Genomic DNA, 57,671 nt, shown 5'->3' on the forward strand with positions numbered 1-57,671 from the left:
GCTATACTTCTATACATGACATCTACTTAAAAGTATCGTAAAGTTAAGAACCGCCTTGGTACGGATCCGTATGCCAGGTGGTGTGAGAGGTCGGCTGAAGAAATAATCTTCAGCCTCCTACTCGATTATATTTTAAAGTCTTATAATGTCTGATTTTTTAAATAGTCAGTAGCTTGTCTAGCTTGGTTAAAAAGTAAATCTAAGATGCTTAAATTGTTTAAAAAACCATACTTTTCTTGGAAGACTTGGCTATAACTATCTAAGGTTGTAGTGTCTTTTTTCCCATCTGCTAAATAGCGAAAATCTTGGATGTTATCCTGTACTTGACTATGGTACTCTAAGGTTTTCTCATAATCTAGATTTACCCCTAAGCAATCACATACAATTTGATGTGTATCTAAGTTTAGATCCAACATATATTTGTATGGTTTGTCAAATACTTGACGAATATCATCTTCAAAATATTCAAAGAAAGGAGAAGTACGGTAAGCAGCTTCCAATGTCTTAAAGTGCTGTTTCTGCCATCCAAAACTATGTTCGATTTGAGTGTCTTTAAACAATCTGCTTTCCTTAAGGTGTCTTACAGGTATATTTAGCATTTGTAGGCCATTGGCACTATAGATATACATTCTATTACGATTGGTCTGCTTTTGAAAATTATCATGATTTTCAAAGTAGATTTTATCGGCTTGCATCATGGCTACGTAACTGCTAATTGGAGCAAAATAGCACGGTTGAATAAGGATGTTATTCATGGTATTGTTAATCTCTATTTTTTGGTGTTGTTTTTTTCTTTTCTTTTCTTATAGGTAGTATATCCGAAATATCCTGCTAATAGTAGTAGAAAGTAAGGGAAATAGGAAATTTGTTCTCCATTGCCATTAACGGTAGTGAATAAGCGGTTCCAACGTATTTTATCTAATGGTTTAGACCATGGAACATTATGATCTAGGCTCATCCAAATAAACACTGGCTTCCCTACAATATGATCCTCTGGCACAAAGCCCCATATTCTGCTATCTTCAGAATTATCTCTATTGTCTCCCATCATAAAATAGTAGTCTTGTAAAAAGGTATAGCTATTTGCTGGTTGACCATTGATATAGATTTGACCATCTTTTACCTGTAATGTATTATTTTCATATACTTCTATTACGCGTTTGTAAGTTGGTAAATTTTCTAAGTTAAGAGCAATAGTTTCCCCTTTTGCAGGAATGTGTAAAGGGCCCATATTATTTGCAGTCCAAGTAGTAGAGTTATGTGGGAAAACATAACCAGGGTAAACTTGTTCTGGCAATCTTTGGATATTTTGTACTGCGCTAAATGTCTTTAAGTAATCTACATCTTCTTGGGTCAATGCTCTAAATCCAATTTTTGTTTTATCTGTACTGATATAACCATAAGGATCTGTTATATTAAGCTTTTTAGCCACTGCATTTAGGTCAAAGTTATCTCCATTGGTGGTAATAAGGTAGCTAAACTGTATTTTGGCTCTATCGTTTAATTCTAATTTCTCTCCATTGATATAAACATAACCATCCTGTACGCTAATATCTTCTCCAGGTAATCCAACTGCTCTTTTTACGTAATTGGTTTTCTTGTCAATAGGTTTGATAACTCCTGGTCTTGGATCATAGGTTTGTAATTTATATACTGTATCGGTTGGCCAGTTAAAAACTACAATATCATTTTTCTGTATCTTTTGAATTCCAGGGATTCTAAAGTAAGGTAAAGAAGGACTTTTTAAATAGGAAGGCTTTTGAGTAAATGGCATAGTATCGTGTACCATTGGCAAAGCTACCGTTGTCATTGGGGTTCTAGGACCGTAATGAAATTTACTTACAAATAAGAAATCTCCGACTAATAATGTTTTTTCTAAAGAGGAAGAAGGAATAGTGTAAGGCTGCATTACGTAGGTATGTATAATAGTTGCAACAATAACTGCGAAAAGAATAGAACTAACTGTTTCTCCAGTAGATGTTCTAGGTTTTAAGTCTCTGTTTACTACATATTTTACATCCTGTGTGTAATTGATATAATAGATATACAATCCAAGTGTAGCTACTACTAAAACAGTATCTAAAGTAGTATTCTTCCCAAAACTCCTAATTGTTTCCACCCATATAACTGGGAACATAATTAAATTAACAACAGGAATAAATAGTAGAATAACCCACCACCATGGACGGTTTATTATACGCATTAAGATAACAGCATTATATACTGGAATTAATGCCTGCCAAGGCTTAAAACCAGCTTTTTGATATAATTTCCAAACTCCTAAAAAGTGTATAACTTGCACCAATAGGAAAAATAAAAACCATTGTGTTATAGTCATGATAATAAGGTTTTTAAGAGTTATTTTTGTATGTTAAGCACATCGCTCATTGTGAAAACACCTTTTTTCTGGAAAATCCATTCTGCAGCAACTACAGCCCCTAGAGCAAAACCTTCTCTATTGTGAGCGGTATGTTTGATTTGAATTTGATCAATTTCAGAGTTGTAATCCACTATGTGGGTACCTGGAACATTACCCTCTCTAATACTTGTAATAGAGATCTCTTTATCTAAAGGCTCTTGCATTGTCCAATTGTTATATTTGGTATTTGCTATAATTCCCTCTGCTATAGTGATGGCTGTTCCACTTGGTGCATCTAGTTTTTTAGTATGGTGAATTTCTTGTAGATCAACGTTATATTGGTCTAAATGGTTCATCATTTTAGCCAAGTATTGGTTTAATTCAAAAAATATATTTACTCCAATACTAAAGTTAGAAGCATAGATAAATGCCCCGTTTTTTTGCTCTACATATGCAATAATTTCTTGGTAATGATCTAGCCATCCTGTTGTTCCACATATCACAGGAACGTTATAATCAAGAGCTGTTTTAATGTTTTCAACCGCTACTTGTGGTAAGCTAAAATCAATGGCTACATCGGCATCTTCTAATCCTTCAAAGGAATTTTTACTGTGTTTTTTAAGCACAATTTGATGACCTCTTTCCAGGGCAATTCTCTCAATAATTTGGCCCATTCTTCCGTAGCCTAATAAAGCAATTTTCATAATAATAGTGGTTAGTTTTTAGAATTTATAGGATATGTTTACAGCATATTGCATTTGGTGGACCGGATCAAATTTATTGTTTAATTCAAAAACCGGTTTGATGGTAAGGTTTTCATTGACGTTAAACTGGGATAAATGCGCATCCACATTTGCATCCACAATACTTAGAATATAAAAACCTACGGTAATTACAACAGAGAGGTCTCTGTTTCTTCGATAAAATTTTTGAGCATCTAATAATCTTTGGTTATCTAGCTCTCCGAAAATAGGATCATCTTTATCTACTATACCCTGCAAGCGTCGTTTGTACTCGTTGCGGTAAGAGGTATATTGTTTTTGATTATCTGCCCAAAAGTAGGCTGGAATTCCAATACCGGCATAAACTAGTGGAACTTTCCAATAACTTTTGTTGTAAATTTGACCAAGGCCAGGAACAACACTGGTAAGAAAAGCCGCTCTTGCCGGGGCTAAAGCATTTATTTCTTGGCTATCTAATTCTTGTTTTTTTTCTTTTTTACTTTGTCCAAAAGTGTTTAAAGACAATAGAGTACAAAAGAATAAACATATAATAAATCTACTTTTCACTAGTTTCTAAAAGTTTGATGATACGATTTAAATCTTCTTCAGAGCGGAAAGGTATTGAAATTTTTCCTTTTCCATCATTGGAAACCTTGATATCTACTTTAGTACCGAAAAAATTATCAAAAGATTTACAATAATGACTATTAAGGTTAAAAGCATTAGCACTTTGTTTGGTTTTTTCTAAGGAATTTACTGAATTACTTTGGTATGATTTAACCAGGTGTTCTGTTTGTCGAACCGATAGATTTTCCTTGATAATTTTATGGTAGATTTGACTTTGAATGTCGGTGTCTTCTATGTTAATAAGTGCTCTACCATGTCCCATAGATATGAAACCATCTCTCATACCAGTTTGAATAATTGGATCTAAACGAAGTAAACGCAAGTAGTTGGCTATGGTAGATCTTTTTTTACCTACTTTTAAACTTACTTGCTCTTGGGTTAAATCAATCTCATTCATCAGACGTTGGTAGGATAAAGCAATTTCAATAGGATCTAAATCATGACGTTGAATATTTTCTACCAAAGCCATTGTTAATGAGTCATTATCATTAGCAATGCGTATATAGGCAGGTATTTTCTCTAAGCCAATTAAAGTAGATGCTCTAAGACGTCTTTCTCCAGCAATTAATTGGTATTTATTAAAATCGATTTTTCTAACCGTAATAGGCTGAATAAGACCTAATTCTTTAATACTTGTAGCTAATTCCTGTAGAGACTCTTCGTTGAAGTTTGTTCTTGGCTGAAAAGGATTTACCTCAATAGAGGTTATATCCAATTCAATAATATTGGCCACAACTTTATCCGATCCAAAATCATTTACAGATTTTATATCGTTGTCAGGGTCTTTTAATAGTGCCGATAAACCTCTTCCTAAAGCCTGTTTTTTAAATGCTTTTGCCATAATTAATTTATTTGCCGACTTTTATATTAATGATTCTTTCGTATAACTTCATGAGCTAAGTTAATATAATTAGTTGCCCCTTTACTAGTTGCATCATAATTTATAATACTTTCTCCAAAACTTGGCGCTTCACTTAGTTTGACATTTCTTTGAATAATAGTTTGGAAAACCATATCGTGAAAATGTTTTTGGACCTCTTCTACCACTTGGTTCGAGAGTCTTAAACGAGAATCATACATAGTTAATAGCAATCCTTCGATATCTAAATGAGGATTATGTATTTTTTGAACACTTTTTATAGTGTTGAGTAATTTTCCTAATCCTTCTAAAGCAAAGTACTCACACTGAATAGGTATAATAACAGAATCTGCAGCAGTTAATGCATTTAAAGTAAGTAGACCCAAAGATGGAGCGCAATCGATAATAATATAATCGTATTGGTCTTTTATAGATTGTAAAGCTTGTTTAAGCATATATTCTCTATTCTCCCTATCCACTAATTCTATTTCGATGGCTACTAGGTCAATATGAGCTGGTATCAAGCTTACATTTGGTGCTGTACAAGGTACAACAGCTTGCATTGGAGTATAACTATGGTCTAATACTCCATAGGTTCCAATTTCTACTGTATCTACATCAACTCCTAGTCCAGAGGTTGCATTTGCTTGAGGGTCAGCATCTATAAGTAGAACTTTTTTCTCTAACGCTCCCAAAGATGCTGCAAGATTTACAGAGGTAGTTGTTTTTCCAACTCCACCTTTTTGATTTGCAACGGCAATGATTTTCCCCATTTTATTTAAATGAATTATATAAGTGGTAAAAATACGATTTTTTATGACTTGATAAAATCTTATTTATCAACACTTTGGGTAAAGTATTAACAAGTAGAAGGTTAAGAAAAAAAAATGTCATTTTAAGTAAAATGACATTTTAAGATAAGTATTGTATTTTTATTTTTTTCGAATAGCCATTTCTAAGGCATCCCACATAGGCTCAGGGATTTGCTCTAACATATTGAATTCTCCAGCACCTTGAAGCCATTCTCCGCCATCTATAGTAACTACTTCACCATTTATGAAACTTGAGAAATCAGAAACCAAATATGCAGCTAAATTGGCTAATTCTTGGTGATCTCCAACTCTTCTTAGAGGAACTTTTTGGGTTAAGTCAAATTTATCCTTTAAATCTCCTGGTAATAATCTATCCCAAGCACCCTTAGTAGGGAAAGGTCCTGGAGCAATTGCATTGGTTCTAATACCATATTTAGCCCACTCTACAGCAAGACTTCTAGTTAGGGCTAAAACTCCTGCTTTAGCGCAAGCTGATGGTACTACATAACCTGAACCTGTCCAAGCATAAGTGGTGGTGATATTTAAAACTACATTGTTTTTTTGTTTGGTTTCTATCCAGTGTTTTCCAAAGGCAAGAGTACAGTTTTTACTTCCTTTTAAAACAATGTCAATAATTGTGTCAAAGGCATTAGCGCTAAGTCTCTCTGTAGGGGAGATAAAGTTACCCGCGGCATTATTAACAAGCACGTTTACCTTTCCAAATTTCTCTATTGTCTTTTCTAACATATCACTTACTTGGTCGTAGTGACGTACATCACAAGCAATAGGGTAGCATTGACCTTTTGTGGCTTGACTTAACTCTTGTGCTGTTGCTTTTAATTTATCTAGATCTCTGGAGGTAATAACTACTTTTGCTCCTAATTCTAAAAAATAAGTAGCCATAGACTTACCTAGACCACTCCCTCCGCCTGTTACTACAATGACTTTGTCTTGTAAAGCGTCTTGTTGAAGCATTTTTTGGGTGAAACTCATAAAAGATTATTTTTGGTTAGACATCTAATATATGCAAAAAAAAAGATATATGCATGCATATATCTTTTTTGGTATTTATAAAATAATTAGATCAAAATTATGGTCTAAGGGATCCAACTTTTTTATTAACTCTTGAACAAGATTTGGACCGTACTGAATGTAAAAACTACTAAAATTACTATTTCTCTCTTGCAAGGAGCCAGAGGGGAATAGTTCAGTTTGAATGCTAGCAATACGCTGTAGTTTATCCTTTTGGGATTTTTTATCCGCTTTTAAAAGACGCTTTTGCAAATTATCTAAACCTTTTAGTTGCTTTTTTTCTTGTGCTAAAACTGCTCCTTTAAAAGATTTATCCGTTTTATCGCATAGGAGTAATAAATCTTGGAATTGTTTTTCTAAAAGTTGCTTTTGCGACTCGAAGTTAAAATCTACATTAGAGTACTCCTTTGCTTTTAAATTAATAAGGGCCTCTTGCTTTAAAAAGATATCTTTCCACTCTAAGTTTAATCGGTCTAATTTTTCTACTTGCTTTTTAGAGGCAATTAAAGCAGAGTTTCTCAAACATAAAATTGGGAAGGTTACCTTATTTAAATCAAACACTGGTTTTAATTCTAACCAATAAGCAAGCTCTCCACCACCGCCAATATAACATAGGTTAGGTAAAATTACCTCTTGGTATAAAGGACGCATAATAGCATTTGGGCTAAAGTTTTGCGGGTGGGTCTTTAAGTGTTCTAATAGCTGTTCTTTAGTAAAAACAATATCGGTATTATTAACATGGTAAACACCATCTTGAAGGATAATACGCTCTCTTAGATCATCTAAAATATAGAATAAATTGATATCTCTAGGATTAACCTGTATTTGGTAATCTTTTAAAATAGCAAAAGTAGTTTCGACCTGGGATTTAGTTGTTTGCTCTAAAAGTTCTCTTTCTACATAAGGAGCGAAAAGCTGTTTTAGCTCTGCATCATCCCCATCTACAATAACAAGGCCTTGGTCAGTAAACAATTCATTGGCTAGGTATCTAGTTGCCTGTGCTAAATTCTCATGGTTTAAATATGCATCTTGAAATAAGTCCTTTATTTTTTTTGCATTGTCTCCTAGAGGAAGGTGCCCAGAGAAAACCTCTAAAACCTTGTCTAGTCCCTCTGTAGATAATCTTCCCACAGGACCTGTGCTTGACCTTTGCCAATTGATTTTCTTATCCTGGAAAAAGAAGTGGTTGATTTCATCAAAATCATGGTCTTCTGTAGCCATCCAATATACGGGTACAAAATTATATTGGGGATATTTTTTCTTTAAAGTGGTACATAGATTTATAACCGAAATAATTTTATACAAAAAATACAAAGGGCCAGTGAATAAATTCAGCTGATGTCCAGTGGTGATTGTAAAGGTATTCTCGTGTTGTAATAAATTTATATTTTCTTGGGTTTTTAAGCCGCAAGATACTGTGGAGTATTGTTTTTGTAGTGCACTAAAAAGTTGATCTCTATTTTTAGAAGAGTAATTCTCTTGCTTTTCTAGGATCTGAGCATGGAAATTCTCTAAGCTTGCAGCCCTATTATAAAGAGGTTCTAAAGTGCTTTTCTGGTTAAGATAATCTACCATTAACTTAGAAAAGTAGCCTGAGTTTTGAAAAGTAATCGTATCGTTAGGCATAAGTATAGTCTATTTTTGTGCTAAATTAAAGAATTAAATCTGCCTACGGCTAGCTTTAACGTTGGGTTAATATATTTTATTGTCAGTTACAATATACTACCTTTGTAGCAAAATTCGAAATTAAAGTGAATACAACAATTACTCTTATTACTCCGGCCTTTACCCAATTAAATACTCCTTATCCTGCTACGGCTTATATAAAGGGGTTTTTAAATACCTTGGACATACCTAGTTATCAAGCCGATTTAGGTATTGAGGTTATCCTAGCGATTTTCTCAAAAAAGGGATTGACAAGGCTTTTTGACTATGTTCATCAAAATACAGAGGAAGTATCTTTAAATGTACATCGAATTTTAGCCTTTGAACAAGATTACATTGAGTCCATTGATGCGGTTATAGCTTTTTTACAAGGAAAAAACCCAACTCTTGCTCATGGTATCGTTCAAGGGGATTTTCTACCTAGAGCCTCAAGGTTCGATCAGTTAGAGGACCTGCACTGGGCCTTTGGTGATATGGGAATTCAAGATAAGGCCAAACACTTAGCCACTTTATATTTAGAAGATTTATCGGATTTAATTCAAAGTAGTGTGGATACTAATTTTGGATTTAGCCGTTATGCAGAGCGACTTGGTCGTTCAGCACATAGCTTTGATGAGCTTTATGCATCTTTAGGGGAGCCGCTATCTTATGTGGATCAAATAGCTATAGAGATTTTAGAACAGATTATTCAAAAGACCTCTCCTAAAATTATTGGTTTTTCTATTCCATTCCCAGGTAACTTATATAGTGGATTTAGATGTGCTCAATACATAAAGGCAAACTATCCGGATATTGCCATTACCATGGGAGGAGGATTTCCAAATACGGAATTAAGGGATTTAAAAGATGTTCGTGTATTTGAATTTTTTGATTTTATTACCCTAGACGATGGAGAGGCTCCACTTGAGAATCTAATTGCGTATGTAGAAGGTAAAATAGAGTTAAATGAGCTAAAAAGAACCCTAGTTTTTGAGGATAATAAAGTACAGTACATTAACAATCCACTTAAACACGATTATAAACAAAATCAGATTGGTACTCCAGATTATAGTGATTTACCTTTAAAAGAATATATATCTGTTATTGAGATCGTTAATCCAATGCACCGTATGTGGAGCGATGGAAGATGGAATAAATTAACTATGGCGCATGGTTGCTATTGGGGTAAATGTACTTTCTGTGATATTAGTTTAGATTATATACGCCTGTATGAACCGGTAACTGCCAAGTTAATTGTGGATCGTATGCAAGAACTAGTGGAACAAACCAGTGAAACTGGATTTCACTTTGTAGATGAAGCAGCTCCACCTGCCTTAATGCGAGAGGTTGCTTTGGAAATTATTCGAAGAAAATTACACGTAACTTGGTGGACTAATATTCGCTTTGAAAAAAGCTTTACTCAAGATCTTTGCTATTTATTAAAGGCCTCTGGATGTATTGCCGTTTCTGGTGGTTTAGAGGTTGCATCGGATCGCTTATTGAAATTAATCGACAAAGGTGTTACAGTGGAACAAGTAGCAAAGGTAAATCGCAATTTTACTCAAGCAGGTATTTTGGTACACGCTTATTTAATGTACGGTTTCCCAACTCAAAGCTCGCAAGAGACCATTGACTCTTTAGAAATGGTTAGGCAAATGTTTGAAAACGGGGTAATGCAAAGTGGATTCTGGCATCAATTTGCCATGACTGCTCACTCTCCTGTTGGTATGGATCCTAAGGCATATAAAGTAGAATCTTTATTGGCCAAAGAAGGAACCTTTGCCAATAATGATGTACCTCATAGAGAACTTAATGGAAATGAGCATGAGAAATTCTCTTTTGGACTAAGAAAGTCTCTTTATAATTTTATGCACCATATGTGCTTAGATTGGCCTTTACAAGATTGGTTCGATTTCAAAGTTCCTAGAACTTCTATTGCACCAAATTTTATAGAGAACTGTTTAAATGAGCAGACCCTGCCAAACTATAAGCCTAATCAAAAAGTATTTTATTTAGGAAGCTTGCCTTTTATAGAGGCTTTTGAGAAAAAGAAAAAAGGGAAGGTGTTTGAAATGGCTCATATGGTTTTACATACTAAAAAGAAAACCCTTGGTATAGATATGAACTTAAATCATGCCAATTGGTTTTTACATTTTGTACAGCAATTAGATCAAAGTCCAACTAGAACCTTAACCTATGCTCAAATGAAAGCTAGTTTTGAGGAGTTTACACAGGAGGATTTTGAACCGTTTTTATACAGTAAACCTTTTCAAAATATCAAAGAATTAGGATTGTTAATTCTTTAAAAAGTATGCAATAGAAAACCGATGAGGTTTTCTATTGTTGTTTAAAAGAGCCTTGGTTTTTAGTGGGATAATAAATCAGGACATAGGCCCGAAGAATTTAGGCTAAATCAAAGGGTAATTAGACTTTGTTTTTCTACATTTGTTTTTTTACTTCTTATGGAAATAGATATTTTATTGTATTTGTGTCTGATTGCATTTTGCGCAGGATTTGTAGACGCAATTGCCGGAGGTGGTGGATTAATTCAAACCCCTTTAACTTTAGCTATAATGCCCAATATACCTGTTGCAAGTCTTATTGGGACTCTAAAAATCCCCGCTTTCTCTGGAACTGCTATAGCCGTAAGACAATACCTAAAGACAACTTCCATTAATTGGGTTTACTTCGGTGTTTTAGCAAGTATTTCTTTTTGTAGTGCATTTTTGGGATCCTTTGTGTTAACTAAAGTGAACAATGAATTTATTAAACCATTATTACTTATCATATTGGTATTACTGTGGTTTTTTACTTATTTAAGAAAGGATTTTGCCCGTAAAACAATAGTGGCCTTAACCCAAAGAAGACAATACACTTATGGTATTTTAATTTCTATTATAGTTGGATTCTATGACGGTTTTATAGGACCTGCTACTGGAACCTTTTTTATCATGGGATTTGTATTTCTAGTGGGCTTTGATTTTTTCAAGGCTTCGGCTTATGCAAAGATGATTAATCTAGCTACCAACTTTGGTAGTATATGTCTGTTTTTATTAAAAGGCCAAATTATATGGAAAATAGCCTTACCTATGGCTTTATGCAATGGGTTAGGGGGCTATTTTGGAGCCAAATTAGCTATTTTAAAAGGACAGGTGTGGGTAAGATATGCTTTTTTATTTATTATGTTTTTGGCCATTTGTAGGTTTGGTTACGAGGTGGTAGATTTTGATTTTTTAACAAACTAAGACTCATAAGAGAATTTATTTTTTTCCTATATAAAACAAAAGTCACCTTTTAAAAAAGGTGACTTTTTTATGTTCTAAACCCAAAGGATTAGTGTGTTTTAAGGTGTTTTAATAATAGCTCTCTTGCTCACAAAGAGTTTGGTGCTGCTCAAAGTCTACAAATAATTGGCAAGGCGTTATTTGGTTTATTCCTAAGACATTACTATTAGTATCCTCACGGCGAATTTTAGCCTCTAGGTGATAAAGTAAGGAATTATCGCTTTGAGTAAAGATGCGAAGATCCACTTTGTTTTTATTTTTATTCCATAGATAATACTTAGGTTCTTGCTCTTGAGAAAAAGAATCAAAATCGTATATGTCTTCTGTTTTTTTAGAAAGTAGTTTAATCTCTCCTTGTACTAAGGAGCCTTTGTTAAAGGTTACTGTCTTCTTAGGTTTACCGTCTTCAAAAAAGACAACATCTCCCTGTAATAGGTCATCTTGCACTTGGTAAGACAATAATTTGTCTTGTGCTTTATACCATGTTCTAGTGAAATGGTTTTCAGATTGAAAAACATCTTGAGCACTAATTTGTGCATCGGAATAAGAATCAAATTGGTAGGATTTAGTTGTGATCCTTCCATTTTTATAGTTTGTTGTAACAGTGTAATAATACAGTGATTCTTGTAAAAAACCATCATAAGGCTCTCCTTGTTTATATTCTATTTCAGAGATAAGAGTAGGTTCAAACAACACATTATAAGAGGTATATAGACCATCTTTTAATCCATTTTTATAATGGATTTGCTCTTGTAGTTCTCCTTCAAAAAATACTTCTTCTTTGATTAGTTCCCCTTCTTGGTAGTACTCTTGGGAAAGTATAGTAATAAAATCTGACACAGATAATTGTTGTTTTTTACCGTGTACTAGACCTTTTTGGTATGGGATTTTAGTGAAATTATAAGAATCCATCAACCATACTTCCCCATTATAAGGTAAGCGGTTTTTGTATTCTACTATACTTGAGCTTTGGTTGTGATAATCGTAAAACACTCCTTGTTTATTAAAGTCTATTTCCTTTTGTAAGAAGTAAGAATCAGGCGTTTTTTCTATGTCCTCACTCCAGTAATTATTCTCTTTCAAAGCGTAGCTTTTTTGATAGGTCAATTGCCCATTTTCATATTCACTAAAGGAAATAGGAATGTTTTCATTTGAAAATTCGATAATTGTTCCTCGGCCTTTTTCTCCTTCAAACTGTCCCATTAATGTATTGTTTGGGTGATAGTATTTAGCATTGGCTAAACTATCTTGATAGTTGAAGTTGGTGTAATTGCTAATTTCTCTAACAGCTCCATCTGGATAGAAAAAGGTTTTTGTACTTTGTCCCAAAGCACTTATAACTTTAGAGGCAGGACGTAAATTTTGTGTAAAATCTTGGTTTGGATAAAAAGTTTTTACTTCGGTGATATGTCCGTTTTTATAAGTATCTTGTTGGGTTATACCAGTGTTTTCTAAAACGAAAGATTGTCCATTATAGGGCTCCAAATAACTGGTGTTTTGAGGGTTATATTCCAATGTTCCAATACTATTTTGCTGGAAATCATAGTAAGTACTCTTATGATCTTCGTAGTATTCAAACAGGACTTTAGTGTTTGGGTAATAGGTAGTTTGCTTTATAATTCTTGAATCTTTGTAGGTAGTTATTTGATCTGTATCGTATTTAGTACCATCAAGGGGGCTATAATCCTTATAAGTAAGGGTAGAGCGTAGCTTTTTATTTGCATCAAAATACTGTATTGAATCAAGTTGTGTGTCTGCATTGTAGAAAGAAGTTTCTAAAATAGGATTTAACTCTGATGTTGTATCGTAATAACTTACACTGTATAATTGATCATTTTTATACTCCATGGTAGAGGCAATTCTATCTTGTGTACCGTTTTGATAGTCAAAACTATAATCTTTCCCATCTTTATAGTAAGAGTTATTGTTTATAAGATATTCTCCCATTATCTCCCCCTTTTTATCAAAATAGATACTTTTGGTATATTCTGGTGAAGTAGTGGTAGTATATTTTTTAGCACCATTGCTATAAAAACCTTCTATATTAATTTGTTGTGCCTTTTCATAGGTAGTTACAAAGTCTATGTCTAAACTTTGGTTAAAGGTCTGAGCTACTGTTCCACTATAGGGAATACCATCTTGGTAAGTACAAGAGTATAGTAAATCACCTTTTTTATTAAAATAGTTGTTTTGGGTTTGCAGTGAATTTTCGTATAGGAATTCTTGACGATTTAAAGGGTTTTCTAAATCGCTATATTGTATTAGTCTATACTGGCCTTCGTCTATTTCAATATATATGATTACCCCCTGTTCTACGGTACTGATCTTACCATCTGTCATGTAACCATGTTCAAATAAAACAGTAAACTTTTCCTTTGTGATGGGATGATAGGAATCTACTTTATCGTATTGACCATCTTGATCAAAGAAAAAAACATTGGTAAGTAAATTTCCATTGTAAAAAGAATTTACTTCTCCCACCCAAACAAAAGTTCGATTATCCTCTACTATGGCTTTTCCTTGTAAGATCATCTGCTGGCTAGATAGATCATAAAGACTATAGTGGGATGGAGTAGTTTCATGGTCGTTCTCTATCACATAATGAGTAGCATTTATTTTGTCGGTTATTTCTTTAGAAGCATTTAAATAGATGGTGTCCTTACTGATTTGTGCATAGGTAGTGCTGCAAAAAAGGATAAGTGGTAAGATTTTTTTGTACATACTGTTGGGATTTAATACAGCTAAATTAGCACCAATAGACTTGGTTAATTTTTAAATTAACATTTTATTAAGGGTAAATCACTGAAAACCATGAGAGGATCATATATAAAAAGAGCTCCTTTTTTAAAAAAGGAGCTCTTTGAAAAATAAGTAAGTAGTCTCAAAAAGGAAAGACCAAGGTTGTAAAGCCATCTTTCCTTTATTATTTTAGTTACTGCACTTTTTTAGAACCTAGTAAAATAGAAGAGTTCATTAAAAAGATAGCTGCTAGAATTAATAGTATTCCCACCCATTGTAGCCAAATCACTTGTTCTTGAAGTACAAAGTAAGCTACACTTACCGATACGGGTAATTCTAAAGAAGAAATAATACTTCCAAGACCTACTCCTGTATAAGGAAATCCCATGTTTAAAAATATAGGTGGTAGTATAGTTCCAAATAAAGCCAACAAAATTCCCCAAGAATAAAAGATAGACCAATTGAAATCGTGTATCGAAGCAGTATTGTCGGAGAAATAACCATAAAAATCTTGCATAAAGGAAAAGTTATTAGGTCCTATTTGGGTTATAAATGAAAACAATGAAACGATAATCGTAGCTCCACAAAGCATAAATAAACTTCTTTTAGGCGCTGCTAATTCATTGGCAATTAAATTCGAACAAAGCATTGTTGTTGCAAAAGATAAAGCAGCTAATAGTCCAAAAAGGACTCCTCTTACATCTAGTTCAATATGGCTCTGCATTACATTAGTGGCTAAGACTGTTCCAAATAAAACCATAAAAACAGCTATTATTTTGGTTAGACTTGGAAATCGTTTAGTTAGAATACTTTCCATAACAACACCAATCCAAACACTTTGCATTAGTAAAACCACAGCAATAGAAGCATTGATATAACTAACCGATAAGTAGTATAAAACCGAGGTAAACCCCATAGAAGTTCCTCCAAGAATTAAATTTCTAATTTCTTTAGAAGTAGCTTTTTTTTCCGCAGTGGATTTTTTTCTAAAAAAGTTAATCAAAAACACTCCAAGTAATCCCAGTAAAACTTGGGAAAAAGTTACTTCAGGAGTTGTATAACCATGTTCATAGGCTAGTTTTACAAAAGAACCCAACATTCCAAAGCTAGATGCTCCTAGTGCAACTAGAAAAACGCCTTTTATTGTATTTTTTTGATCCATATTTAAGTCTTATAAAGTGCCGCAAAATTATCCTTTGCACCGCTCTTTAAGAAGGACAAATGTCTTTTTGAAAACAATTTAATTTAAATAATACACTCCTTTATGCAAAGTAGGGGGAAAGTACTTTTTTTGAGCTTATCTAAGGTAGATAAAAAATACAGCAAAATAAAAAAAGCCTGCAATATTTTGCAGGCTAGGTATTTTACTTAACAATAGAGACTATTTTAAGTTGTTGAAGTTTCTTTTGATAAAAGCAGTTAATTCTTCTCCTTTTAGTAGACCTTGAGATAATTTAGCAAGATCTAAAGCTTGTTTGATTTGAACTGTTCTAGCAGCTTCATCTGTATTATTGATAATAGCACTCGCTAAGTCCGAGTTTGTATTTACACTGATATTGTAAATTTCAGGGAAGTTACCCATACCAAACATACCACCGCCACCATTTTGGCTCATTTCTTTCATACGACGCATGAACTCTGGTTGAGTGATAATAAACGGCTCCTCTTGGCTATCTAAAGACTCTAATTTTACTGTATATCTTTCTTTAGGAACAATTGCCTCTACAATAGTCTTTAATGAATCTTGCTCATCTTGAGATAATCTTGAGATTTCTTGCTCGTCCTTTTTAATTAAGTTACTAATGTGATCAGAATCTACACGAGTAAAAGTAAGATCTTGGTTCTCGCTTTCCAATTTTTGGATTAAGTGAGAAACAATTGGTGAATCAAGTAATAAAACTTGGTAGCCTTTGTTTTGAGCAGCTGAAATATAGCTGTGTTGTGTTTCTTTGTTAGAAGCATATAAGATAACTAATTTACCATCTTTATCGGTTTGGTTATCTTTAATTTTTTCTTTTAACTCTTCAATTGTGAAGTAAGTATCCTCTACAGTAGGGTACAACATAAAGCCTTTTGCTCTATCGTAGAATTTATCTTCTGAAAGTACTCCATACTCTAAAACAACTTTGATGTCGTTCCATTTTTTCTCGAAATCTTCTCTGTTTTCAGTAAATAATGATTTTAATTTATCAGCTACTTTACGAGTAATATAGCTAGATATTTTTTTCACATTACCATCAGCTTGCAGGTAAGATCTAGAAACGTTTAAAGGAATATCTGGAGAATCAATTACTCCTTTTAACATCGTTAAGAAATCCGGTACAATCCCCTCTACGTTATCTGTCACGAATACTTGGTTTTGGTAAAGTTGGATTTTGTCCTTTTGCATTTGCATATCTGCATTTAACTTAGGGAAGTATAAAATACCAGTTAAGTTAAAAGGATAGTCCACATTTAAGTGAATATGGAATAAAGGATCTTCGAATTGAGTTGGGTATAACTCTTTATAAAACGCTGTATAATCTGCATCTGTTAATTCAGAAGGCTGTTTTGTCCAAGCTGGGTGTGGGTTATTGATGATGTTGTCTTTTATGATTTCAACATCTCCTTCTTTTTCAGTAATAGTACCAAATTTAATCGGCACAGGCATAAACTTGTTGTATTTCACTAATAACTCTTCGATTTTAGCATCCTCTAAGAATTCTAAAGAATCTTCGGCTATATGCAATACAATCTCTGTACCTCTATCTGTTTTATCACACTCTTCTAAAGTATAAGTTGGGCTTCCATCACATGTCCAATGTGCAGCAGGCTCATCTTTGAAAGATTTAGTGAATATTTCTACTTTATCAGCAACCATAAAAGCAGAATAGAAACCTAAACCAAAGTGACCAATAATTCCAGTGTCTTTTGCGCTGTCTTTATATTTTTCTAAGAACTCTTCAGCTCCTGAGAAAGCGACTTGGTTGATGTATTTTTCAACTTCCTCTTTTGTCATTCCAAGACCTTGGTCTTTAATGGTAAGAGTTTTATTTTCTTTATCTATTTTAACTTCGATAATTGGATCACCGTATTGTGTGTCGGTTTCTCCAATACTAGTTAAATGTTTTAATTTCAAAGTCGCATCCGTTGCGTTGGAAATTAATTCTCTTAAGAAAATTTCATGGTCGCTATATAAGAACTTTTTGATTAATGGAAAGATATTTTCCACCGTAACGTTAATTTTTCCAGATGTCATAAGAATGATTTTATTTATTTGACAATTAATTTACTAAATTTACAGTAATGAGGTCAAAAAAGGTGCCGAATCAATTTAAGCTGTCATTTTGGCATGCTTTTAGTGGACAAGGATGCATAATTCGGAAATTATTACATATTTAAAAAATAAGCGGATGAAAAAATTATTTTATTTTGGTGCAATTGCACTATTTGTAGTCTCTTGTAAGCCTACTATGGATACAAAAAGCCAGGTAGGGTTAAAGGGAAGTTGGACTTTAACTAAAGTATCTCATATAGGAGGGGAATTTGTAAAGGTAAATTCTTTCAATATAGCAGATGCAAGTTGTTTTCAAGGAAGTCAGTGGAAGTTTGTTTCAAACAATAATACTGGTTCTTTAGCTTTAAATCAGGGTGGGGACTGTCCTAATTTTGATAGTAACTTTATGTGGAGCATTACTCCAAATGGTCTGTTCGAATTTAAGTTTGTAGACCAAGGGGAAAAAGCAAAAAATGTTACTACAGGTTATTCCTTACAACTAACTAATCAAACAGGTTCTAGTTTTGATTTAGTAGACCAATTTTATTCAGGCGGACAAAGTTATAATGTAACTTATCACTTTGTTAGAAATTAATCCATAATAAATAGTAAAGATGAGAAAATTAGCGACAGTAGTATTGGCTTCGACTTTAATGGTAACAAGTGTTAGTTTTACAGGTTGTGAGTCTGTTAAAAATACAAATAAAACCCAACGTGGTGCTGCAATTGGAGCAGCCGGAGGAGCTATTATCGGAGGGATTCTAGGAAATAACCTTGGTAAAGGTGGGAATGGAGCCTTAGGAGCTATTCTTGGTGGAGTAGTCGGTGGAACTGCTGGTGGAATTATCGGTAATAAAATGGATAAACAAGCTCGTGAAATCGAGCAAACCATTCCAGGGGCTCAAGTGGAGCGTGTTGGTGAGGGAATCAAATTAGTTTTAGGGGAAAACTCTGTAAACTTTGATTTAAATAAGTCCTCTTTAACTCCAAAGGCCAAAGAGAATTTAGATAAGCTAGCTGCTGTATTCAAACAAGAACCTAATACAGATATAAGTATTTATGGTTATACAGATAATACAGGTAGAGAGGAATACAACTTAAGTCTATCTAAGCAGAGGGCTGCTTCTGTGAAACAATATTTAGCTCAACAAGGGGTTGCAGCTAACCGTATGACTACTGATGGTCTTGGAATTGCAGACCCGATTGCTTCTAATGATACAGAGGCTGGGCGTGCAAAAAACAGAAGAGTAGAGTTTGCTATTCGCGCAAACCAACAAATGATTCAAGATGCTCAAAACCAAGCAGGAGCACAATAATTTTAGAAATAAAACAAATTTAAAGCCGCTTTGCTAATTCCTTAATGGGAAAGTAAAGCGGCTTTTTTAATTTAGTTGTCTCTTAGTTAATAACAATAAGTTCATTTTCTTTATTTAAGGTATATCTCTTACCTATTTTCGCATTTGGCAATCCAAGGGCATTAGAAAGATCTTGTGTCATCTCTAGTGTTTTATCCTGTGGTAGATAAAGGGTATAATCTAAGATGATATCCTCCCGATCCACTGTAGGTAGAATATCCTTAAGGGCCGATGTTGCTAAAAATAAGGTATCTCCATTTTGCTTGGTTACTTTCCAGTCTTTTTGCCAAAGTGAGTTTTTGAAAGCATCTCTTTTTTGTTTCACAATTGCTTTGATATAGATTTGGTCTTGCATAGTTGGACTAATAGAAATAGTAAAACTTTGCAATGGGTTTTGTTCTATGGAAGTAGAATCTTCTAAAAAAGAGGGGTTCTTAAAGGCAACTATAACATGGTCTGTGTTTGGTAATTCTTGGGTGTAGAAATTACTTTTTCGTTCTTCATTTGTTGTTATTCTATAACCATAGCCAACTTGCATATTATTAATTCTATAGTTTTTACTGTTTATTGTGAAATTAGTAATATTAGCTGCAAGAGGAAGGGAAAAGTAAAAAATACTACCTATCCACAATAGTAATAATAAAAGTATAGTCCAACCTACATATTTTAAATTGCTATATATAAGTCGAAGACCTAAGATAAATAATCCAATAATTGGTAAAGCAAAGAAAAAGAAGATTCCTAGAGTAAGTTGATGCATAGATTCAGGCATCAAACCAAGCTTTTGAGATAGAATTTGACTAGGAATAAAATCATCTTGTAAAAGAGCTAGAGATAGAACTAAAAGGATAGGAATAAACATTAAAGTACTGATTATAATAAAAACAATACCAAAAAATTTACTTAACCACTTACCTGAGCTTTCTCCAACTCCCCTAGCTCTTTCTTTTATAGGGTCTATATCTAAAGAATTCACTTTTTTTTGGAATTCATCCATGTTTTTCTTCACACTATTTTGTATGGTGTCAATATTGATGGGCTGACCTTCCATTTGCAGAATTTGTGCTGTAGTTCTAGCTGGTGGAATAATAATCCACAAGATGAAATACAAAAGAACACCAGTTCCAAAAAATAAAACTAGCACCACAAATATAACACGCAGCCATACTGGATCAATTTGGAAATAATGTCCAAGTCCACTTAGTACTCCACCAAATACTTTGTTTTGGGTATCTCTATATAGTCTTCTAGGTGCGATATAGGTATAATTCTGGGATTGTTCCTTTGGCTCATCTTCTAAGGAGTAATCTCCAGGATTTCCCATTATTTGAATAACCTTTTCTACTTCTTTTAAAGTAATAACTTGATTATTAGGGGTTAGAAAGTCAAAAAATAATTCAGCCACCCTAATTTCAATATCGTGTATAATCTCATCTCTTTCTTCTAAAGGAAAAGTGGATTTTATTGCTTTTAGATAATTATCTAACTTTATATAAGCGTTTTCTTCTATATGAAATACACTTCCTGCAATATTTATGGTTAGCGTTTTATTCATTGGAATTAGTTTTAGAGGTTATTTTTTCAACTGCCATGGATAATTCATTCCAGGTCTTCGCTAATTCACCTAAGAATAATTCTCCTCTTTGCGTTAATTTATAATACTTACGCGGTGGTCCTGAAATAGATTCTTCCCATCTATACGATAAGTAATCATCGTTTTTTAATCTAGTTAATAGAGGATAAACAGTTCCTTCTACTACCACGAGTTTTACGGCTTTTAATTCATCGAGAATCTCTGAGGTATAGCAATCTTTATCCTGTAAGATACTTAAGATACAGAACTCTAATATGCCCTTTCTCATCTGAGCCTTAGTGTTTTCAATATTCATTTGTACTAGATTTATTGTGTAATACAAATATATAGCTAAAAACAGGTACTTTGTATTGCATAGTACTAAATATTAACATAATTTTAACTAAGATATGTTAGTATGCTATCTTTGATTTTTATTGTATATTTAGTAAAAATACTCGTAATATGAACTTTACTGTCCCAAATGTTAATCGTTTTTTATTTTTCAAGTTACCATCGGCTTATTGGTCTGGGGTACGACTTCGTTTTCTGTCTAATGAAAATGCTACTACTAGTGTTCGCTTTAAATGGTTTAATCAAAATCCCTTTAAATCCATGTATTTTGCGGTGCAAGCCATGGCAGCAGAATTGTCTACTGGAGTCTTAGTTATGCAAAAAATTCAACAAAGTGATTATAAAATATCTATGTTGGTTTTAAGTAATAAAAGTTCCTTTACAAAAAAGGCTGTAGGAGTAATTACCTTTAAGTGCAACGACGGCTTAAAAGTAGATAAAGCTATTAAACAAGCTATAGAAAGCCAAGAGGCAGTAACCTTTTGGATGCAAAGTATAGGTAGAGATCATAGTGGGGAACAGGTTAGTCAAATGGAATTTGAATGGACCGTTAAAGTAAAACCAAAGAGAATATGATCGTTTTAATCACTGGAGCTACTGGATTAATTGGCAAGGCTTTAGTGCAGAGTTTATTAGACTTGGATTATAAGGTTAATTACCTAACCATGGATGCCAATAAAGTTAGCGGGGTTTTTACCGATGCCATAGGATACCTTTGGAATCCATATGAGGGTGAAATTGACCTGAAGGCTTTAGACCAAGTACAAGTAATAATCCATCTTAGTGGTAGTAATATTGCGGGTCCTTGGTCTAAAAGAGGAAAAAAGCGCATTATGGATTCTAGAGTGATTCCCGGTGAGTTTTTACAAAAAACCTTGGATAGAGTACCCAATAAGGTAAGGCAAGTTATTTGCGCTTCTGCTATTGGAATATATCCCGATACTAAAGATTGGCAAACGGAAGTAACCCAAATCTATGGGGAGGATTTTCTGGCTGAAGTTGTCCAAAAATGGGAAGAGCAAAATTGGAAATTTCAAAAAGATAATAGGATAGTAACTATTTTGAGAATAGGACTTTTCCTAGATAAAAAAGGTGGCGCTCTACCCAAGATGGCCCAGCCAATTAAAATGGGCGCAGGTGCAATTCTAGGTAGTGGTAACCAAGAGTATAGTTGGATACATCACCAAGATTTAGTTCGCTTGTTTATTTTTGTACTTGAGCACAATTGCCAGGGAGTGTATAATGCAGTGTCTCCAAATGTGGTGACAAATATGCAGTTCACTCGCACTTTGGCAGAAGTTCTAAAAAGACCACTATTGCCTTTTAAAATACCAGCATTTGCCATAAAGCTATTATTGAAGCAAAAGTCCATTTTAGTTTTACAAGGCCAAAAGGTAAGTTGCCAAAAGGTTTTAGAGAGTGGATTTGAATTTAAGTATCCTGACTTAAAAATGGCTTTAGAGCAAATATATTACAAGTAATTACCAGTTTTGTCTGTTTTTTTATGCCAAAATTAGAATTAATCCGATACTTTAAAGTGTCATTATGACAGCACACCTACCTTGGCAAAGGATTTGCTATTAAACAACCTGATGAAACTTTTAAAATAATTATTCTATAGATATGGATTCTAAAAAAGATATACACACAGAGCAAGATGCTTCTACGAACAATTCTCAAGAAGTGAATAATCAAGAAATGAATAACAAAGAAGTTAATTCTCAAGAGGAAAATACTGCAACACAAGAAGCAAAAATTGCACAAGAAACAGAATTAACTCCTGAGGAGCAATTAACTGCGAAGTTGACAGAGGAAAAGGATAGATACTTACGTTTGTTTGCTGAGTTTGAAAACTTCAAAAGAAGAACCTCAAAAGAGCGTATTGAGTTATTTAAAACAGCTGGACAAGATGTTATTCAAAGTCTATTACCAGTTTTAGATGATTTCGATCGTGCTATTGTAGAGCTTGAAAAAGAAGGAGATAGTGAGCATTTAACTGGTGTAAAATTAATTTCTACTAAACTTAGAGATACTTTATCTATCAAAGGTCTTGAAGAAGTGGAAATTAAAAGTGGAGACGTATTCAATGTAGATATTGCTGAGGCAGTTACACAAATTCCAGCAGGAGATGAGTTAAAAGGAAAAGTTGTGGATGTAATTGAAAGAGGATACAAATTAGGTGATAAGATTATTCGTTTCCCTAAAGTAGTAATTGGCCAATAGTTTTCGAATAAAATAAATTAATAGATCTACAAGATGAAAAAGGATTATTACGAGATACTTGGTGTTGATAAAAGTGCTGATGCGGGAGCTATTAAAAAAGCTTATCGAAAAAAAGCAATTCAATTCCATCCTGATAAGAACCCAGGGGATAAAGCAGCGGAAGAAAAATTTAAAGAAGCAGCTGAGGCCTATGAGGTTTTAAGTGATGCAGATAAAAAAGCTAAGTACGATCAATACGGACATGCTGCTTTCGATGGAAGCGGTGGTTTTGGAGGATTCGGCGGACAAGGCGGACACATGAACATGGACGATATATTCTCTCAATTTGGGGATATTTTCGGAAGTGCTTTCGGTGGTGGTGGCTTCGGTGGTTTTGGTGGACAAAGCCAAGGAAAAAGAGCTGTTAAAGGAACTAGCCTTCGTATAAAAGTAAAATTAACTTTAGAAGACATTGCAACTGGAGTTGAGAAAAAAATAAAGGTAAAACGCAAGGTACAAGCACCAGGAGTTACCTATAAGACTTGTCCTACTTGTAATGGTACAGGACAAGTGGTAAAAGTAATGAATACTATGCTTGGTAGAATGCAAACAGCTGCTACATGTGAGACATGTGGTGGAAGCGGTTCTGTAATCGACCATAAACCTCAAGGAGCAGATAAAGAAGGTATGATTCTTCAAGAAGAAACCGTATCAATAAAAATTCCTGCAGGTGTAGCAGATGGTATGCAATTAAAAGTAAGTGGTAAAGGTAACGAAGCGCCAAGTAAGAATAGTGTACCAGGAGATTTATTGGTTGTAATTGAAGAATTAGACCACGATACTCTGAAAAGAGAAGGAGAAAATATTCATCTTGATCTTTATATTAGTTTTGCTGAAGCAGCTTTAGGAGGTTCTAAAGAAATAGAGACAGTTACTGGAAAAGTACGTATTAAATTAGAAGAAGGAATTCAATCTGGAAAAATTTTACGTCTTAAAGGTAAAGGAATTCCAAGCCTAAACGGATATGGAACAGGAGATCTTTTAGTACATGTTAATGTATGGACTCCTAAGAAGTTAACTAAAGAGCAACGTGAGTTCTTCCAAAAGAATTTAGAGGATGCTAACTTTAAACCAGCTCCGTCAAAAAGTGACAAATCTTTTTTTGAAAAAGTAAAAGAAATGTTTTCTTAATTGGAAAATTAGTCCTACTTTTGGCCTACACTTATTAAACAGTGGATTTTCTTTTTCATAGCAATTTTTCCCAACCTTATTTTTAATAAGGTTGGGTTTTTTTATGGCTATTGTGAAAGCTGTAAAAATGTTCTATTTTTGATAGAATTATTCAACTTTATCAATAAATTAATTCGTTATTTATTTATGCAACCCATATTAGAAGTAAAAGACGTTGTTAAAAAGTATGCCGATAAAACAGCTTTAGATCATGTATCCTTAACTGTTCCAAAAGGCAGCATTTATGGTTTGCTAGGGCCAAATGGTGCTGGGAAAACTTCCCTTATTCGTATTATAAATCAAATTACATATCCCGATAGTGGCCAGATTATTTTAGATGGCCAAGTCCTCAACCCTGTTCATATTAAAGATATTGGTTATATGCCTGAGGAAAGAGGGTTATATAAGAGTATGAAGGTAGGCGAGCAGGCCATGTACTTAGCCCAACTAAAAGGAATGAGTAAACAAGAAGCTAAAAAGCAATTGACCTATTGGTTTGATAAATTGGAAATCGGACACTGGTGGGATAAAAAAATACAAGAGTTATCTAAGGGGATGGCTCAAAAAATACAGTTCGTAGTAACGGTATTACACGATCCTAAATTACTTATTTTGGATGAGCCTTTTTCGGGTTTTGACCCAGTTAATGCCAATCTTATTAAAGATGAAATTATTGAGTTAAAGAAAAAAGGTACTACTGTTATATTCTCTACACATCGCATGGAAAGTGTAGAAGAAATGTGTGATGATATTGCCCTAATCAACAATAGCCACAAACTAATAGAAGGAAAGTTAGTAGAGGTGAAAAAACAATTTAGAAGTAACTTATATCAAGTAGGACTTTTAACTAAGGATGTTCAAAAAGTAATGCTTGCTTTAAGTCAAGAGTACAACATTGAGCCAACTAGCTTTAAAACATTAAACCAAGAGTTACAGTTATTAGTAGATTTAAAAGGAAAACTACCTAATGATTTATTAGCTTTATTATTTGAGCATGGACAAGTAACCCACTTCCAAGAGCAATTACCGAGTGTAAATGATATTTTTATCCAAAGTGTAAGTAAATAGTTTATGAGCGTTTTATCTTTAATTATTAAAAGAGAATTTATTGCCAAGGTGCGCAATAAAGCTTTTATCGTGATGACCTTTTTGGGTCCTGTATTTTTTATATTGCTTTCGGGTCTTATTGCTTATTTAAGTAGTATGAATGCAAATATCAAACAAATTGCCATTTATGATCCAAGCGGTATATTTATAGAGGAATTTGAAAGTAATAGAGAATATAATTATTCTGATGTGTCCTTAATCGATGTGGGTATCTTAAAAGAAAATGTACAACAGGAAAAGTACGATGGTCTTTTATATATCCCTTTACAAGATTCCATTGCTAGCTACCAAAATACTATTGCCTATATTTCTAATGATAGCCCTAGTTTAAGCTTTGTAAGTAAAGTGGAATTACTTTTAAACAACAAAATAACCCATATTAACTTAGAGAATAGCGGTTTAGATATACAGAAAATAGATGCTGCAAAGGCGGATGTGAATCTGATTTTGCAAAAAAGCTCTGGAGAGCAAACCATTAAAGGTCTAAATGAAATTAAAGTGATTATAGGTGGGCTTTTTGGCTACTTTATTATGATGTTTATTATCATTTACGGAAATATGGTAATGCGTTCGGTTATTGAAGAGAAAACCAATCGTATTATAGAAATTATTATTTCTTCTGTAAAACCCTTCCAATTGATGATGGGTAAAATTGTAGGTACTTCTTTAGCGGGTATATTACAATTTGCTATATGGGGAGTGTTAGCTGTTGGTTTTACTTTTTTAGCTAGTGTTTTATTTGGAATCAATACCATGGGATCTACCCAAACAATAGGGGAGTTGCAAAATGTAGGACAAGGGGCAAACCCAGCTTTAGCCTTAGAATTGCAAAGTTATATTAGTGAAATTCTATCTCTGCCTTTATTCTCATTGGCCTTTTATTTTATACTATATTTCATAGGAGGGTACTTCCTTTATAGCTCTTTATATGCAGCAATTGGGGCGGCAGTAGATAATGAAACAGATTCTCAGCAATTTTTATTGCCTATTTTATTACCTTTGATGCTCGGAGTATATATCGGCTTTTTTACCGTAATGAATGACCCTCATGGAAGTGTTGCTACTATATTTTCAATGATTCCTTTCACCTCACCGATTGTAATGCTAATGCGTATACCATTTGGTGTGCCTGTTTGGCAAGTGATTTTGTCCTTAGCAATTTTGTTTGGTACATTCTTACTTGTAGTTTGGATGGCGGCAAAGATTTACCGCATTGGAATCTTAATGTATGGGAAGAAACCTTCTTGGAAACAATTGTATAAATGGTTACGCCACTAAGGAAATACATTAATCCGTAAAGGATTGATTCCTTATTTTCTATGTAGAATGTAAAGGTATTTGCTTCTAAATAAATGGCTTTAAATAATAGAGTATGAAATTAAAAAAAATAAACCAGCAGTTAATGGAAAACTTAGCAAATCAAGGATTTACTGAGCCAACATTAATGCAAAAGAAAACTTTTGGTAGAATTAAAAGTGGGCAAGACTTTGTTATTTATGCTCCTTCTGACCAAGGTAAAACAATGGCTTTAGTTATTGCGGCTTTGCAATGTACTGAAGAGCCAGTACACGACATGTTATCTACTCGTGTTTTAATTGTAGTAAAAGACAGGGCAGAGGTGCAACATTTACTAGACGAATTTGAGCGTTTTAGCTATAGAATGGATGTGTCTGTTTATGGAGTACATGATCACTCGGATTTAGATGAAGATAAAAACCAATTGTCTTTAGGTAATGACATCCTAATCGGTACGGCAAATCGTTTGAATGAAATGTTTTCTTCAGCAGGTTTTGATGTAAATCGATTAAAGATGTATATTATTGACGATTTAGATGTTCAATTAAGAAATCGTCTTGAGCCACGTTTGTTCCGCTTATCGGAAAGTATTGGTAAAACGCAACGTGTTTACTTTACAACAACAGATACAGAAAATCTTGAATATTTTGTAGATAAAACAATGAGTGAAGATGTAGAGTTCTTAGACTTCTATCCAGAGGAGGAGGAGCAAGAATTTGATCAATAAGAAATAGAATATATACTATTCTAATATATAAGGTAGCCTACTAATTTAGTAAGCTACCTTTTTTAGTTTAAAGCCATTAGAAGGCCTACAATGATATACATAATCAGAATGGATATAAAAGTAGCTGTTCTTTTTTGTAATGCAATTTTAAAGGGAATTTTACGAACCATTGTATCTCTTATGAAGCGAATAAATACAATTAAAAAAGCCACTAAAAAGCAGTATTGCACAATAGTTTCTAAAGACTCTATACTACCTAAAGGAGTATTTTGTGCAATAGTGGAGCTTAAAGATAAAAATGGTATAGACATGCCTTTGGAGTGGTTATGATTTTTGTTGTATTAAAGTTATTAAATATAAATGGTTTATTCAAAACCAAGTTAACGCAAAGTAAGATACTTTTTGTTTTTATAGTTGCAGTAGCTGCTTTTACTGCATTGCTTTGCTATGGAAGTGTTTTGTGTTTTAAAGAGTTGTGAGGCTTTCTAAATTATGTATACCTATAAAAAATATAAGCGTATCAGCGGATAAGTTAATATCTGAAGTAGATATAATCTTGCAAGATCAAAAGGTCGGTGGAGGTTCCAAAGGTACCTTGGGAAACCCTATGTCTAATGTGGAGATAGGAATAACTCCTGTTGTTTAATCACTGGCATGGATGGGGCTTCTACAGAAATAAAAGTAAATAATGGCCCTAATTAAAAATATTCTCTACAGATAAATGATTATTCTAAATTAGTTAAAACTCCTAATGAAATAGTTACAATAACTTTTATTATAAGTAATTTAAATAATGAAAAAGGTTATAATTTTCAGAGTAGCTTTAAGCGGTTTATAAGCTTTTTTATTTACTCAGATTACTCACAGTCAGACCATAGATGGAGATGGACCTCCTTGGAGCTTTTCTATACCTACAATAGAAATAGCTGGGGCAGACTATCTACAAGAAATAGAATCTACCTATTCTAACTTATACTTTCAGGTGAAATTCCAGATGGCCTTTTACAAGTATTAAGTGGGAAAAGTCATACAAATAAAAATGTCTTATAAACATACTGGCCTTGATATCCTAATTTAAAATTGTTTGCTCAACGTACAGGAGGTAATAATCCAACGATTGTTGGTCTATGTTTAATATGTTCTGCTAAATATGATTGTAACAAAAAATATATTGAAATACCCAATGTAGGGAGAAGTTACTTTATTTAGTATAGAATACAGTATACCTGTTGGATTATTTCCAACTATTAAGTTTAGCGGTGTAAGTGTACGAACTAACTACAAGATATTTCTGTTACTACACCGGTAGATAACTAGGCTGCAACAGTATATTTTACAATAGAATCAAGATAATATCAACTACTTTTTGAGGGGAAGTATAGATATCTATGCTTAAATTATAATACTAAAATGAAGCCTATCCAATAGGTGTAAGAGGTGTAAATTTGATGTAAGTTTCTTATTTACATGGGGAAAAGGTATAAAAAAAGACTTAAATCAGAAGATTTAAGTCTTTTTACTTGTAGCGAAGACGGGAGTTGAACCCGTGACCTCAGGGTTATGAATCCTGCGCTCTAACCGACTGAGCTACCTCGCCAAGGCTTTGCAAAGACAGCTTATTACTGCAATGCGAGTGCAAATATAGGGCTATTTGTAAGGTTTACAAATCTTTTTCAGAGTATTTTTTAATAAAAATCAATGTGCTTATGTAAGTGGTTTTTTATGAGATACTTACGGTAGGTGATTTTTTAAAATAGAAGAATCTTCTTGAGCGATAGATAGAGCAGTTTTATAGCAAGGGTAAAATATTTTGCCAACATATTTTATAGGTATAAAAAAAGACTTAAATCAGAAGATTTAAGTCTTTTTACTTGTAGCGAAGACGGGAGTTGAACCCGTGACCTCAGGGTTATGAATCCTGCGCTCTAACCGACTGAGCTACCTCGCCAAGGCATTGCAAAATGCAGCTTATTGCTGTATTGCGAGTGCAAATATAGGGCTATTTGTAAGGTTTACAAATATTATTAGGAGTATTTTTTTAAACAAATGTGTTTTTAGTATTAAGTCATTTATTCTGAATTGTTTACTATTTACGTTTTTTGCATTCTTTTTTATAAAAATGCGGATAGTTGCTTTTTTTTCTAAAGATAGCCCTTGTGTTTAAATGATTAAACTTAGCTGGCTTTTCGGGTATAGAGCTAAGGGGGTAAATGTTAAATGTTTGATTAGACGTCAGTTAAATTCTGCTATTTCAAGTAAAGTTATTATATTAGGGAAACAAACCTAAAACTTTAAAACCAATGGAAAAGACTATCAAATTCCCAGAATTCAAAAAAAAATATGACAACTATATAGGTGGAGAGTTCGTTGCGCCAGTTAAAGGGAAGTACTTCGAATCTATTACTCCAATTACAGGTAAAGCTTTTGCTGAGGTTGCTCACTCTTCGGAAGAGGATTTAATTTTAGCGGTTGATGCAGCTGATAAAGCATTTACGACATGGAGTAAAACTTCTGCTGCAGAACGTAGTGCTATTTTAAATAAGATTGCAGACCGCATGCAAGAGCATTTAGAATATATCGCTACTGTAGAAACTATCGATAATGGAAAACCAATTAGAGAGACTTTAAATGCGGATATTCCACTAGCTATTGATCACTTTAGATATTTTGCAAGTGTTATTCGCGCGGAGGAAGGGTCTTTATCTGAGTTAGATAAAAATACCGTTTCTTTAATTGTATACGAACCAATTGGAGTAGTGGCTCAGATTATTCCATGGAACTTCCCAATTTTGATGGCTGTTTGGAAATTAGCTCCAGCTTTAGCTGCAGGAAATGCAGTAGTTTTAAAGCCAGCCGAAAGTACTCCGGTATCTATTATGGTATTAATGGAGTTAATTGGAGATATTGTTCCTAAAGGAGTGATTAATGTTGTAAATGGTTTTGGAAGTGAATTAGGGCAAGCACTCGTAACTAATCCTAAAGTTAGAAAAGCTGCTTTTACAGGAAGTACGCCAACAGGAAGATTAGTGATGCAATACGCTACAGAGAATATCATTCCAGTAACTTTAGAATTAGGAGGTAAATCACCAAATATCTTCTTTGAATCTGTGATGGATCAAAATGATGCATTCTTGGATAAGGCTATTGAGGGAGCTGTACTTTTTGCTTTCAACCAAGGTGAGATTTGTACTTGCCCATCTAGATTATTAATCCAAGAGAGTATTTACGATAAGTTTATCGCTAAGGTGATTGAGAGAGTGAAGGCAATTAAGTTTGGTAACCCACTAGACCCAACTACAATGATGGGCGCTCAGGCTTCTAAGATGCAGTACGATAAGATTTCTTCTTATTTAAAATTAGGTAAAGAAGAAGGAGCAGAGGTTCTAGTAGGAGGTAATGTAAATAAACTTCCTGGAGAACTTGCCGAGGGGTATTATATCGAGCCAACATTATTTAAAGGAAACAATAAGATGAGAATCTTCCAAGAAGAGATCTTCGGACCTGTATTGGCAGTAACTACCTTTAAAGATGAAGCAGAGGCAATTGAAATTGCCAACGATACTTTATATGGTTTAGGAGCTGGAGTATGGACAAGAGATGCTCATCAGCTTTATCAAGTACCTAGAGCTATTCAAGCTGGACGTGTTTGGGTAAATAATTATCATGCTTATCCTGCTGGAGCTCCTTTTGGAGGATATAAGCAATCGGGAATCGGAAGAGAGAACCATAAAATGATGTTGGATTATTATAGACAAGCTAAAAATATGCTTATCTCTTACGACAAAAATAAATTAGGATTTTTTTAAAAGGTAATTCTCTATGGAAAAGGTAAGCCGAATAGATGTAACTCAAAAAGCAAAGGATTTAATCCAAGAGCTAGCCCAAGAGCATGGAGAACTTATGTTTTACCAAGCAGGAGGATGTTGTGAGGGTACTCAACCCATGTGTTTTAAAAAAGGAGGGTACTATCTAAGGAGAAAGGATGTGAAAATTGGTAGTATTATGGGATATGATTTTTGGGTAGACAGAGATTTATTCGAATACTGGAAACATGCCCATTTTACCATTGATGTATTTGATGGCTTTGGAACAGGAGGATTTTCTTTAGAAATCCCAAAAGGAAAAACCTTTAAAGTTATTTATCGATTATTCACTCCTGAGGAATTAGAAAATCTAGAGGATCTTGTTATTAATCCTTAAAAAGGCGAAAATTTTTTCAAAGAATATATCTTAAAATAGAAAAGAGCTACTGTATTTAAAATACGATAGCTCTTTTTTTGTAGCGAAGACGGGAGTTGAACCCGTGACCTCAGGGTTATGAATCCTGCGCTCTAACCGACTGAGCTACCTCGCCAAAGCAATGCATTGAGTTGTCCAATGCGGATGCAAAAGTAATAAAATGTTTTTTTAAAACAAAGGCTTATTGTGGTGAAAAACATTTTTTTATTTGAAATAAATGTCTATATTCGAAAAACTAAAACACAAAAGCTATGAAAGAAAAGTACGAACTAGAATTTTCTATTAACGCTTCACCGCAATTATTGTATCAATATGTATCGGACCCTTCGGGTTTAAGCGAATGGTTTGCTGATAATGTTAATTCTAGGGGTGAGCTATATTCTTTTGCTTGGGGAGACTCTGTAGAAAAGGCTAAACTAGTAACTAGAAAAACGGACGAGCGCGTTCGTTACAGATGGTTAGACGAGGAAGATAACGAAACAGAATACTACTTTGAGATCCGCATCACTAAAGATGAATTAACCAAAGATGTTACTTTGACTGTAACAGATTTTGCTGAAGAGGATGAGGTTTCCGAGAGTAAGCAATTATGGGAAAATCAAATCAGTGATTTAAAACAAGTATTAGGTTCAGCTTAATATTTAGATAAATAAAACATATATTTGCCGTTAATAGTAATCAGAAAAAAACACTATGATTAATGTTAACGGCAAACTTGTTTCTACAGCAGACATTTCTTTAGAAACCAATAGAGGTTTTTTATATGGGGATGCTGTATTTGAAACAATTAAAGTACTGGATAATAAAGTACTTTTTTTAGAGGACCATTATTTTCGATTAATGTCTTCTATGCGTATTTTACGTATGTCTATTCCAATGGAGTTCACCATGGAATATTTCCAAGATCAAGTTATTGCATTAACTAGCACTTTGGATAAAGAGGTAAAAAGCTATAGAGTACGTTTTACTTGCTATAGACAACCAGGTGGTACCTATTTACCTACAACAAGACAAATTGGATATATCGTTACTGCAGCGCCTTTACAAGACCCTTTATACACCATTGATGAAAAGCGTTACGAGGTAGAATTATATAAAGATTTTTATGTGAGTAAAAACCTTCTTTCTACTTTAAAAACAACCAATCGCTTGATTAACGTAACAGGTAGTATTTTTGCAAGTGAAAACGATTATCAAAACTGTTTATTGCTAAATGAGGAAAAAAGCGTCATTGAGGCTTTAAATGGCAACTTATTTGTGGTGAAAGACAAGGTGGTTAAAACTCCAGATTTAACCCAAGGTTGTATCAAAGGAGTAATGCGTAAGCAGATCATTGAACTATTAGAAAAACACCCAGATTATACTTTAGTAGAAGAGCCTATTTCTGCCTTTGAATTACAAAAGGCAGATGAGATGTTCCTTACAAATGCTATTGTAGGTATTCAGCCTATTACACAATACCGTAAGAAGACATATGGTAATACGCTTAGTAAAGATTTAGTAAATAGATTAAATGCAAAAATCCGACTTCTTTAATTGAAGTTCGGATTTTGTGGAGCATTTTGCCATACATCGTATTTTGAACCAAGAGCTTGAATGGTCTTTTTCCAAAAATCTTTACTATTTTGATGGAAAAGTTCTTCTGGATTGGTGATGTTGGATTTTATCCAAAAGTTATCTTCAAGTTCATTATTTAACTGTTCACAATCCCAACCAGTGTAGCCAAGAAAGAAACGTAGGTTTTCTTTTTTTATTAATCCTTGGTTCAACAAAGAAAAGATCTGTTCATAATCTCCTCCCCAGTACAATTGGTCTTGAATTAATTGACTATCGTGGATAAGTTCAGGTACGTTGTGAATGCAAAATATTTTATCTTGTTCCACTGGTCCTCCGTCATATACTGTAAAGCTAGCTTGCGCACTTGGAATTAATTGGTCTAAGGTTAAGTCCATTGGTTTATTTAGAATAAAGCCAATAGAACCTTCGCTATTTTGATCAGCTATAAGAATAACTGTTCTAGAAAAAGGCGCATCTAAAGGATTAGAAGAGGGTAGAGATACAATGATATCTCCTTTGGTTAACGAGCTTGAAACAGACATAAATAACGGTATTAAGAATTGATAGCTTAATTAAATATAACAAAAAAGCCTCATTAAACAAATAATGAGGCTTTTAATATTTTATAAAATATGCTTAAATGTAAGCAGTCGTCAATAAAAAATATTATTTATTAACAGCTGATTCTAATTCAGAACCTGCTTTGAATTTTACTACTTTTTTAGCTGCAATTTTGATAGTTTTTCCTGTTTGTGGATTTCTTCCCTCTCTAGCTGCTCTTTCTGAAATAGACCATGATCCAAACCCTACTAAAGAAATCTTATCTCCTTTAGCTAAAGTTGTTTCAATATTCTTTAAAAAAGATTCTAATGCTTTTTTTGCTGCTACTTTGCTTATTTCTGCATCTTTTGCGATTGCATCAATTAATTCTGTTTTGTTCATAATAATTTTTTTAAAAGGTTGATTTCTAAACGTCCTTATTACAAATTTAGGGTTATTCTGTTATAAAGCAAGTTTTTGGCTAAAAAAAAACGTTAAAGTTAGCTTTTCTTTAAAGGGTTAAATTGCAATAATGTAGTAAAACATAATAAAGTGTTGATTTATAGTATGTTAAAGTGCTTTTGCGTTTGGACTTAACGTAAAGCCATTTAGTAACTCCTTGGTTTCCATTGGTTTTTTACCAGGTAATTGTAAGCGTAAAATTTCTAAGAAACCATTGCGTACTGCGATTTTTAATTCTTTCTTAGTGGTGATAATTTGGCCTATACTATAGGAGTGGTTTTCTTCTATAAAACGAGATTCATAGATTTTTACGCTCCATAATTGATCTTGGTCTTGGAATTCACACCATGCACTTGGATAAGGAGACAAGCCTCTAATGTGATTGAATATTTCCTTACCTGATTTTTGAAAATCTATTTTACAATTATCCTTATTTAATTTATAAGCTGTTTTTGTATCTTCACTTGGTTGCAGAGTTAACTTTACTTTATTCTCTTGAATTAATTCTAAAGTATCTAAAACTGTATCGGCTCCTAATAACATTAACCTATCATGTAAAAGACCTGCGCTTTCTAAAGGCATAATAGGAGTTTCCTTTTTAAGGATGATAGCTCCGGTGTCGATCTTTTCATCGATAAAGAAAGTTGTAACTCCTGTTTTTTTCTCTCCATTGATAATAGCCCAGTTAATTGGGGCAGCTCCTCTATAATCAGGTAGAAGGGAAGCGTGTAAGTTAAATGTTCCATACTCTGGCATTTTCCACACCACCTCTGGAAGCATGCGAAAAGCAACTACCACTTGTAGGTTTGCCTGGTAAGATTTCAACTCTTCTAAAAAGGCTGGGTCTTTTAAGTTTGTTGGCTGAAGTATTGGTAGCTCATGCTCTAAAGCATACTCTTTAACTGCAGAATATTTGATTTTTTGCCCTCTTCCAGCTGGTCTATCCGGAGCTGTTATTACTCCAACAATGTTGTAGTTGTTTTGGTATATAGCATCTAGGATACCCACCGCAAAATCAGGGGTTCCCATAAATAGAATTCTTAGATCTCTCATGTGTTTATTAGTTTAAAACTATAGGTTACAAGTATACATTTTGAATGTGGGTGGATCTTGTAGGTCTTATAGGTATTTTATTTGTTTTTATTTTTAATACAACTACTACAGATTTGACAATCCTCCATGGTGGGTTGATCAAAATATTCTAAGAGTAGATTGTTTTTACATTTAGTATCGTCTTGTATATATTTTAACACCCATTGAAATTGTGCGGTTTTTAAGGCATTGTATTTCTCTAGATAAACAAAAGTACGATATAGAGTTCTTTCTTGCTCATATATCTCATTAAAAAGAATAGATAAGTCATTGTTTACTGGAGTGTAATTCACTAATTCTTCTTGATGCCAAGCTTGTAGAAACTGATTTATTTGCTCTGGTGTTATTTGATTTTCTTGGGCTAATGCCTCAATGGCTATTTCCTGTTCTTGATCATAAACACCAGGATAAGTACTTAGTATCTGTAAAAGGATTTGTTCCTCAATAGGGTCTTGTTGTACAAGGTCAAATAACTCAGCTGTAGAGCCCGTTAGCTGTAGCCTTGGATTTTGTATAAAGTTTTGGGTGAATTTGATAATTCCTTGACGATCTAAAAATTGTAAGGCATTGAATGCTTGTAAGGTGTTGAATTTATTTCGTTTACAAAATGTATTGAAATTAAAGCTATAGCGCTGGTTGTATCCCTCTCCGTAAGCAATGTTTAAAAAGTTGTTTAGCTTTTTGTAAATCAACTTTAAAAATTCTTTATCAAACAATGTAGAATTAAAAAAGTCTTGACTGGTTTGTATTTCTTCTTGCTCCACTAAAATGCTACAAAAAGCTCTATTGCCATCTCTCCCTGCTCTTCCTGCTTCTTGGTAATAGTTTTCTAGGTTTTCAGGAAATTGTACGTGAATTACGTTTTTGACATTCTCCTTGTCAATACCCATACCAAAGGCATTAGTAGCCACTATAATTGGTGTGGTTTGATCTAGCCACTGTTTTAAAACTTTTTTCTTTTGTGTTGCTCCTAAACCTCCATGGTAAAAACTGGTCTTAAAACCTAAGCTATTTAGCGCCTGGGCATAGTTTTGGGTTTCTTTCCTATTTCTTACATAGATAATTGTAGGGGCATAATTCTTTTGTAGTATTTTTTGTATGATTTCTACTTTGTCCTTTACTTTATATACCCCATAAATTAAGTTTTCTCTATAGAAACTTTGCTCAAATATATTGGGATTATCCAATTGAAGAATTTGACATATATCCTCTATAACCCTTTTATTGGCTGAACCTGTCAGGGCAATAATAGGGGTGTTTTCAAAATGTGTTTTCAGATTTGTTAGCTTTAAGTAAGCTGGACGGAAATCATGACCCCACTGAGAAATACAGTGCGCCTCATCAATAGCAATAGTTTGAATAGAGAGCTTTTTTAAACGCTCTAAAATCCAATCTTGTTCCAATCGCTCTGGAGAAATATAGATAAATTTGTAGTTGCCATATTGGCAATTATCAAACACTGCATCTATTTCATGCATAGGCATTCCTCCAATTATGGCAGTTGCTTTAATCTGCTTTTGGTTCAAATTTTGAATTTGATCCTGAATCAAAGCAATTAATGGACTTACCACAAGACAAATACCTGGTTGCATTAAAGCAGGAATTTGAAAACAAATACTCTTACCGCCTCCTGTGGGTAGTAGAGCAAAAGTATCTTTTTTGTCCAATACTGATGCAATAATTTGCTCTTGTAGTGGTCTGAAACTTTGGTGTTTCCAATATTTTTTTAAGACATCTAAGGCATTTGTTAGCATAGTAGAATAACAAAAAAAAGGAATAAATATAATTGTAAAAATACGAATTTTTTGACATACTTAAAAAGGCTTATAGTCAGATACTATAAGCCTTTATGTTAAAATATAAATATTTTTTATTATATTCGGTCAATGATAAATTTCATTCGGTTTTCCACTGTGTCTTTAGGTACTTCAATTAAGTCGTAACCATAAGTTTTATAAGTGGAAACTAAATGCTGGTGTATCTGTGATGCTTGGTCAAAGTTTTCATATCTTTGTTCATCGCTCACATATATTCCCTCCCAAGGAGGAAGTAAGAATATTTGATGATATACATGTTTTTTACACGCAGAATCAAAGCTCTCTGGGTAGGAATCTCCTTTGTAATGCATATAGGCTAATACATCTGGAATTCCACGATCGATAAATACAACCTCTGCCTGCTCTTGGCATGCATCTTGATGTTGTTTGATTCTTCCCTCTAGTAGTAGTTTACTAAAAAGTAATGGTTCAGTAAGAAATAGATTATCAATACCTTGTTCTTGCGCTTGCTTGGTAACGGCCCTAGAAATTTCTGGGAAGCATACATAGCCATGTTTAGATAGCTCGTCAATAAGCGTAGTTTTCCCTGAACCTGGACCTCCTATTATTAAGATGATTTTTTTATTCATTTCTGCGGTAAATATCAAAGGTGCAAAAGTACAAAATATACTTATTAACGAAAGAGTTTTAACTACATCTTTTGAAAAAACTAACATTAAAATTGATTATATTTGCGTAATAAATACATTATGGACGAAAAAACAAAAGACTTCTACAAGCGTCTACAAGATGAGCTTGAGAAAGATATGACCTGGCCAGGAGCTTATTTATTTAAATTTATTGTACCTGGTGATCCAAAAAACCTTGCATTAATTGAAGAGGTTTTTGACAATACAGATGCTCAAATACAAACCCGTAATTCAAGCAATGGTAAATTTACCAGTGTTTCTATAAAGGTTACTATGGATAGTTCTCAGCAAATTATTGATAAATATATTGCTGTATCTCCTATAGAGGGTTTGATTTCTTTGTAAGATAAAGTACTTATCAATGGATAGATACTCTGTTCATTGGTAAGTGTTTTACCACTCCTTTTGCTTTAAACCCTTTTTGAAATTAACTACCCATGAAATTCAAGTCTCAAGACGCTATCCAAGAACTTAACTATAATACTTTACGAGAACAATTGGTTATTCCCGAATATGGAAGACATATTCAAAGTATGATAAACCATATTTGTACTATTGAAGATAGAGAACAAAGAAATAAAGCCGCACAATATGCCATTGATGTAATGGGGAGCATGAATCCCCATTTAAGAGATGTGCCAGATTTTCAGCATAAACTTTGGGATCAATTATTTATTATCGCTAAGTTCCAATTAGATGTAGATAGTCCCTTTCCTATAGCTACAAAGGAAACAACTACTAATAAGCCAGAGTTGTTACCTTATCCTCAAAACCACCCTAAGTATAGGTTTTACGGTAATAATATTACCTACATGATCAATGAAGCCTTGAAGTTTGAGGAAGGTGAAATGAAAGATGCTTTAATTATGGTTATTGCCAATCACATGAAAAAGAGTTTCTTATCATGGAATAAGGATACAGTAACCGATGAGGTAATTTTCGAACATCTATACGAGTTAAGTAAAGGAAAGATTAATCTGTCTAAAAAGGAAGAGGAGCTTTCTTCTACTAATAATTTGATGCAGGTTAATAAGAAGCAATCCAATAAAATGAATTATGGAAGTACTAACCAAAGAAGTAATTCCAATAATAAGAAATACAAAAACAACAATAATAATCACCAGTTTAAAGGTAAAAAATAATGGGTACATTTAAAATTGAGGGAGGATTTCAACTAAAAGGAGAAATTCATGCTCAAGGAGCCAAAAATGAGGCTTTACAAATATTATGTGCTGTTTTGTTAACTCCGGAAAGGGTTGTTATTTCTAACATACCTAATATTATAGACGTTAATAAATTAATTGATTTATTAGAAAAACTAGGGGTTAAGATAGAGCGTTTATCACCAAATAAAATGTCTTTTCAAGCCGATGAGCTAGACTTAGACTTTTTGAGTTCTCAAGAGTTTAAAGAAGGAGGCAGATCTATTAGAGGTTCCATTATGATGGTAGGACCTTTATTAGCAAGATTTGGAAAAGGATATATTCCCAAACCAGGAGGAGATAAAATTGGTCGCCGCCGCTTGGACACCCACTTTGAAGGTTTTATAAAATTAGGAGCTACCTTTAGATACAATAAAGAAGAGTATTTTTATGGGGTAGAGGCCAAGGAGTTAATAGGTACAGATATGCTTTTAGATGAAGCATCTGTAACTGGAACGGCTAATATATTAATGGCTAGTGTACTAGCTAAAGGCATAACAACGATTTATAACGCAGCATGTGAACCATATATTCAGCAACTTTGTAAGATGTTAAATAATATGGGGGCAAAAATCAGCGGTATAGGATCAAATCTTCTAACCATCGAGGGAGTTAAGTCTCTACATGGTTGTGAGCATAGAATGCTTCCCGATATGATTGAAATCGGTTCTTGGATAGGACTAGCTGCCATGACAAAGAGTGAGATTACTATTAAAAACGTTGGCTGGGAACATTTAGGAGTAATTCCAAGTGTTTTTGCTCGTTTAGGTATTACCATAGAAAAGCGTGGAGATGATATCTTTATCCCAGAACACAAAGATGGATATGAAATCCAAAGCTTTATAGATGGATCGATTTTAACTATATCGGACGCTCCATGGCCAGGGCTAACCCCAGACTTACTAAGTGTTATCTTGGTTGTGGCTACTCAGGCAAGAGGAGAGGTTTTAATCCATCAAAAGATGTTTGAAAGTCGATTATTCTTTGTAGATAAATTAATCGATATGGGAGCAAAGATTATCTTATGTGACCCCCATAGAGCCGTAGTGATTGGACACGATTTTAAGAGTCAATTAAAAGCTACTAATATGAGTTCTCCTGATATTAGAGCTGGTGTTTCATTATTAATTGCTTCTTTATCTGCTAAAGGAGTAAGTGTTATTCAGAATATCGATCAAATCGATAGAGGATACGAATCAATTGATGAGCGTCTACGTGCTATTGGAGCAAAAATTGAAAGAATCTAACCTTAAGTGGTTATAAGAATACAAAAAAGGGTGCTATTTCACAATTGAAGACAGCCCCTTTTTTATTTTTGAATCATATCTAAGATTTTAATACCCAACACAAATCCATGCTTTTTTGGAGCATCTGGAGAAATTGAGGTAAAGTAATCTATTCTAAATGGGCGAAACTTCTTAATGCCTATATTATTAAACCCTATACTGAATTCTTGGTAAACATCCTTCTCGGGGACTTCCAAAAGGTGAAAACCTACCACGAAAGAAAAGCCAGTTTTATTTAATAAGGGAATTTTATTTATAAGATATCCTCTAAAGTCGTGTTCCATATGGAATTCTACATAGGAAATATTAGTACTATAGCTATAATAAGGCAAAAGGTTAAACTGTTTATTGTACACTGGGGTACTTCCAATAAAAGTTTGGTTACCATTAAAGTGTTTGTAATCGGTAAAGGAAATAGGGTTTCGTTCTAAGTATCGACCTAAGGAAAGACCAATAAATAAATCTCCATATATACCAATGTTGTTATTAAAGGTTGTACTAAGACTTACAAAAGTATAGTTATAGTCCGAAGTAGTAGAGTTTAATGCCTTTCTTAAGTTTAAAGAAATAACAGGATAAGCAGAAACAGGTAAGTATTGCTTTTGATCTGGGTAACTGATAATCTTTTGATCAAAAACTACATCTAGTTGCAGGTCTAAACTAAAGGCCTTGTTATTAATAAAAGGTTTGCTTTGGAAATCTTCCGGATCCAAAGGGTTGTTAGATTCAAAACTAAGATGAGGTACAAAGGGTGGATGCTCTAGGTGATTACTAAGAGTTCTGCGATTAGAATATTCTAAATAACCTTTGAACTTTAATCCTGTAAATACATATTGTTCATACTGAAGTTGAATAAAGTCTTTTTGGAAATACTTTGCGTAGTTTTTCCCAAACCAAGCACTAGCAAAGGAGTTGATAGGAGTTTTAATAGGGTCATCCCAATTAAATTGCGAAATACTTGAACCTCCTGAAATAGATATTTTATTGTAATTAATCTCATTGAGTAAATGAGAGGCGTAACCAGAGAAGCGGGTTTTGTTCTCCGATACCCCATAATTTAAAATAGCTCCAGCACTTGTTTTGGCTCCACTTTGATATATTTTAGAAAAGTCAAGACCTGTTGTTACGTTAAAGCCTTGTACTGCATTAAAGGCAAAAGTAGATAAAAGCCCCCTATAGGAATAGGTGGTGCTTTTATTAGAATTGATATAGCGATAACCTTTAAGGAATTTAAAAAGAGTGATGTTGTTGTTCCTTTTATCAATGGAGTCCAACATAACAATGGTTTGTTGTTTATCTAATATTTTCCTTGCTTGAAAATTTTGGATTTCTTTTTTGGGTAATGCGTAAGGACGGATAGTATCCCAAAATTCATCTGAATTTTGTTTAAAGTTCTCTTGGTAGCTAATTAGCTCATTAGAAAAATCTTTTTTCCCTAATAAATGGTCTCTTTTATAGTTGTAGAAAAACGAATTAAACTGACCCGTGAAATCAAAGACAATAAATTTTCCATCGATATAAAGATTTTGTTGTTTCTTTATATATCTATTCATTGCCTTATCGTATTGGAAATACTGTGCTACAACTAATTGTTTAGCTAAAGGTAAACCTACGTTGGCTCCTTGCATACCAGCATAAATACTAGTTAATTGCCATAAGTGATCACTTATGGTCATTTCTCCTGTTAACACAGGTTCTCTTTCCCTTTTTGGAGTAAAAGAGATGGTGTAAATGGTATAACCTTCTAAATCCTTCTGGATATTAATTACTTTAAAGTTGTAGTAGTTTCTAGCATAAGAAACTAAAGGGGAGATTATTTTTAGTTGGTTAGATACCTTTGGGGCATAAAAGTCTAGGTGAGAATCTATACCACTTTGCAGAAATATATCTCTTGAATCACCAGTTTCTCTTTGTGCAATCACTTGTTCATGTACATAGTGTTGGTTTAATACAGTTATATCCGAAATTAATTCTCCTGCATATAAATAGGCATTGGGTAAGGAAAGGTCTAGGCGAATGTCTAGGTCTTTACGGTGTTGTCCTAAAAAGGTTTCTCTATCTCCTGCTAATTGGATGTTACCTTTAGAATAGTAGCCTACTGTGTATTTAGTGGGAGGTTTGTTTTTACCTACTAAGTCTAATAAGAATAAAGCATAATCATCCTGAGGGTTTTTAAAACTAAATAAACCTTTATTATAGGTATTAAGGGTGAAATCTTGTTGAAGTTGTTCTTTTTCCTTTAGATTATATTCCATTTGTTTACTTAAATAACCAGTAGCTTGTACCTGTATGGTACCTCTTTGAGGAATTTGAGTAAAGTAGTAATAACCCAGGGAGTCTGTGGTGGTTTGTAATGCAGTATCTCTAAAAAATACTTTTGCATTTTTTAGAGCAACTTTATCTTCATTGATTACCCTTCCTTTTGCCGTAAAATTTTGGCTAAAGCTGGGTAATTGCCAAGAGAGTAAAAAATAAAGACAACATAAAAAGGATATAGGTAAGCGCATTGGTAATTACATGGTAAAGTAACTAAGGGCTAAATTATAGCTCTTAAGCCCAAAGCCGACTACGACCCCTTGACAAACTTTAGAAAGATAAGAATGGTGTCTAAATTCTTCTCTAGCAAAAGTATTAGAAATATGTACCTCGATTACTTTTGTCGTAATACCAGAGATTGCATCGGCTAGTGCGATGGAAGTATGGGTGTATGCTCCTGCGTTTAGAATAATACCATCATAAGAAAAACCTACTTGATGGATTTTATTAATAAGTTCTCCTTCAATATTACTTTGGTAATACTCAATATCTAGAGTAGGGAAACTTGCCTTTAGTTGCTCTAAGTAATCTTGAAAACTCAAGCTTCCGTAGATATGAGGCTCTCTTTTACCTAAGAGGTTTAAGTTAGGACCGTTTATAATGATTATTTTCATAGTAATATTCGCGTGGTTTATATAGGCAAAGATAATTATTAATTCATTGTTTAATATAATAAGTTCAACTAATTATGCAGGGCACAGCCATATAAAAGAGATTTTGTAAAAATAAGCGCGCTAAAAAAGCTCTTTTATTCTCACTTGTTTAACCAAAGTAGCTTTAGTTGAAAAGCTAATTCTTTTTGTACCTTAGCTAAAAAAATGCACAGTAAATATTGGCAGAGTAATATTCGCATGTTTTCTACTTATTTAAAATTAGAAAGGGGATTGTCGGATAACTCTATACAAAGTTATGTTCTAGATGTACGAAAGTTTATAGGTTTTTTAGAATCCTATCCAGAGGTGGTACAAATAGGGGATATAACCGATGAATTTGTCCAGGAATTTATTTATCAAATACATGATTTTGTTGCACCTACTACCCAAAGTAGGATTATATCTGGGTTAAAAAGCTTTTTTAATTACTTTGTATTAGAAGGTTATATAGAGCGTTCTCCAGTAGAACATATCTCCAGTCCTAAGCAAGGAAGAAAGCTTCCAGTTGTTTTAAGTTTAGATCAAATCGACGCTTTAATCGCAGCAATAGATCAAAGTAGCGATCTAGGGTATAGAAATAAAGTTATTTTAGAAACGCTGTATAGCTGTGGATTAAGGGTAAGTGAATTAACCCATTTGAAAATTTCCGATTTATTTTTCAATGAAGGTTTTATACGAATAATCGGAAAAGGATCTAAGCACCGTTTTGTGCCTATTGATCCCAATACCATGCAATATATAACCACTTATATAAAGACCATTAGAAGTAAGATAGAGGTGCAAAAAACAAGTAGTGATATTTTGTTTTTAAATCGCAGAGGCGCTCAATTAACCCGTGCAATGATCTTTACTATTATAAAAGATTTAGTTAGAGAGTTAGACTTTAATAAAGAGGTTTCTCCTCATACCTTTCGCCATTCCTTTGCGACTCATTTATTAGATAACGGAGCGGATATTCGTATTATTCAATTGCTTTTAGGTCATGAGAGTATTACAACAACACAAATCTATACTCATGTGTCTTCTCAGCGGTTAAAAGATGTGTTATTGCGCTTTCATCCAAGGGCAAACAAAGAAGAGTTATAAGGTAAATACAAGCCATAAAAAAACGTCTAAGAAAGTTCTTAGACGTTTTTTTATAGTATATAAGTAATAAAATTATTTAGCAATGTTAATTGCTCTAGTTTCTCTAATTACTGTAATTTTCACTTGACCTGGATAAGTCATTTCTGTTTGAATTTTCTGTGAAATATCGAAAGACAATGTACTTGCCATTTCATCACTTACTTTTTCACTCTCTACAATAACTCTTAATTCTCTACCTGCTTGAATTGCGTAAGAATTTTTAACTCCATTAAAATCATTAGCTATGCTTTCTAAGTCTTTCAGGCGTTGGATGTAAGAGTCTAATACTTGACGTCTTGCTCCTGGTCTTGCCCCAGAGATAGCGTCACATACTTGAACTAATGGAGAAATAAGTGAAGTCATTTCTATTTCATCATGGTGAGCTCCAATGGCATTGCAAACCTCTGGTTTCTCTCCGTATTTCTCTGCCCATTGCATTCCTAAGATTGCGTGAGGTAGTTCACTTTCTGTTTCAGGTACTTTACCAATATCGTGTAGTAATCCTGCTCTTTTTGCTAGTTTAACGTTAAGCCCTAATTCTGCAGCCATTAAACCACATAATTTAGCTACTTCTCTAGAGTGTTGTAATAGGTTTTGACCATAAGAAGAGCGGTATTTCATTCTCCCAACAACTTTGATTAATTCAGGGTGTAATCCGTGAATACCTAAGTCAATAACAGTTCTTTTACCTATTTCAATGATTTCTTCATCAATTTGTTTAGTTGTTTTAGCAACCACCTCTTCAATTCTTGCAGGGTGGATACGTCCATCGGTTACTAAACGGTGTAAAGAAAGACGAGCAATTTCTCTTCTAACTGGATCAAAACAAGATAAAATAATAGCCTCAGGGGTATCATCTACAATTATTTCTACTCCTGTGGCAGCTTCAATGGCGCGGATATTACGTCCTTCACGACCAATAATTCTACCCTTTACATCATCCGATTCAATATTAAATACAGATACACAGTTTTCTACTGCTTCTTCTGTTCCTACTCGTTGAATGGTTTGAATTACAATTTTCTTAGCCTCTTGTTGAGCAGTTAATTTTGCTTCTTCAATAGAGTCTTGTATATAAGCCATTGCATCTGCTTTAGCCTCATTTTTCAAACTCTCAATGATTTGGTTTTTAGCTTCCTCTGCTGTTAATCCCGAAATAGCTTCTAATTGCTCCACTGAAGTGCGGTGTAATTTGTCTATTTCTTCTTGTTTTTTACTGATTACTTCCAATTTGTTATTGTAATCAGTGATTACTTTTTCGCTCTCTTCTGCCGCTTTTTTAGCCTTAGCTAGCTCACTTGATATCTGAGACTCTTTATCTCTTGTTCTTTTTTCAGCTTCAGCGATTTTTTTATCCCTAGATAAAATAACCTGTTCATGTTCTGATTTAAGCTCAATAAACTTTTCTTTAGCTTGTAATATCTTCTCTTTTTTGATGGCTTCTCCCTCCGTTTTTGCTTCTCGCAATATCGTCTTAGCTTCACCTTGTGTTCTCTGTAGTATAGAAGAGGCGTGATTCTTTTCTAAGTACTTCGCTATGGCAAAGCCTATACCAGCACCTAGTACAACTCCTCCGACGATGAATAATATTCCCATAAATGTTTCAAAATTATATATAAAAAAAGCCCACATTAGTAGAGTTGCATAAACTCTTAAAAAGACAAGTTTTGAGCTAACTCGCTGTTCAAGGATCTGCGCAAGGCAGCATGCTTTAGTAGCAAAGATTCACTCATTTTAATTTGTTAGTGTTGAGTTTATCAAACGGGTTCTAATGTGGGCAGTATCTTTTGTTTAAGAACGTCTTTTGTTATTTTTTCGATAATATACTTTCTAGTACTTGATCTAATTTAATTAATCGGTCTACCGATTTGTTGTATGACTCTGTAGTGTCTATGGTTTTTTGCTCGCTTTGCGAGGCCAATTGCAAGGCACACATCGCCAAAACATCTTGTTTATCTCTCACAGCATAATTTTGTTCAAACTGATGAATCATCGTTTCGATTTTCTTTGAAGCTGTTCGCAAAGCTTCCTCTTGAGCATAACTAACTGTTAATGGATATACTCTATCTGCTATCGAAATTTTAATTCTTAATTGTTCATCTTTACGCATAAACTAATTATTTAGTGAGCTGAGCGATACATTGATCGATCTCTTTTATTAATGAATTTATCTTGAGTTTTGTCTCTCTTTTTGTTTCTTCACTGCCCAATAAGGAATTCGCAAGTTGCAGGGATTCATACCTCTGGTAAATCTCATCTAATCGCTTCTCATTTTGATGAATTTCCAACTTAGCTTGGTTAAGATTTTCCTTTAACTGATCGTTCTCAGCTTGTAAAACATTCAACCGTTGTACAAGTTTTGCAAACTTAACTTCTAAAGAACTTATTATATCCGTTAGTTCACTCATTATACCTTTTGTTAATCCTTATACTACAAAGTTACAATTAGTATTTAAATTTAAAAAAGTTTTAGCATAAAAAATAGTCTTTTTCTATAAATAGTATTTTACCTTGTTTTACTAGGGTTGGTTTTGTGGTTAGAATTTAAAAAATAGCTAGACATTATGTATTTTAGCACAAAACAAATATACGATGAAATATAGATTTTTTTGCACTTTGCTGGCAATGAGTGTTTTTGGACTTGGTAATGCCTTGGGCCAAGAAAGTTTACAACCTCCTCTAGAAATTCCTTTGCATGCTTCAGGTAATTTTGGAGAATTAAGAGGTACGCATTTTCATGCAGGTCTAGATATTAAAACCCAGCAAAGAACAGGAATAAATGTTTATAGTACACAAAGCGGATATGTATCGCGCATAAAAGTGTCCACTTGGGGGTATGGAAAAGTTATCTATATCGCACATCCCAATGGCCAGACAACTGTGTATGCTCACTTAGATAAATTTCAAGGAGATATAGCGGATTATGTGTTAAAGAATCATTATGCAAAAAAGGCTTTCGAAATAGAAATGTTTCCCGCTAAAGGGGAATTACCTGTTGAAAAGGGACAATTAATCGCATTAAGTGGTAATACAGGTGGAAGTGGGGGACCTCACTTGCACTATGAGGTAAGAGATACTAGAACCCAAGAAGTCTTAAATCCTTTTTCTACTGGTTTGGATGAAAAATTAACCGATACAAAGGCTCCTACTGTCAATAGTGTTCGCGTGTACCCTTTACAGGATAAAGCAGCTGTTCAAGGAAAGAGTACTGCCTTTGACCTTGGTTTTAAAGCTAAAGATGCCAACACCATTATTGTGGATACTGTTTTTGCTAAAGGGCCAATTAGCTTTGGTATCGACACTCATGACACAGCTGATTTTAATGCCAACAAAAATGGGGTGTACAAACTAAGAGCATATGCAAAGGATCAACTGGTTTTTGGCTACACTTTTGATCGTTTTTCTTTTAGTGAGACCAATTTAGTAAATGCCTTAGTAGATTATCCTTTATATGTGAATAATAGTAGAAGAGTACAGCGTTTGTTTCATCCTAAAGGCTATAATTTGTCGGTTTTGATAAAAGGTCTTGGAAGTGGTATAGTTGAGGTGAAGCCTCAAGATAACTTTGAGTATATTATTGAATTATGTGACTATCATGGTAATGAGCAAAAGGTAATTATCCCTGTTGTTTATAAGGAGCAGACTATCGTTTTACAAGATCCTGTAAAAAAGGACTTAAAACCCATTCACACTCAAAAAGCCTATACTTTCTCTAGTGACTTTGCTACTGTGAATTTAAGGGAAAACTCATTTTTTGAAGATTTTGATTTGGATTTATCTACTAAAGATGGAGTTCTTTACTTTCACACTCCACAAGTGTATAGTAAGAAAAACATGACAGTGGTTTTTGATACAAGTCAGATGAATATAGAAGACCCTTCGAAAGCCTTTATTGGATTAGTAGGTAAAAACGGTAGTAGATCCTATTATGCAACAACTAAAAAAGGAAGTCAATATTCTATTGAAACAAAGAATTTTGGACAATATCAAATCATGTATGATAGGGTAGCTCCTAGTATTTATGGGGCGAGTTTCAAACCAGGAGATTGGTTGAGTAATGCCACTAAAATTAGCTTTAAAGTGAGCGATGATTTATCGGGGATTTCCTCTATACAAGGCTATATTAATGATAAGTGGATTCTATTGGATTACGATTACAAAACAAAGACAATAACCCATTATTTTAGTGATGGTATTGTTGGTTCTTCAAGACAAGATGTTACTATTATAGTAAAGGATAATGTAGGAAATACTAAAGAATTAAATACTCATTTCTTCAGAAAGTAATCCCGGCTTTTTAGCCTTGTAACTAAAGAGTATATTCCTTTAATAAGATAGGGAAATAGAAAATTTAAAAGGTATCTAAGAGGTAGAACACTCTTGGGTACCTTTGTTGTTTTAGGTGTTTTTAGAGGGGAATTTTATCTAAAGAAATATAGAAAAATAATGTATCTTTGAGGTAGTAATTTTTTTGAAAAAATATGAAAAAGGGATATGCCTTATTACTCCTTGCTTTATCTATGGTTGCCTTAGGATGCAAACAAGAACAAACGCCTAAAGTTATCTATAGCGATAAAGTAGTGGAGAAAGAATTAGATCCAAATCAATCAGAGGCCAATGAGGAGGTTAAAGCGGATTTTTTAATCGCTGATTTGCCTATTAGTTTTGCTGACTCTAATTATTTAATTCATCCCGTTGGACAGGTAAGAACTTATGGAACAGGCTCCAAATATTCTGCGAAAAAGCAATCCTATTCCTTCACTATTTCTAGTTATGTTCCCTTTCAATTAACGGGTAGTTTAGATAACCTAATGTTTCAACATGTGGATTCACTATCCATTTATCCTTTAACCAATGATGTCGTTAAGATAGAAACAGTAAATTATTTAAAAGAGTTAGCCGATAAGACAAAAAAACATATTTTAGTATATACTCTTAGTGATCAGGATACTAATTTAGATGGTCAAATTGATCGATCGGATATTAAAAACTTATATATAAGCGATAATCAAGGTAAAAACTTTACTAAACTAAATCCAGAATTACAAGAAGTGTTAGATTGGAGCTTAGTGATTCAAAACAACCGTCTGTACTTTAGATGTATACAAGATGTCAATAAAAATGGCGCTTTTGATAAAATGGATACCATACATTACTACTATGTAGATTTATTAAAAACTCCTTGGGTGAGGGTGAGTTATACCCCATTTCAGGATAAACAAAAACAAGAACAAGAAGTATTAGAGAATTAAAGGGCTACATACCTTTTTTTATTATAGTAACAAAGGGATTATCTTTTTTGAGATAGTCCCTTTGTTATTTATATGCTCTTTTAGTAATTGTGAATAAACTACTCTTCAAGAAGTTCTTTGTCTAATTGCTTTCTTTCTTGGATGAATTCAGCTAATTGAACTCCATATTTAGAAGCAGCTACTTTTTGATCTAGTGAATTGTAAATTGTGTCTAAGAACTTAGTGTTAGCATCATATAAGTCACTTAAAGCAATATAAGGTGCCACCTCAGAATTCTTATGGTTTAAAGCAAAGTTTACCGCATTTAAGTATTTACGTACTATTAAGCGCTCACTAACTTTGATTAAAGAGTCTCTTTTAATTGGTTCGTTTAGTTTATCTGCTTGAAAAATATCAATTACCAATTCATTTTGACGGTCGCTTATAATGGAGCGTGTCTTTAAATAATTCTCGTAAACCTCTTGGGTGCTGGATCCTGTAATTTTAGCATCTGCATAAAATTTCTTCAAAGTAGTGTTTATTTGGATATTCCCAGGCTCTACAAATAAAGGGATTTGATTGTCGGAAGAATTGGTATAACCTCTATCTAGGGTTATATAAAACATCTCAGGAGAATCTACATTGGTAGAGAAAAGGAAGTCAGAATTTCCATCTACTATCAAAGAGTCGATTGCCACAAGGGTAGTATCTTGGACCTTTGCAAGATAAAGTTTCCCTTGTTTGAATCCTTTAACTGTTCCCTTTATAGTTACATTGTTATTTGTGTTTTGGTTATTTTGACAAGAGACAAAGATAACTCCACAGGCAATTAATGCAGTATAAAAAAATTTTCTCATAGTTAACTAAAATAATCTTTTGGCTTAGTATTGGTTATTTTGCTTTTAATCTTGTTTTTTTAATAAAAACAGATGGGGTACAAACCCTTATAGGGTTAGATTTTAAAGCCCTGCAAATATATATAATAGAAGTTAATAACAATGCTTTATTTCTTAGGATTTCACGGTATTATGTTAAAGTGTTAAAAGCAAACTTTATTTTCTACTGTGTTTGGCTGTATAGTTTTTTGTAGTGCTTGAAAACTAGTAGAAGTCTACTTAAGGCATAGCTTTTAATTTGATAAATAGTCTGTTAGGTGAAAATTATTAATAGATTAGATCTTTTTCGAAAGGATAGAAATCAAGTATATCAAAAAAAAATACAGGGTGATTTTTTTTACAAAAGTTAAATTTCAATAGAATAACTTGTATATTAGGGTATTGCAAAATATAATAAAAAACAAATATGAATTATACGGTTTTTTGTGGATCCGGTTCAGGAAGCAGAGCTTCCTTCAAGTCAGAGGCATTTTTATTAGGAACTTTACTAGCTACTCGAAATATCAACTTAGTTTACGGAGGTTGTAAAGTAGGTTTAATGGGAGCATTAGCTGATGGAGTTTTATCCAAAAATGGGCATGTAATAGGTGTCTTTCCAGAGTTTCTGGAGAATAGAGAGCTTATACATCCTAATCTAAGTGAATTGATACTGGTTAAAGATATGGCAGAGAGAAAAAGACAATTGCTGGATTTAAGCCAGGGATTTATTGCCTTACCAGGTGGCTTTGGGACTTTAGAGGAGTTTTTCGAAGTTGTTACTTTTGCTCAACTTGGTCTGTTTGAAAAACCTATTGGCCTATTGAATTTAGAAGGATTTTACAATCCACTATTAGACATGATGCAACATATGGTAAAGCAAGGTTTTGTGCAAAAAGATACCTTAGATTTGTTTGTAGTTGCAGATAATGTATTAGACTTATTAGAGAAGTTAAAACGTTATTGTTCACAGTATACTTCAAAATGGGCACAAGTGGGTCTGTAAATACAGTTATTTTTACACACTGCTAATTCAGCCTTAACATTGGCTTGATTTTAAGCTGGTTTTACACTATTACCTTTGTGTGGTATAATATACTTTAGTTTTAGCAGTGCGTTTATTTTTTTTATTTTTTTTATTTTTTTTATGGTGTAATATTATTTATAGTCATAATGTTTATTTTCAAGTAATTAATAGTCAAAATGGTTTGTCTAATAATTCAGTGCATCGCCTTTTAGCCCATAGTAATGGAGATATCTGGATTGCTACTTGGGATGGGATAAATATCTATGATGGGAATAAATTAATTATACATAAAAATGATCCTTTCGATTCCAAATCTTTGGCAGGTAATAGTATTATTTGTTTAATTGAAGATGCCAAACAAGATGTTTGGCTTTTAAGTGATAGTAAGCAATTAAGTAGATATAATCCAAAAACAGGTTTTCAAAATATAGACTTACCTTTTTTTGGAGTCGCTCTTTTTTTAGATGATAAATATGGATTAGTCATTCAAAGTGATAAACATCAATTTTATTATTTGAACGATAATCAAGAACTTGAACTTTTAAGCCAGTTTGAATTTCCCTTACTAATGGATAGTGAGGTTCAAGATAGTATTAGACATTTTTGGAAAAACCATTTTGTTGATCAAAATATAAATAAAATTATTGCTTATAAAGAAGGACAGTTTTTAGTAGGCACAAATAAAAATGGATTATATCTAGTTCAAGTAAATGATAAATCCCAGGTGGAGATATTGGAAAACTTCACCTCAGATGTGTCTAAGGGAGCTATTTTACCTAGTAATGAAATAGTAGATATAATTAAGGATAAATACCAAGTTGTTTGGCTAGGGTTTAAAGATGGTGGAATAGCTAAGATGTATAGTCAAAATAATGGTATAGGATTAGTTAGTGAAACCAAAGATATTTTGCCTCAACAAACTGTAAGAGCTATTTTAAAAGATCAACAACAAAATTTATGGCTTGGTTATTACAATAAGGGGGTGTATATACAAAAAAGTAAGCAGCAAGATTTTAAGTATTTTGATTTAAAACAAGACAATGAGGATTGGTTACGCGTTCGTTCTTTATTTCAAGATAGTAATAATAGTGTTTGGGTTGGAACCTATGCAGGAGTAATACGTATAGAGGACCAAAGTAAAGTAATGTACTATTCAACTTCTACGGATGCTTCAATGATGAGCAACCGTACTTACGCCATTGCTCAAGATAAAAACCAAAATATTTGGATGGGGGGATGGGGTGGATTAAGTAAATTTGATCTCAAAGCAAATAGCTTTGTGCCTTTTGCACAGCAAGCTTCATTTAAGCAATATAATATCCGTAAAATAGTACCTATTGGAGATAAACTTTATATAGCTACCGAGCACCATGGGATAATTTTATATGATTTAAAAACTCAGGATATTTTAGGATTTGATCAAAAAAAGGGCCTGGTGGGAAATAGTGTCTATGATATTTATTACGATCCAGTTATGCAGCAATTTTGGATTGCCTCTTTAGGTGGAATTACAATAGTAGATAATCAACTACGTTTAATAACTACTTTAACCGAATCTGATGGTCTACCAAGTCATTTGGTATATAGTTTAAATGCTGTTTCAGGTAAAATATGGATTAGTACTACAAAGGGGATTGCTACCATTGATATGAAAAATAGAGCTGTTGTTAATTATAGCAACCTATTTCTCTGGCAAGGACTCGAATTTTCAGAAGGTGCATATTTTTTCGATTCTGATGAGCAATTGTTTTATGGAGGTACCAAGGGAATTAACACAGTGGATACTAAGGAGTTTTTCCATCAAAGTAGTGTTCCTGATTTTAAGTTATGGGTTGATGAACAAGTAGTCACGCAAAATGAAGTAGTACAAAGAGAATATTCCAACAGTAGTTTACAGTTAGAGCTCTATCCTATAGGTATTCATTCTCACGGGATAAATCAATTTGAATACCGCATAGCTGGACTTTTTCAGGAGTATAGGCCTTTGTTAAGAAATATTATTTATTTAGACAATCTTGACTCAGGCAAGTATGTTCTACAAGTAAGAGATAAGGCAAGTGTGGATAGTGGTCCCCTTTTCTCTAAAGAAATTACAATTCTACCTCCATTTTACCAAAGAATTTATTTTATTGTTATTGTCTTTATATCCATTGCTTTTGTAATTTATGGAGGTTATTTCTTAAAAAAATACTGGGTAAAAAGGCAACAAAAACAATTACAACAAAAAGTAAAAAAACACACCCATAAAATATCCCTCGAAAAAGAAAACTTAGCTAGACAAAATAGGAAATTAAGGAAATTTAACCAACATATATACCATCGTGAACAACAATTACTTTCCGTACACTCTAGTTTGAGAAATAAGGATATCGATCTAGAAAATTTCAGAGCCTATTTATTTTTTAATATTCAGCGTCCTATAGCCGAATTATTAGAGGGGATAGAGCAAAATGTGTCAAAAAATAAACTAAGGGACTTAGCAATAATTGCCTATCAAAGAACCAAAGACTGGGAACCCTTAAAAACTATTACTGATTTTGGTGAGAATTCCCCCATTTATGTTAATGTAAAGGATTTTGTGGGGCAGACTCTACAAAGTTATATTACCAAAGATAAAACTAGTAAACAAGTAGTCTTTTTCAATAATCAATTGCCTGATGACTTATGGGCTGAGATAGACATTGCTAGATTTCAGAGCCTTATACATCACCTTTTGCATGAATGTTCTAAATTTTGTGATAAGAAAACAGGTGTAACCCTTGGCTGTTTCACAGAGCAAGGAGATGTACTTGTTTTGGAATTTCAATCCAAATGTGAGTTATTAAAGAAGTATTGGAAGTTTAATAAGGAGTTTAGTCCTTACACCAAAGCAATAAATAGGTTGTCCCAGGATTTAGGAGTTTGTATACAAGAGGTAGAATCTAATGATTTTCAGTTAAACATACAATTAGCCCTTTCAAAGCAACAGACTGAGGTAAAACAACCTAAATGGAGTCAAGAGGCTCTAATGCAGCAAATATCTCCTTTACCAGCAAATAAGGTTAACCTATTAGTACTAGTTAAAGAGCAAGATCAAAGCATTGTAGAAAATGTACTTGCCACCTCGACTAATTGCCATGTTGTGTTTGCAAAAACAGCTCTTCAAGGTGTTGATTATTTAAACTTATACTCTTTTCAAGGTATTATTATTTATGACTCTTCCTTAGATAAGAATCTACACTATTTCCTTGAGAAATGTAAGGAGAATAGAAAGAACTCCAATGCGACTACTTTTTATTTATGCCAACAATCCACCTATTTTTTACAAGATAAATTATATGCTTTAGGAGTAAATCAGATTATCCACTTACCTATATCAGCACAGACATGGAATAATAAAATACTGGAGCCTCTAAGTCAAATCAAGCAAAGCAATCAATTAAAAGATATTTTACAAGTGCCTTTACAGCAGATTGCTCAAGAGGAGGTGCAAATTTCTTTTGAGCAAAAGCTTCTTAGAAAAGCTTTGGGTATTTTACAGCAGTCCTATAGTAGACCTGAGTTTAGTATAGAGGAATTAACTCAGGAACTAGGGGTGTCTAAAATAAAATGTTACCGATTGTTTAAAGATAATTTAGACAAATCTCCCATGGAATTATTAGTAGAGTTGCGTATGGAGAGAGCAAAGAGTTTAATCCATAGCAATACAGGGATGACTATTTCAGAAATTAGCTTTGAGTGTGGTTATAACGACCCAAAGTACTTTAGTAAAACTTTTAAAAAAATATTTGGCATCACCCCTTCTGCCTATTGTAAAGAAAAAAGTTAGAGCAAAGCCGTAGTTAGCTTAGTGTTAAGCTAATGTTGTTGCAATAAAAGTCCTCTGTTTTGATAAGAAAAACACCGTATTTTGAATTATTACTCCTCTTGAATGAAAGAAAATTACCCCGTGAATATGTGTTTGCCTAGTACTTTGGCTGCAAAATAAAAACACTAAAAACAATGAAACAATTTTTACTTTTTTGGGTAATCACCATTGGTTGTATATCCTCTATAAGTGCACAAGTAACTATAAAGGGAAAGGTCATTGCTATAGAAGACCAAAGTCCAGTATCTTTTGCAACAGTGGTTGCTAATGAAAATTACTCTACCTGGGCAAATACGGATATAGATGGTAATTTTATTATTGAACTACAACAAGAGGAAGGTTTTTTGAGTGTGGAGTATATGGGGATGAATAAAACTACTGTACCCTATAAATCAGGACAAGATGTTTTGATTGAAATGGTAAGTGAACAAAATCTATTAGATGAAGTGGTGCTAATAGGTTATGGAAGTTCAAAGAAAAAAGACGTAACTACTTCCATTTCTACCTTAGAAGATGTAGATCAAATATCCTCTAGACCGGTATCTAATTTAAATGATTTTTTGCAAGGACAAGTAGCAGGGGTTACTGTGATGAGTCAAGGAGGTGACCCTTCGGAGAGTAGTAAAGTTATTATTCGTGGTACAGGATCTTTAGCCGATGAACAACCTTTGACAGTTGTAGATGGAGTGCCTTATTATGGACCAGCAATTAATCCCAATGAAATTGCCTCAGTATCTATTTTAAAAGACGCTGCAGCTGCGGCTATTTATGGGGCACAAGCGGCTTCAGGGGTAATTGTAATTACGACAAAAAAGGGAGTTAAGGGTGATCCAAGAGTGTCACTTAATATGTATAGTGGTGTTTCAAGAGCTAGTAATTTGCCTACTCCTTTGGATGCAAGTGGACAATCTTGGGCTTATAATACGGCTGCTGATAATGCTGGTGCTCCAAGACAATCTGCTCACGATCCACTAGCAAACCCTTATGGTAGTGTTACTAGGACTAATTGGATGAAGGAAATTTTTAGAACAGCAGCAGTTAACAATGTTGATGCAAGTATTTCTGGTGCTAATGATAAAGCTAATTATTTCACCTCTTTTGGTTACAATAAAAGAGAAGGTACTTTAGTGGGAACATTTTCTGAACGATATAGTTTTCGTGTAAAAACAGATTATAAACTTTCAGATAAAGTTAGTGTTGGACAAAATGTTTATTATTCAAACACTAATTCTTTAGGAACTAATACTACAAGTTCTTACTCGGGTAGTATTATAAATGCTTTATACATGCCTTCTTCGGCTAGTGTTTACGATAAAGACGGAGCATTCTCAGGTGTAGTTCCTCATGAATTAGCTGCTTTCGCAGGAGCTTATGGGGATGTATATAATCCAGTGGCTTTATTACTTCGCCCAACTCAAAGTAATCCTACTAATTTTATTACAGCAAATGCTTACTTAAATTATGATATTTTGGATGGTTTAACCTTTAGGAGTTCTTATAGTTATGATTTTACAAATAATAAATTTAAGAAGTTTACACCTAAAGCACCTGAGTTAGGACGTACCAACTTAACCAATTACTTGTTGGAGTCTACTTACAATAAAAATCATTGGATTTGGGATAATCAAATAACCTATGATAAGAGCATTAAAAAGCACCATTTTAATCTAACGGCTATTTATTCGGCTCAGAAAACCAATTATAATTATTATTCACAGCAAGGGGAGGGATTTAGTAGTGAAGAAGGTTTTAATCAGTATATGGGTAATGCTTCTATTATTAGAAAACCTGTTACCCAGGTATGGCAAGAGGCTTTAAACTCCATTTTGGGTAGGGTAATATATGATTATGATGATAAGTATTTTATGTCCGCTAGTATACGTAGGGATAAAACCTCTCGTTTAGCTAGAGAAAATCAATCGCAAATTTTCCCATCTGCCTCATTAGGATGGAGAATATCTCAAGAGGATTTCTTTAATGTTGGGATCATTAGCGAATTAAAGTTAAGAGGTTCATGGGGACAAATAGGAAATGTTAACTCTGTAGGGTATTATTCTTTTGATGTGCCTTTAAGTACTACAGATGTTATTTTAGGTCAGGATGGAACTTTAAGCGGTAAAGGAACTTATGTAAATAGACAAAGTAACCCTAATTTAAAATGGGAAACCTCTGAGAGCTGGAATATAGGGATAGATGCTGCCTTTTTTCAAGGTAAATTGAATTTAGTTGCTGATTATTTCCAAAAACGTACTAAGGATATGATTCTACCAGGTTTAGAGGATGCGCATCATGGAACTATTGCTGCCGATGTTAATGGTGGAGAGGTTTTAAACAAAGGGGTTGAATTATCATTAAGTTATTATGGAAATATTGGACAACAAGGTTTTCAATATAAAATATATGGGGCAACAAGCTTTTTATCCAATGAGTTAGTTAATCTTAATGGTTATAATCAAAGTGGTATTAATTTTATTAGTCATGGGGATAATGTTAGAAGTACTCTTTCTCCTTATCGTTCTGTTGTTGGTCGCTCTTTATACTCTACTTACCTAGTTCCTTATTTAGGTATTTTCCAAA

49 protein-coding genes, 3 tRNA genes and 1 other RNA gene (1 of these 53 running past the window's edge) are annotated in these 57,671 nt (G+C 33.5%); 24 read left to right on the forward strand and 29 right to left on the reverse strand.

The genetic code is table 11. The annotated features are described in order from the left end of the window. Positions 1-140: 140 nt before the first annotated feature. The 8 genes from ACYSNX_RS04620 to bshC all read right to left on the reverse strand — a co-directional run bounded on the left by ACYSNX_RS04620 (position 141) and on the right by bshC (position 8,037). Positions 141-755: a WbqC family protein gene (locus ACYSNX_RS04620; RefSeq protein ID WP_461753518.1), complete on the reverse strand. Its 615-nt coding sequence runs from the start codon at positions 753-755 to the stop codon at positions 141-143. A 14-nt stretch (positions 756-769) separates the two neighbouring features. Next, positions 770-2,338, reverse strand: a complete 1,569-nt coding sequence (lepB, locus tag ACYSNX_RS04625; protein WP_461753519.1) for a signal peptidase I — start codon at positions 2,336-2,338, stop codon at positions 770-772. A 20-nt stretch (positions 2,339-2,358) separates the two neighbouring features. Beyond that, positions 2,359-3,063 (reverse strand): 4-hydroxy-tetrahydrodipicolinate reductase, encoded by a 705-nt coding sequence (gene dapB, locus ACYSNX_RS04630; RefSeq protein ID WP_461753520.1) that lies wholly within the window; start codon positions 3,061-3,063, stop codon positions 2,359-2,361. A gap of 18 nt (positions 3,064-3,081) precedes the next feature. Beyond that, complete coding sequence (locus ACYSNX_RS04635; protein WP_461753521.1) at positions 3,082-3,648, reverse strand: DUF5683 domain-containing protein; 567 nt, start codon at positions 3,646-3,648, stop codon at positions 3,082-3,084. Next, on the reverse strand, positions 3,638-4,549 hold the full coding sequence (locus tag ACYSNX_RS04640; protein ID WP_461753522.1) for a ParB/RepB/Spo0J family partition protein: 912 nt from the start codon (positions 4,547-4,549) through the stop codon (positions 3,638-3,640). Before ACYSNX_RS04640 ends, ACYSNX_RS04635 begins: the two co-directional genes overlap by 11 nt. Positions 4,550-4,575: 26 nt before the next feature. Further along, a complete protein-coding gene (locus tag ACYSNX_RS04645; RefSeq protein WP_461753523.1) occupies positions 4,576-5,340 on the reverse strand; it encodes a ParA family protein in 765 nt (254 codons plus the stop codon). Positions 5,341-5,499: 159 nt separating this feature from the next. Then, positions 5,500-6,372, reverse strand: a complete 873-nt coding sequence (locus ACYSNX_RS04650; RefSeq protein WP_461753524.1) for an SDR family oxidoreductase — start codon at positions 6,370-6,372, stop codon at positions 5,500-5,502. A gap of 75 nt (positions 6,373-6,447) precedes the next feature. Continuing rightward, positions 6,448-8,037 (reverse strand): bacillithiol biosynthesis cysteine-adding enzyme BshC, encoded by a 1,590-nt coding sequence (gene bshC / locus ACYSNX_RS04655; protein ID WP_461753525.1) that lies wholly within the window; start codon positions 8,035-8,037, stop codon positions 6,448-6,450. A gap of 125 nt (positions 8,038-8,162) precedes the next feature. Here bshC and ACYSNX_RS04660 point away from each other — a divergent pair, with 125 nt between their 5' ends. Beyond that, on the forward strand, positions 8,163-10,361 hold the full coding sequence (locus ACYSNX_RS04660; protein WP_461753526.1) for a B12-binding domain-containing radical SAM protein: 2,199 nt from the start codon (positions 8,163-8,165) through the stop codon (positions 10,359-10,361). Positions 10,362-10,517: 156 nt separating this feature from the next. Next, positions 10,518-11,300, forward strand: coding sequence for a sulfite exporter TauE/SafE family protein (locus ACYSNX_RS04665; protein ID WP_461753527.1), 783 nt, complete (start codon positions 10,518-10,520; stop codon positions 11,298-11,300). A 108-nt stretch (positions 11,301-11,408) separates the two neighbouring features. Here the strand turns inward: ACYSNX_RS04665 and ACYSNX_RS04670 are convergent, their stop codons facing one another. The 3 genes from ACYSNX_RS04670 to htpG form a co-directional block, all read right to left on the reverse strand. Continuing rightward, positions 11,409-14,060: a hypothetical protein gene (locus tag ACYSNX_RS04670; protein WP_461753528.1), complete on the reverse strand. Its 2,652-nt coding sequence runs from the start codon at positions 14,058-14,060 to the stop codon at positions 11,409-11,411. A gap of 211 nt (positions 14,061-14,271) precedes the next feature. Beyond that, on the reverse strand, positions 14,272-15,240 hold the full coding sequence (locus tag ACYSNX_RS04675; RefSeq protein WP_461753529.1) for an EamA family transporter: 969 nt from the start codon (positions 15,238-15,240) through the stop codon (positions 14,272-14,274). A gap of 219 nt (positions 15,241-15,459) precedes the next feature. Continuing rightward, positions 15,460-17,316: a molecular chaperone HtpG gene (gene htpG, locus ACYSNX_RS04680; protein ID WP_461753530.1), complete on the reverse strand. Its 1,857-nt coding sequence runs from the start codon at positions 17,314-17,316 to the stop codon at positions 15,460-15,462. Positions 17,317-17,470: 154 nt separating this feature from the next. On the opposite strand from htpG, the gene ACYSNX_RS04685 reads away from it, so the two are divergent. Together ACYSNX_RS04685 and ACYSNX_RS04690 are read left to right on the forward strand one after the other, a co-directional pair. After that, complete coding sequence (locus ACYSNX_RS04685; RefSeq protein WP_461753531.1) at positions 17,471-17,929, forward strand: lipocalin family protein; 459 nt, start codon at positions 17,471-17,473, stop codon at positions 17,927-17,929. A 19-nt stretch (positions 17,930-17,948) separates the two neighbouring features. Then, on the forward strand, positions 17,949-18,650 hold the full coding sequence (locus tag ACYSNX_RS04690; RefSeq protein WP_461753532.1) for an OmpA family protein: 702 nt from the start codon (positions 17,949-17,951) through the stop codon (positions 18,648-18,650). A gap of 82 nt (positions 18,651-18,732) precedes the next feature. Here ACYSNX_RS04690 and ACYSNX_RS04695 read toward each other — a convergent pair whose 3' ends face one another. After that, positions 18,733-20,244: a PspC domain-containing protein gene (locus tag ACYSNX_RS04695; RefSeq protein WP_461753533.1), complete on the reverse strand. Its 1,512-nt coding sequence runs from the start codon at positions 20,242-20,244 to the stop codon at positions 18,733-18,735. Further along, on the reverse strand, positions 20,237-20,578 hold the full coding sequence (locus tag ACYSNX_RS04700; protein WP_461753534.1) for a PadR family transcriptional regulator: 342 nt from the start codon (positions 20,576-20,578) through the stop codon (positions 20,237-20,239). Before ACYSNX_RS04700 ends, ACYSNX_RS04695 begins: the two co-directional genes overlap by 8 nt. 149 nt (positions 20,579-20,727) lie before the next feature. On the opposite strand from ACYSNX_RS04700, the gene ACYSNX_RS04705 reads away from it, so the two are divergent. The 7 genes from ACYSNX_RS04705 (at position 20,728) to ACYSNX_RS04735 (ending at position 27,178) form a co-directional block, all read left to right on the forward strand. Then, entirely contained in the window at positions 20,728-21,192 is a 465-nt protein-coding gene (locus ACYSNX_RS04705; RefSeq protein WP_461753535.1) for a DUF4442 domain-containing protein, read from the forward strand. Then, on the forward strand, positions 21,189-22,097 hold the full coding sequence (locus ACYSNX_RS04710) for a TIGR01777 family oxidoreductase (RefSeq protein ID WP_461753536.1): 909 nt from the start codon (positions 21,189-21,191) through the stop codon (positions 22,095-22,097). Before ACYSNX_RS04705 ends, ACYSNX_RS04710 begins: the two co-directional genes overlap by 4 nt. A gap of 142 nt (positions 22,098-22,239) precedes the next feature. After that, entirely contained in the window at positions 22,240-22,839 is a 600-nt protein-coding gene (locus tag ACYSNX_RS04715; protein ID WP_461753537.1) for a nucleotide exchange factor GrpE, read from the forward strand. 33 nt (positions 22,840-22,872) lie between these two features. Beyond that, positions 22,873-24,009, forward strand: a complete 1,137-nt coding sequence (gene dnaJ / locus ACYSNX_RS04720; RefSeq protein ID WP_461753538.1) for a molecular chaperone DnaJ — start codon at positions 22,873-22,875, stop codon at positions 24,007-24,009. 186 nt (positions 24,010-24,195) lie between these two features. After that, on the forward strand, positions 24,196-25,116 hold the full coding sequence (locus tag ACYSNX_RS04725; RefSeq protein WP_461753573.1) for an ABC transporter ATP-binding protein: 921 nt from the start codon (positions 24,196-24,198) through the stop codon (positions 25,114-25,116). 3 nt (positions 25,117-25,119) lie between these two features. After that, positions 25,120-26,433 carry an ABC transporter permease gene (locus ACYSNX_RS04730; protein ID WP_461753539.1) on the forward strand — a complete coding sequence of 438 codons (1,314 nt, stop codon included), beginning with the start codon at positions 25,120-25,122 and terminating at the stop codon, positions 26,431-26,433. 94 nt (positions 26,434-26,527) lie between these two features. Continuing rightward, the gene (locus ACYSNX_RS04735) at positions 26,528-27,178 is read left to right on the forward strand and encodes a DEAD/DEAH box helicase (protein WP_461753540.1); all 651 of its coding nucleotides are present in this window, start codon (positions 26,528-26,530) and stop codon (positions 27,176-27,178) included. Positions 27,179-27,240: 62 nt separating this feature from the next. Here ACYSNX_RS04735 and ACYSNX_RS04740 read toward each other — a convergent pair whose 3' ends face one another. From ACYSNX_RS04740 to ACYSNX_RS04750, 3 genes are all read right to left on the reverse strand, one after another. Then, on the reverse strand, positions 27,241-27,489 hold the full coding sequence (locus ACYSNX_RS04740; RefSeq protein ID WP_461753541.1) for a hypothetical protein: 249 nt from the start codon (positions 27,487-27,489) through the stop codon (positions 27,241-27,243). Positions 27,490-28,701: 1,212 nt separating this feature from the next. After that, positions 28,702-28,775, reverse strand: a tRNA-Met gene (locus ACYSNX_RS04745). A 277-nt stretch (positions 28,776-29,052) separates the two neighbouring features. Continuing rightward, positions 29,053-29,126 (reverse strand) — tRNA-Met (locus tag ACYSNX_RS04750). 352 nt (positions 29,127-29,478) lie between these two features. Here ACYSNX_RS04750 and ACYSNX_RS04755 point away from each other — a divergent pair. Continuing rightward, positions 29,479-30,984, forward strand: coding sequence for an aldehyde dehydrogenase family protein (locus ACYSNX_RS04755; RefSeq protein ID WP_461753542.1), 1,506 nt, complete (start codon positions 29,479-29,481; stop codon positions 30,982-30,984). A 13-nt stretch (positions 30,985-30,997) separates the two neighbouring features. After that, positions 30,998-31,378 carry a DUF779 domain-containing protein gene (locus tag ACYSNX_RS04760; protein ID WP_461753543.1) on the forward strand — a complete coding sequence of 127 codons (381 nt, stop codon included), beginning with the start codon at positions 30,998-31,000 and terminating at the stop codon, positions 31,376-31,378. An 80-nt stretch (positions 31,379-31,458) separates the two neighbouring features. Here the strand turns inward: ACYSNX_RS04760 and ACYSNX_RS04765 are convergent. Further along, positions 31,459-31,532: transfer RNA gene (locus ACYSNX_RS04765), tRNA-Met, on the reverse strand. Between the two features lie 136 nt (positions 31,533-31,668). Here ACYSNX_RS04765 and ACYSNX_RS04770 point away from each other — a divergent pair. Further along, on the forward strand, positions 31,669-32,055 hold the full coding sequence (locus ACYSNX_RS04770) for an START-like domain-containing protein (RefSeq protein WP_461753544.1): 387 nt from the start codon (positions 31,669-31,671) through the stop codon (positions 32,053-32,055). Positions 32,056-32,110: 55 nt separating this feature from the next. Then, positions 32,111-32,953 (forward strand): aminotransferase class IV, encoded by an 843-nt coding sequence (locus ACYSNX_RS04775; protein ID WP_461753545.1) that lies wholly within the window; start codon positions 32,111-32,113, stop codon positions 32,951-32,953. Here ACYSNX_RS04775 and ACYSNX_RS04780 read toward each other — a convergent pair. The 5 genes from ACYSNX_RS04780 to ACYSNX_RS04800 all read right to left on the reverse strand — a co-directional run bounded on the left by ACYSNX_RS04780 (position 32,950) and on the right by ACYSNX_RS04800 (position 37,475). Continuing rightward, complete coding sequence (locus ACYSNX_RS04780) at positions 32,950-33,516, reverse strand: YqgE/AlgH family protein (RefSeq protein WP_461753546.1); 567 nt, start codon at positions 33,514-33,516, stop codon at positions 32,950-32,952. The genes ACYSNX_RS04775 and ACYSNX_RS04780 overlap by 4 nt on opposite strands. Before the next feature lie 124 nt (positions 33,517-33,640). Beyond that, positions 33,641-33,955 (reverse strand): HU family DNA-binding protein, encoded by a 315-nt coding sequence (locus ACYSNX_RS04785; protein WP_461753574.1) that lies wholly within the window; start codon positions 33,953-33,955, stop codon positions 33,641-33,643. Positions 33,956-34,084: 129 nt separating this feature from the next. After that, positions 34,085-35,029 (reverse strand): methionyl-tRNA formyltransferase, encoded by a 945-nt coding sequence (gene fmt / locus ACYSNX_RS04790; RefSeq protein WP_461753547.1) that lies wholly within the window; start codon positions 35,027-35,029, stop codon positions 34,085-34,087. Positions 35,030-35,106: 77 nt separating this feature from the next. After that, the gene (locus ACYSNX_RS04795) at positions 35,107-36,822 is read right to left on the reverse strand and encodes a RecQ family ATP-dependent DNA helicase (RefSeq protein WP_461753548.1); all 1,716 of its coding nucleotides are present in this window, start codon (positions 36,820-36,822) and stop codon (positions 35,107-35,109) included. 119 nt (positions 36,823-36,941) lie between these two features. Then, positions 36,942-37,475, reverse strand: coding sequence for an AAA family ATPase (locus ACYSNX_RS04800; RefSeq protein WP_461753549.1), 534 nt, complete (start codon positions 37,473-37,475; stop codon positions 36,942-36,944). A gap of 120 nt (positions 37,476-37,595) precedes the next feature. Here ACYSNX_RS04800 and ACYSNX_RS04805 point away from each other — a divergent pair, with 120 nt between their 5' ends. From ACYSNX_RS04805 to murA, 3 genes are all read left to right on the forward strand, one after another. Then, entirely contained in the window at positions 37,596-37,880 is a 285-nt protein-coding gene (locus ACYSNX_RS04805; RefSeq protein WP_461753550.1) for a DUF493 family protein, read from the forward strand. A gap of 92 nt (positions 37,881-37,972) precedes the next feature. Continuing rightward, the gene (locus ACYSNX_RS04810) at positions 37,973-38,677 is read left to right on the forward strand and encodes a DUF4290 domain-containing protein (RefSeq protein WP_461753551.1); all 705 of its coding nucleotides are present in this window, start codon (positions 37,973-37,975) and stop codon (positions 38,675-38,677) included. Continuing rightward, the gene (gene murA, locus ACYSNX_RS04815; protein WP_461753552.1) at positions 38,677-39,984 is read left to right on the forward strand and encodes a UDP-N-acetylglucosamine 1-carboxyvinyltransferase; all 1,308 of its coding nucleotides are present in this window, start codon (positions 38,677-38,679) and stop codon (positions 39,982-39,984) included. The genes ACYSNX_RS04810 and murA overlap by 1 nt, the downstream gene beginning before the upstream one ends. 62 nt (positions 39,985-40,046) lie before the next feature. On the opposite strand, the gene ACYSNX_RS04820 is transcribed toward murA, so the two are convergent. Together ACYSNX_RS04820 and aroQ are read right to left on the reverse strand one after the other, a co-directional pair. Further along, positions 40,047-42,530 carry a DUF5686 family protein gene (locus ACYSNX_RS04820; protein WP_461753553.1) on the reverse strand — a complete coding sequence of 828 codons (2,484 nt, stop codon included), beginning with the start codon at positions 42,528-42,530 and terminating at the stop codon, positions 40,047-40,049. 6 nt (positions 42,531-42,536) lie between these two features. Beyond that, positions 42,537-42,953: a type II 3-dehydroquinate dehydratase gene (gene aroQ / locus ACYSNX_RS04825; RefSeq protein WP_461753554.1), complete on the reverse strand. Its 417-nt coding sequence runs from the start codon at positions 42,951-42,953 to the stop codon at positions 42,537-42,539. Between the two features lie 204 nt (positions 42,954-43,157). Between aroQ and xerA the strand changes: the two genes are divergently transcribed. Next, positions 43,158-44,078: a site-specific tyrosine recombinase/integron integrase gene (xerA, locus tag ACYSNX_RS04830; RefSeq protein ID WP_461753555.1), complete on the forward strand. Its 921-nt coding sequence runs from the start codon at positions 43,158-43,160 to the stop codon at positions 44,076-44,078. 72 nt (positions 44,079-44,150) lie between these two features. On the opposite strand, the gene rny is transcribed toward xerA, so the two are convergent. The 4 genes from rny to ACYSNX_RS04850 form a co-directional block, all read right to left on the reverse strand. Continuing rightward, a complete protein-coding gene (rny, locus tag ACYSNX_RS04835) occupies positions 44,151-45,713 on the reverse strand; it encodes a ribonuclease Y (RefSeq protein ID WP_461753556.1) in 1,563 nt (520 codons plus the stop codon). Between the two features lie 50 nt (positions 45,714-45,763). Continuing rightward, positions 45,764-45,871, reverse strand: a non-coding RNA gene (ssrS, locus tag ACYSNX_RS04840) — 6S RNA. A 53-nt stretch (positions 45,872-45,924) separates the two neighbouring features. Next, positions 45,925-46,227 carry a cell division protein ZapA gene (locus tag ACYSNX_RS04845; RefSeq protein WP_461753557.1) on the reverse strand — a complete coding sequence of 101 codons (303 nt, stop codon included), beginning with the start codon at positions 46,225-46,227 and terminating at the stop codon, positions 45,925-45,927. Positions 46,228-46,234: 7 nt separating this feature from the next. Further along, positions 46,235-46,525 carry a hypothetical protein gene (locus ACYSNX_RS04850; RefSeq protein WP_461753558.1) on the reverse strand — a complete coding sequence of 97 codons (291 nt, stop codon included), beginning with the start codon at positions 46,523-46,525 and terminating at the stop codon, positions 46,235-46,237. A gap of 184 nt (positions 46,526-46,709) precedes the next feature. Here ACYSNX_RS04850 and ACYSNX_RS04855 point away from each other — a divergent pair, with 184 nt between their 5' ends. Both ACYSNX_RS04855 and ACYSNX_RS04860 read left to right on the forward strand, forming a co-directional pair. Next, a complete protein-coding gene (locus tag ACYSNX_RS04855) occupies positions 46,710-48,404 on the forward strand; it encodes a M23 family metallopeptidase (RefSeq protein ID WP_461753559.1) in 1,695 nt (564 codons plus the stop codon). Between the two features lie 194 nt (positions 48,405-48,598). Then, the gene (locus ACYSNX_RS04860) at positions 48,599-49,369 is read left to right on the forward strand and encodes a hypothetical protein (RefSeq protein ID WP_461753560.1); all 771 of its coding nucleotides are present in this window, start codon (positions 48,599-48,601) and stop codon (positions 49,367-49,369) included. A 98-nt stretch (positions 49,370-49,467) separates the two neighbouring features. Here ACYSNX_RS04860 and ACYSNX_RS04865 read toward each other — a convergent pair whose 3' ends face one another. After that, entirely contained in the window at positions 49,468-50,205 is a 738-nt protein-coding gene (locus ACYSNX_RS04865) for a DUF4369 domain-containing protein (RefSeq protein WP_461753561.1), read from the reverse strand. A 445-nt stretch (positions 50,206-50,650) separates the two neighbouring features. On the opposite strand from ACYSNX_RS04865, the gene ACYSNX_RS04870 reads away from it, so the two are divergent. From ACYSNX_RS04870 to ACYSNX_RS04880, 3 genes are all read left to right on the forward strand, one after another. Then, positions 50,651-51,226 carry an LOG family protein gene (locus ACYSNX_RS04870; protein WP_461753562.1) on the forward strand — a complete coding sequence of 192 codons (576 nt, stop codon included), beginning with the start codon at positions 50,651-50,653 and terminating at the stop codon, positions 51,224-51,226. A 202-nt stretch (positions 51,227-51,428) separates the two neighbouring features. Next, on the forward strand, positions 51,429-55,055 hold the full coding sequence (locus tag ACYSNX_RS04875; RefSeq protein WP_461753563.1) for a two-component regulator propeller domain-containing protein: 3,627 nt from the start codon (positions 51,429-51,431) through the stop codon (positions 55,053-55,055). Between the two features lie 173 nt (positions 55,056-55,228). Continuing rightward, a protein-coding gene (locus tag ACYSNX_RS04880) for a SusC/RagA family TonB-linked outer membrane protein (protein WP_461753564.1) crosses the window boundary here: on the forward strand, positions 55,229-57,671 show its 5' portion. It continues 632 nt past the right edge of the window; the window shows 2,443 of its 3,075 coding nt (coding positions 1-2,443); the start codon lies at positions 55,229-55,231; the stop codon falls past the right edge of the window.

It is taken from the genome of Myroides sp. LJL115, assembly GCF_054871665.1.

What these genes read in the sequence shown, in the direction of transcription:
- ACYSNX_RS04670 (WP_461753528.1), bottom strand. Translation starts at nt 14,060, where the DNA reads ATGTACAAAAAAATCTTACCACTTATCCTTTTTTGCAGCACTACCTAT.
- ACYSNX_RS04850 (WP_461753558.1), bottom strand. Translation starts at nt 46,525, where the DNA reads ATGAGTGAACTAACGGATATAATAAGTTCTTTAGAAGTTAAGTTTGCA.
- ACYSNX_RS04775 (WP_461753545.1), top strand. Translation starts at nt 32,111, where the DNA reads ATGATTAATGTTAACGGCAAACTTGTTTCTACAGCAGACATTTCTTTA.
- ACYSNX_RS04685 (WP_461753531.1), top strand. Translation starts at nt 17,471, where the DNA reads ATGAAAAAATTATTTTATTTTGGTGCAATTGCACTATTTGTAGTCTCT.
- ACYSNX_RS04760 (WP_461753543.1), top strand. Translation starts at nt 30,998, where the DNA reads ATGGAAAAGGTAAGCCGAATAGATGTAACTCAAAAAGCAAAGGATTTA.
- ACYSNX_RS04865 (WP_461753561.1), bottom strand. Translation starts at nt 50,205, where the DNA reads ATGAGAAAATTTTTTTATACTGCATTAATTGCCTGTGGAGTTATCTTT.
- ACYSNX_RS04810 (WP_461753551.1), top strand. Translation starts at nt 37,973, where the DNA reads ATGAAATTCAAGTCTCAAGACGCTATCCAAGAACTTAACTATAATACT.
- ACYSNX_RS04870 (WP_461753562.1), top strand. Translation starts at nt 50,651, where the DNA reads ATGAATTATACGGTTTTTTGTGGATCCGGTTCAGGAAGCAGAGCTTCC.
- ACYSNX_RS04640 (WP_461753522.1), bottom strand. Translation starts at nt 4,549, where the DNA reads ATGGCAAAAGCATTTAAAAAACAGGCTTTAGGAAGAGGTTTATCGGCA.
- ACYSNX_RS04780 (WP_461753546.1), bottom strand. Translation starts at nt 33,516, where the DNA reads ATGTCTGTTTCAAGCTCGTTAACCAAAGGAGATATCATTGTATCTCTA.
- bshC (WP_461753525.1), bottom strand. Translation starts at nt 8,037, where the DNA reads ATGCCTAACGATACGATTACTTTTCAAAACTCAGGCTACTTTTCTAAG.
- ACYSNX_RS04735 (WP_461753540.1), top strand. Translation starts at nt 26,528, where the DNA reads ATGAAATTAAAAAAAATAAACCAGCAGTTAATGGAAAACTTAGCAAAT.
- ACYSNX_RS04740 (WP_461753541.1), bottom strand. Translation starts at nt 27,489, where the DNA reads ATGTCTATACCATTTTTATCTTTAAGCTCCACTATTGCACAAAATACT.
- lepB (WP_461753519.1), bottom strand. Translation starts at nt 2,338, where the DNA reads ATGACTATAACACAATGGTTTTTATTTTTCCTATTGGTGCAAGTTATA.
- ACYSNX_RS04730 (WP_461753539.1), top strand. Translation starts at nt 25,120, where the DNA reads ATGAGCGTTTTATCTTTAATTATTAAAAGAGAATTTATTGCCAAGGTG.
- ACYSNX_RS04665 (WP_461753527.1), top strand. Translation starts at nt 10,518, where the DNA reads ATGGAAATAGATATTTTATTGTATTTGTGTCTGATTGCATTTTGCGCA.
- ACYSNX_RS04855 (WP_461753559.1), top strand. Translation starts at nt 46,710, where the DNA reads ATGAAATATAGATTTTTTTGCACTTTGCTGGCAATGAGTGTTTTTGGA.
- fmt (WP_461753547.1), bottom strand. Translation starts at nt 35,029, where the DNA reads ATGAGAGATCTAAGAATTCTATTTATGGGAACCCCTGATTTTGCGGTG.
- aroQ (WP_461753554.1), bottom strand. Translation starts at nt 42,953, where the DNA reads ATGAAAATAATCATTATAAACGGTCCTAACTTAAACCTCTTAGGTAAA.
- ACYSNX_RS04795 (WP_461753548.1), bottom strand. Translation starts at nt 36,822, where the DNA reads ATGCTAACAAATGCCTTAGATGTCTTAAAAAAATATTGGAAACACCAA.
- htpG (WP_461753530.1), bottom strand. Translation starts at nt 17,316, where the DNA reads ATGACATCTGGAAAAATTAACGTTACGGTGGAAAATATCTTTCCATTA.
- ACYSNX_RS04800 (WP_461753549.1), bottom strand. Translation starts at nt 37,475, where the DNA reads ATGAATAAAAAAATCATCTTAATAATAGGAGGTCCAGGTTCAGGGAAA.
- ACYSNX_RS04710 (WP_461753536.1), top strand. Translation starts at nt 21,189, where the DNA reads ATGATCGTTTTAATCACTGGAGCTACTGGATTAATTGGCAAGGCTTTA.
- ACYSNX_RS04845 (WP_461753557.1), bottom strand. Translation starts at nt 46,227, where the DNA reads ATGCGTAAAGATGAACAATTAAGAATTAAAATTTCGATAGCAGATAGA.
- ACYSNX_RS04650 (WP_461753524.1), bottom strand. Translation starts at nt 6,372, where the DNA reads ATGAGTTTCACCCAAAAAATGCTTCAACAAGACGCTTTACAAGACAAA.
- ACYSNX_RS04770 (WP_461753544.1), top strand. Translation starts at nt 31,669, where the DNA reads ATGAAAGAAAAGTACGAACTAGAATTTTCTATTAACGCTTCACCGCAA.
- ACYSNX_RS04820 (WP_461753553.1), bottom strand. Translation starts at nt 42,530, where the DNA reads ATGCGCTTACCTATATCCTTTTTATGTTGTCTTTATTTTTTACTCTCT.
- ACYSNX_RS04805 (WP_461753550.1), top strand. Translation starts at nt 37,596, where the DNA reads ATGGACGAAAAAACAAAAGACTTCTACAAGCGTCTACAAGATGAGCTT.
- ACYSNX_RS04755 (WP_461753542.1), top strand. Translation starts at nt 29,479, where the DNA reads ATGGAAAAGACTATCAAATTCCCAGAATTCAAAAAAAAATATGACAAC.
- ACYSNX_RS04860 (WP_461753560.1), top strand. Translation starts at nt 48,599, where the DNA reads ATGAAAAAGGGATATGCCTTATTACTCCTTGCTTTATCTATGGTTGCC.
- ACYSNX_RS04715 (WP_461753537.1), top strand. Translation starts at nt 22,240, where the DNA reads ATGGATTCTAAAAAAGATATACACACAGAGCAAGATGCTTCTACGAAC.
- rny (WP_461753556.1), bottom strand. Translation starts at nt 45,713, where the DNA reads ATGGGAATATTATTCATCGTCGGAGGAGTTGTACTAGGTGCTGGTATA.
- ACYSNX_RS04700 (WP_461753534.1), bottom strand. Translation starts at nt 20,578, where the DNA reads ATGAATATTGAAAACACTAAGGCTCAGATGAGAAAGGGCATATTAGAG.
- ACYSNX_RS04725 (WP_461753573.1), top strand. Translation starts at nt 24,196, where the DNA reads ATGCAACCCATATTAGAAGTAAAAGACGTTGTTAAAAAGTATGCCGAT.
- ACYSNX_RS04645 (WP_461753523.1), bottom strand. Translation starts at nt 5,340, where the DNA reads ATGGGGAAAATCATTGCCGTTGCAAATCAAAAAGGTGGAGTTGGAAAA.
- murA (WP_461753552.1), top strand. Translation starts at nt 38,677, where the DNA reads ATGGGTACATTTAAAATTGAGGGAGGATTTCAACTAAAAGGAGAAATT.
- xerA (WP_461753555.1), top strand. Translation starts at nt 43,158, where the DNA reads ATGCACAGTAAATATTGGCAGAGTAATATTCGCATGTTTTCTACTTAT.
- ACYSNX_RS04675 (WP_461753529.1), bottom strand. Translation starts at nt 15,240, where the DNA reads ATGGATCAAAAAAATACAATAAAAGGCGTTTTTCTAGTTGCACTAGGA.
- dnaJ (WP_461753538.1), top strand. Translation starts at nt 22,873, where the DNA reads ATGAAAAAGGATTATTACGAGATACTTGGTGTTGATAAAAGTGCTGAT.
- ACYSNX_RS04620 (WP_461753518.1), bottom strand. Translation starts at nt 755, where the DNA reads ATGAATAACATCCTTATTCAACCGTGCTATTTTGCTCCAATTAGCAGT.
- dapB (WP_461753520.1), bottom strand. Translation starts at nt 3,063, where the DNA reads ATGAAAATTGCTTTATTAGGCTACGGAAGAATGGGCCAAATTATTGAG.
- ACYSNX_RS04705 (WP_461753535.1), top strand. Translation starts at nt 20,728, where the DNA reads ATGAACTTTACTGTCCCAAATGTTAATCGTTTTTTATTTTTCAAGTTA.
- ACYSNX_RS04690 (WP_461753532.1), top strand. Translation starts at nt 17,949, where the DNA reads ATGAGAAAATTAGCGACAGTAGTATTGGCTTCGACTTTAATGGTAACA.
- ACYSNX_RS04695 (WP_461753533.1), bottom strand. Translation starts at nt 20,244, where the DNA reads ATGAATAAAACGCTAACCATAAATATTGCAGGAAGTGTATTTCATATA.